This window comes from Bifidobacterium hominis, from assembly GCF_040095915.1.
GTDB classification, from domain to species: Bacteria; Actinomycetota; Actinomycetes; order Actinomycetales; family Bifidobacteriaceae; genus Bifidobacterium; species Bifidobacterium hominis.
On sequence record NZ_JBBMFR010000010.1, the window covers coordinates 1 to 57671 of the forward strand.

At 57.0% G+C, this 57671-nt stretch carries 43 protein-coding genes and 2 tRNA genes (1 of these 45 running past the window's edge); 32 read left to right on the top strand and 13 right to left on the bottom strand.

Going from position 1 to position 57671, the window contains the following annotated elements:
* Positions 1 to 121: 121 nt before the first annotated feature.
* Complete coding sequence (locus WMO36_RS07390; RefSeq protein ID WP_099570772.1) at positions 122 to 1138, bottom strand: universal stress protein; 1017 nt, start codon at positions 1136 to 1138, stop codon at positions 122 to 124.
* 140 nt (positions 1139 to 1278) lie between these two features.
* Between WMO36_RS07390 and WMO36_RS07395 the strand changes: the two genes are divergently transcribed.
* On the top strand, positions 1279 to 3840 hold the full coding sequence (locus WMO36_RS07395; RefSeq protein ID WP_144164741.1) for an ATP-dependent Clp protease ATP-binding subunit: 2562 nt from the start codon (positions 1279 to 1281) through the stop codon (positions 3838 to 3840).
* 242 nt (positions 3841 to 4082) lie between these two features.
* Here WMO36_RS07395 and WMO36_RS07400 read toward each other — a convergent pair whose 3' ends face one another.
* A complete protein-coding gene (locus tag WMO36_RS07400) occupies positions 4083 to 5519 on the bottom strand; it encodes a DUF349 domain-containing protein (RefSeq protein ID WP_291788155.1) in 1437 nt (478 codons plus the stop codon).
* Between the two features lie 116 nt (positions 5520 to 5635).
* Here WMO36_RS07400 and hisS point away from each other — a divergent pair, with 116 nt between their 5' ends.
* The 10 genes from hisS to WMO36_RS07450 all read left to right on the top strand — a co-directional run bounded on the left by hisS (position 5636) and on the right by WMO36_RS07450 (position 16461).
* Positions 5636 to 7027 (top strand): histidine--tRNA ligase, encoded by a 1392-nt coding sequence (gene hisS / locus WMO36_RS07405; RefSeq protein WP_144164737.1) that lies wholly within the window; start codon positions 5636 to 5638, stop codon positions 7025 to 7027.
* Positions 7028 to 7067: 40 nt separating this feature from the next.
* Positions 7068 to 8867 (top strand): aspartate--tRNA ligase, encoded by a 1800-nt coding sequence (gene aspS, locus WMO36_RS07410; protein WP_349077213.1) that lies wholly within the window; start codon positions 7068 to 7070, stop codon positions 8865 to 8867.
* 158 nt (positions 8868 to 9025) lie between these two features.
* A complete protein-coding gene (locus WMO36_RS07415) occupies positions 9026 to 10579 on the top strand; it encodes an ABC transporter substrate-binding protein/permease (protein WP_099570765.1) in 1554 nt (517 codons plus the stop codon).
* A complete protein-coding gene (locus WMO36_RS07420; protein WP_099570764.1) occupies positions 10576 to 11340 on the top strand; it encodes an amino acid ABC transporter ATP-binding protein in 765 nt (254 codons plus the stop codon). The genes WMO36_RS07415 and WMO36_RS07420 overlap by 4 nt, the downstream gene beginning before the upstream one ends.
* A 171-nt stretch (positions 11341 to 11511) precedes the next feature.
* Positions 11512 to 11646, top strand: coding sequence for a hypothetical protein (locus WMO36_RS07425; RefSeq protein ID WP_260805305.1), 135 nt, complete (start codon positions 11512 to 11514; stop codon positions 11644 to 11646).
* Between the two features lie 180 nt (positions 11647 to 11826).
* Positions 11827 to 12585, top strand: a complete 759-nt coding sequence (locus WMO36_RS07430) for an amino acid ABC transporter ATP-binding protein (RefSeq protein WP_180753680.1) — start codon at positions 11827 to 11829, stop codon at positions 12583 to 12585.
* A gap of 39 nt (positions 12586 to 12624) precedes the next feature.
* Complete coding sequence (locus WMO36_RS07435) at positions 12625 to 13464, top strand: glutamate ABC transporter substrate-binding protein (RefSeq protein ID WP_180753418.1); 840 nt, start codon at positions 12625 to 12627, stop codon at positions 13462 to 13464.
* Positions 13464 to 14141, top strand: coding sequence for an amino acid ABC transporter permease (locus WMO36_RS07440; RefSeq protein ID WP_099595428.1), 678 nt, complete (start codon positions 13464 to 13466; stop codon positions 14139 to 14141). The genes WMO36_RS07435 and WMO36_RS07440 overlap by 1 nt, the downstream gene beginning before the upstream one ends.
* 6 nt (positions 14142 to 14147) lie before the next feature.
* Positions 14148 to 15290 (top strand): amino acid ABC transporter permease, encoded by a 1143-nt coding sequence (locus WMO36_RS07445; protein ID WP_099570761.1) that lies wholly within the window; start codon positions 14148 to 14150, stop codon positions 15288 to 15290.
* Positions 15291 to 15510: 220 nt separating this feature from the next.
* Positions 15511 to 16461 carry a PPK2 family polyphosphate kinase gene (locus tag WMO36_RS07450; protein WP_420197449.1) on the top strand — a complete coding sequence of 317 codons (951 nt, stop codon included), beginning with the start codon at positions 15511 to 15513 and terminating at the stop codon, positions 16459 to 16461.
* On the opposite strand, the gene WMO36_RS07455 is transcribed toward WMO36_RS07450, so the two are convergent.
* On the bottom strand, positions 16443 to 19001 hold the full coding sequence (locus WMO36_RS07455) for a DEAD/DEAH box helicase (protein ID WP_099570759.1): 2559 nt from the start codon (positions 18999 to 19001) through the stop codon (positions 16443 to 16445). The genes WMO36_RS07450 and WMO36_RS07455 overlap by 19 nt on opposite strands.
* A gap of 83 nt (positions 19002 to 19084) precedes the next feature.
* On the opposite strand from WMO36_RS07455, the gene WMO36_RS07460 reads away from it, so the two are divergent.
* From WMO36_RS07460 to nhaA, 9 genes are all read left to right on the top strand, one after another.
* Positions 19085 to 20479: a replication-associated recombination protein A gene (locus WMO36_RS07460; RefSeq protein ID WP_349077214.1), complete on the top strand. Its 1395-nt coding sequence runs from the start codon at positions 19085 to 19087 to the stop codon at positions 20477 to 20479.
* A gap of 222 nt (positions 20480 to 20701) precedes the next feature.
* Complete coding sequence (locus WMO36_RS07465; RefSeq protein WP_144164549.1) at positions 20702 to 22141, top strand: MFS transporter; 1440 nt, start codon at positions 20702 to 20704, stop codon at positions 22139 to 22141.
* 99 nt (positions 22142 to 22240) lie between these two features.
* Positions 22241 to 23899 carry a peptide ABC transporter substrate-binding protein gene (locus WMO36_RS07470; RefSeq protein ID WP_349077215.1) on the top strand — a complete coding sequence of 553 codons (1659 nt, stop codon included), beginning with the start codon at positions 22241 to 22243 and terminating at the stop codon, positions 23897 to 23899.
* Positions 23900 to 24029: 130 nt separating this feature from the next.
* Positions 24030 to 24650 (top strand): ATP-dependent Clp protease proteolytic subunit, encoded by a 621-nt coding sequence (locus WMO36_RS07475; RefSeq protein ID WP_349077216.1) that lies wholly within the window; start codon positions 24030 to 24032, stop codon positions 24648 to 24650.
* A 2-nt stretch (positions 24651 to 24652) separates the two neighbouring features.
* Positions 24653 to 25354 (top strand): ATP-dependent Clp protease proteolytic subunit, encoded by a 702-nt coding sequence (locus WMO36_RS07480; protein ID WP_099570755.1) that lies wholly within the window; start codon positions 24653 to 24655, stop codon positions 25352 to 25354.
* Between the two features lie 145 nt (positions 25355 to 25499).
* The gene (gene clpX, locus WMO36_RS07485) at positions 25500 to 26813 is read left to right on the top strand and encodes an ATP-dependent Clp protease ATP-binding subunit ClpX (RefSeq protein ID WP_250778805.1); all 1314 of its coding nucleotides are present in this window, start codon (positions 25500 to 25502) and stop codon (positions 26811 to 26813) included.
* Between the two features lie 135 nt (positions 26814 to 26948).
* Positions 26949 to 27022, top strand: a tRNA-Arg gene (locus tag WMO36_RS07490).
* 44 nt (positions 27023 to 27066) lie between these two features.
* Positions 27067 to 27140 (top strand) — tRNA-Arg (locus tag WMO36_RS07495).
* 357 nt (positions 27141 to 27497) lie between these two features.
* Positions 27498 to 28868, top strand: a complete 1371-nt coding sequence (nhaA, locus tag WMO36_RS07500) for a Na+/H+ antiporter NhaA (RefSeq protein ID WP_099570753.1) — start codon at positions 27498 to 27500, stop codon at positions 28866 to 28868.
* 120 nt (positions 28869 to 28988) lie between these two features.
* Here the strand turns inward: nhaA and WMO36_RS07505 are convergent, their stop codons facing one another.
* From WMO36_RS07505 to WMO36_RS07535, 7 genes are all read right to left on the bottom strand, one after another.
* Positions 28989 to 29660, bottom strand: a complete 672-nt coding sequence (locus WMO36_RS07505) for an O-methyltransferase (protein WP_144090390.1) — start codon at positions 29658 to 29660, stop codon at positions 28989 to 28991.
* Positions 29661 to 29664: 4 nt separating this feature from the next.
* On the bottom strand, positions 29665 to 30603 hold the full coding sequence (locus WMO36_RS07510; RefSeq protein WP_099570751.1) for a succinate dehydrogenase/fumarate reductase iron-sulfur subunit: 939 nt from the start codon (positions 30601 to 30603) through the stop codon (positions 29665 to 29667).
* A gap of 59 nt (positions 30604 to 30662) precedes the next feature.
* Positions 30663 to 32525 (bottom strand): FAD-binding protein, encoded by a 1863-nt coding sequence (locus tag WMO36_RS07515; RefSeq protein WP_250778803.1) that lies wholly within the window; start codon positions 32523 to 32525, stop codon positions 30663 to 30665.
* Between the two features lie 125 nt (positions 32526 to 32650).
* Positions 32651 to 34018 (bottom strand): DNA-processing protein DprA, encoded by a 1368-nt coding sequence (locus WMO36_RS07520; protein ID WP_349077217.1) that lies wholly within the window; start codon positions 34016 to 34018, stop codon positions 32651 to 32653.
* Complete coding sequence (locus tag WMO36_RS07525) at positions 34015 to 35544, bottom strand: YifB family Mg chelatase-like AAA ATPase (protein WP_349077218.1); 1530 nt, start codon at positions 35542 to 35544, stop codon at positions 34015 to 34017. The genes WMO36_RS07520 and WMO36_RS07525 overlap by 4 nt, the downstream gene beginning before the upstream one ends.
* The gene (locus tag WMO36_RS07530) at positions 35544 to 35996 is read right to left on the bottom strand and encodes a YraN family protein (RefSeq protein ID WP_349077219.1); all 453 of its coding nucleotides are present in this window, start codon (positions 35994 to 35996) and stop codon (positions 35544 to 35546) included. Before WMO36_RS07530 ends, WMO36_RS07525 begins: the two co-directional genes overlap by 1 nt.
* A gap of 172 nt (positions 35997 to 36168) precedes the next feature.
* The gene (locus WMO36_RS07535; RefSeq protein WP_099570746.1) at positions 36169 to 37044 is read right to left on the bottom strand and encodes a pyridoxamine kinase; all 876 of its coding nucleotides are present in this window, start codon (positions 37042 to 37044) and stop codon (positions 36169 to 36171) included.
* A gap of 330 nt (positions 37045 to 37374) precedes the next feature.
* On the opposite strand from WMO36_RS07535, the gene WMO36_RS07540 reads away from it, so the two are divergent.
* From WMO36_RS07540 to WMO36_RS07570, 7 genes are all read left to right on the top strand, one after another.
* On the top strand, positions 37375 to 38688 hold the full coding sequence (locus tag WMO36_RS07540; RefSeq protein ID WP_144164565.1) for an O-acetylhomoserine aminocarboxypropyltransferase/cysteine synthase family protein: 1314 nt from the start codon (positions 37375 to 37377) through the stop codon (positions 38686 to 38688).
* 259 nt (positions 38689 to 38947) lie between these two features.
* Complete coding sequence (locus tag WMO36_RS07545) at positions 38948 to 39499, top strand: ECF transporter S component (protein WP_099570744.1); 552 nt, start codon at positions 38948 to 38950, stop codon at positions 39497 to 39499.
* A 120-nt stretch (positions 39500 to 39619) separates the two neighbouring features.
* Positions 39620 to 41227, top strand: coding sequence for an ABC transporter ATP-binding protein (locus WMO36_RS07550; RefSeq protein WP_349077220.1), 1608 nt, complete (start codon positions 39620 to 39622; stop codon positions 41225 to 41227).
* Positions 41227 to 42045, top strand: coding sequence for an energy-coupling factor transporter transmembrane component T family protein (locus WMO36_RS07555; protein ID WP_144090399.1), 819 nt, complete (start codon positions 41227 to 41229; stop codon positions 42043 to 42045). The genes WMO36_RS07550 and WMO36_RS07555 overlap by 1 nt, the downstream gene beginning before the upstream one ends.
* Positions 42033 to 43073, top strand: coding sequence for an Lrp/AsnC family transcriptional regulator (locus tag WMO36_RS07560; protein ID WP_294445308.1), 1041 nt, complete (start codon positions 42033 to 42035; stop codon positions 43071 to 43073). Before WMO36_RS07555 ends, WMO36_RS07560 begins: the two co-directional genes overlap by 13 nt.
* Positions 43074 to 43205: 132 nt before the next feature.
* On the top strand, positions 43206 to 43997 hold the full coding sequence (locus WMO36_RS07565; RefSeq protein WP_144164569.1) for an ABC transporter ATP-binding protein: 792 nt from the start codon (positions 43206 to 43208) through the stop codon (positions 43995 to 43997).
* 41 nt (positions 43998 to 44038) lie between these two features.
* Positions 44039 to 46681 carry an ABC transporter permease gene (locus WMO36_RS07570; RefSeq protein ID WP_349077221.1) on the top strand — a complete coding sequence of 881 codons (2643 nt, stop codon included), beginning with the start codon at positions 44039 to 44041 and terminating at the stop codon, positions 46679 to 46681.
* Between the two features lie 91 nt (positions 46682 to 46772).
* On the opposite strand, the gene WMO36_RS07575 is transcribed toward WMO36_RS07570, so the two are convergent.
* Positions 46773 to 47519, bottom strand: coding sequence for a response regulator (locus tag WMO36_RS07575; RefSeq protein ID WP_349077222.1), 747 nt, complete (start codon positions 47517 to 47519; stop codon positions 46773 to 46775).
* Between the two features lie 76 nt (positions 47520 to 47595).
* Positions 47596 to 50205, bottom strand: a complete 2610-nt coding sequence (locus WMO36_RS07580) for a sensor histidine kinase (protein WP_349077223.1) — start codon at positions 50203 to 50205, stop codon at positions 47596 to 47598.
* Between the two features lie 177 nt (positions 50206 to 50382).
* Between WMO36_RS07580 and WMO36_RS07585 the strand changes: the two genes are divergently transcribed.
* From WMO36_RS07585 to ychF, 3 genes are read left to right on the top strand one after another with little or no spacing between them, the layout of a single operon-like run.
* Complete coding sequence (locus tag WMO36_RS07585) at positions 50383 to 51726, top strand: alpha/beta fold hydrolase (RefSeq protein ID WP_349077224.1); 1344 nt, start codon at positions 50383 to 50385, stop codon at positions 51724 to 51726.
* A 44-nt stretch (positions 51727 to 51770) separates the two neighbouring features.
* Entirely contained in the window at positions 51771 to 52571 is an 801-nt protein-coding gene (gene proC, locus WMO36_RS07590; RefSeq protein ID WP_065440985.1) for a pyrroline-5-carboxylate reductase, read from the top strand.
* A gap of 17 nt (positions 52572 to 52588) precedes the next feature.
* The gene (gene ychF / locus WMO36_RS07595; protein ID WP_349077225.1) at positions 52589 to 53686 is read left to right on the top strand and encodes a redox-regulated ATPase YchF; all 1098 of its coding nucleotides are present in this window, start codon (positions 52589 to 52591) and stop codon (positions 53684 to 53686) included.
* 246 nt (positions 53687 to 53932) lie between these two features.
* Here ychF and WMO36_RS07600 read toward each other — a convergent pair whose 3' ends face one another.
* Positions 53933 to 54298: a YccF domain-containing protein gene (locus WMO36_RS07600; RefSeq protein ID WP_065440995.1), complete on the bottom strand. Its 366-nt coding sequence runs from the start codon at positions 54296 to 54298 to the stop codon at positions 53933 to 53935.
* A gap of 605 nt (positions 54299 to 54903) precedes the next feature.
* On the opposite strand from WMO36_RS07600, the gene WMO36_RS07605 reads away from it, so the two are divergent.
* Entirely contained in the window at positions 54904 to 56955 is a 2052-nt protein-coding gene (locus WMO36_RS07605) for an MDR family MFS transporter (RefSeq protein WP_117641428.1), read from the top strand.
* Positions 56956 to 57095: 140 nt separating this feature from the next.
* A protein-coding gene (locus tag WMO36_RS07610; RefSeq protein ID WP_236824306.1) for a hypothetical protein crosses the window boundary here: on the top strand, positions 57096 to 57671 show its 5' portion. 27 nt of this gene lie beyond the right edge of the window; only the first 576 of its 603 coding nucleotides appear in the window; it begins with the start codon at positions 57096 to 57098; its stop codon lies beyond the right edge, outside the window.

Consider the following 57671-nt stretch of genomic DNA (forward strand, 5'->3'; position numbering starts at 1 on the left):
GAGTTCCGGAGCATGTCCCTCGCGGTCTAGGGCTGTATCCTAATTAACAACGTCCAACAAACGGGGCGCAGTTCACTTGGGGGGAGCGGGCTTCTCTCATATCTGTAAACGTTGCAAATGCTTAGTGCACGACGGTGACGGTGCAATCGGCGAAATTGACGATCTGTTTGGAGACGGAACCGAGGAAATGCGCATCCAATCCAGACAGTCCGCGGGAACCGACCACCAAATGGCGTGCGTAACGGGAAGCTGCGATCAGTCCCTTCGCCGCGGAGATATGGAAGGCGTGCGATTCGATCTGGAAATCGTCGGGAATGCCGGCCGTGGGAATCTCCACCGAATCGAGCAGCTCGTCAAGAATGCGTTCCGCACGCTCCTGACCTACGGCTATTGGCGCGATGGCGTTCTCATACCCTTCGATGACACCGAGATCTTTCAGCTGCCAGCAGAACATCACCTGCAGGGGAGCGTGATGCAGTGCAGCCAGATCGATGGCGAACCGCAGGGCGTGTCGCGATGTTTCCGATCCGTCGACGCCAACCACAATCGGACGCTGGCTTCTTGGCAGCGGGGAACCCGGCAGGTCGTATGTCACGGTGTTCTCCGAGGGCGTAAGCGCATTGGCGATGGCATCCTGCACGCTGGATTCCTCGTTGTCGAGAATGCGCACCACGGTGACCGGAACCTCCGCAGCTTCGGCGAGCGAAGCTGAAAGAGATCCGAGGAACCAGCGCGCTACGCGGCCAAGGGAACGGCGTCCTACCACAATCTGCTGCGCGTCCCTGCCTATCTCCAGCAATGCGGATGTTCCTGTGGCCTTGACCGATGTGAGTTTGACATGATCCTCATTGATGGTCATGCCTTGCGAAGCCTCGGAAACCCAGTCACGAAGCTTCTGCGCGATATCATGACGGACTTCGGCCCATTGTTCTTCGTCTTCCGGCTCTGATCCCATATCCCAGGAATGGGACCAGGCGAACACTGCATTGACCTGCTGGCCGGTAAGCGATGCCTCGTTCAGCGCCCAGCGTAATGCGGCGAAGGATTCGTCGGAACCGTCAACGCCGACGACGATATCATGGAGACGAGTGTCTGCGATCGATCCGGAACCGGCCGCATTTAGGGTGGTGTCGCTCATCTTGGTGACCTCCTTGGTCGTTGCTATATGTCAAGCATATACGTTCGGTTGCGTCGAAAGCGCAATTTACGCGCGGATGAAGCAAACGTCACCGCGAATCGGTAGAGTGTTGAAGGACTAACAAGAGTGGAAGGACAAGCATGTTCGAACGGTTTACCGACCGTGCGCGGCGCGTGATCGTGCTGGCGCAGGAAGAAGCTCGTACCCTCCAGCACAACTACATCGGTACCGAGCATCTGCTGCTTGGCCTGATTCGCGAGGGTGACGGCGTCGCAGCCAAGGCGCTGGCCTCAAAGGGTGTGACCTTGGATGACACCCGCAAACAGGTCGAAGAGATGATCGGTAAGGGGAATGCCACGCCGAACGGCCACATTCCCTTCACTCCGCATGCCAGGCAGGTGTTGGAGCTGTCGCTGCGTGAGGCGTTGCAGCTGGGGCACAGCTATATCGGCACCGAGCATATCCTGCTCGGTCTGATTCATGAAGGCGAAGGCGTGGGCACTCAAGTGCTGATCAAGATGGATGTCAATCTTGGTGAACTGCGCAGCGCCACCATCGACTTGATTCGTGGCAATTCCGGTGATGGCAAGGGCGACGGCAAGGGTGATTTGGCCAACGCCGGTGGCGTACAGGATCGCCGCAACCAGACCGGTTCCGCGATTCTTGACCAGTTTGGCCGCAATCTGACCGCCGAAGCTGCCTCCGGCAAGCTTGATCCGGTGATTGGCCGCTCGAGTGAGATCGAGCGTGTGATGGTGGTACTGAGCCGCCGCACCAAGAACAATCCGGTGCTGATCGGCGAGCCGGGTGTCGGCAAAACCGCCGTGGTCGAAGGCTTGGCGCAGAAGATCAACGCCGGTGACGTTCCGGAGACGTTGAAGGGCAAACAGGTCTATTCGTTGGATCTGGGCTCCATGGTGGCTGGTTCACGCTACCGTGGCGATTTCGAGGAACGCCTGAAGAAGGTGCTCAAGGAGATCAAGACCCGCGGTGACATCGTGCTGTTCATCGATGAGATCCACACCATTGTGGGCGCTGGCTCTGCAGACGGTGCTCTTGGCGCTTCCGACATGCTGAAGCCCATGCTGGCCCGTGGCGAGCTGCAGACCATTGGCGCTACCACCACTGACGAGTATCGCAAGTACATCGAGAAGGATGCGGCTCTCGAACGTCGTTTCCAGCCGATCCAGGTGCATGAGCCGAGCATTGCCGAGACCATTGAGATCCTTAAGGGCTTGCGTTCCCGTTACGAGAACCACCACCATGTGACGATCACCGACGGCGCGTTGCAGGCCGCGGCCGAGCTGTCGAGTCGTTACATTCAGGACCGTCACCTGCCCGACAAGGCCATCGATCTGATTGATGAGGCTGGCGCGCGCCTGCGCATCCGTCGACTGACCGCTCCGCCGGAACTCAAGGAACTCGACACGAAGATCGCCAAGCTTGCCGAAGAGAAGGACCAGTCCATCAAGGATCAGGACTTCGAAAAGGCCGCTGAGCTGCGTGATAAGCAGGAGAAGCTGGAATCCGAGCGCAAGCAGAAGGAATCCTCATGGCGTGAAGGCGAATCCGACGTGAAGATGGTCGTGGATGAGGATGTCATCGCCGAAGTGATTTCCCAGACCACCGGCATTCCGGTGTTCAAGCTCACCCAGGCCGAGTCCAAGAAGCTCATGACCATGGAAAGCGAGCTGCACAAGCGCATCATCGGCCAGGATGAGGCCGTGTCCGCATTGAGCCGTTCCATCCGCCGCGCACGTGTTGGCTTGAAGGATCCGAAGCGTCCGTCCGGTTCGTTCATCTTCGCCGGCCCCACCGGTGTTGGCAAGACCGAGCTGGCCAAGACGCTCGCCGAATTCCTGTTCGACGACGAGGACGCGCTGATTCGTGTCGACATGTCCGAATTCTCCGAGAAGTATGCGGCTTCGCGCCTGTTTGGTGCTCCTCCGGGATACGTCGGCTACGAAGAGGGCGGCGAACTCACCGAGAAGGTGCGTCGCAAGCCGTTCTCCGTGGTGCTGTTCGATGAGATCGAAAAGGCCCATCCGGATATCTTCAACACGCTGCTGCAGGTGTTGGATGATGGTCACCTGACCGATGGGCAGGGCCGCAAGGTGGACTTCAAGAACACCATCATTATTCTGACCACCAATCTTGGTACTCGTGACATCGCCAAGGCCGCCAACACCGGCTTCAACTTGGGCGTCAACACTGAGTCGAGCTACCAGCGCATGAAGGATCAGGTCTCCGCGGAGCTGAAGCAGCAGTTCCGTCCGGAATTCCTGAACCGTCTGGACGACATCATCGTGTTCAAGCAGCTCACCGAGCCACAGGTGCGTCAGATCGTCGATCTTGACGTCAAGCAGCTCAATGAACGCTTGTTCGATCGCCACATGTCGCTCGAGCTTACCGACGCTGCCAAGGATTTGCTCGCGCAGAAGGGCTTCGATCCGTTGCTGGGTGCGCGTCCGCTGCGTCGCGTGATTCAACGCGACGTCGAAGACGCCATTTCGGAGAAGATCCTGATGGGCGAACTCGAAGATGGTCAGCGCGTGAAGGTCGATGCGGAAGGCGAAGGCATTCTGGGCGAGTTCACCTTTACCGGTGAGACGTTCGAAGAGCCGAATGCAGAGCCTGCTGAAGCTGAAGTTGCACCGGCTGAAGCTGAGGCACCTACCGAATCGACGGAATCCGCTGAGTAAACAGATCAAACTGGCACGTTGTAGTCGCAACAACGAAAGGTCCTGAAATCTTGGGAAAGGTTTCAGGACCTTGTTTTTATTATTGGAATCTCATATGACTGCATTCGCGGATGCAAATCGGTTCTTTCGTCATGTGAAGCCATATATGAAATCGCATAATATGAAAGATGCAAAAGGGCTGGTATGCCAACGGTTTCGTCGCATACCAGCCCTTTTTGATACAGTCGTCGGATCCAGGGAATTTACTTGATGGCGTTCAGCCACTGCTCCTTGGTGGCCTTCTCGGATTCAAGCTTGGCCTTCTTCTTCGGATCGGATTCGGCCGCGATCTTCGCGTCAAGCTCGGCGAGCTGCGCGTTGAGCTGCTCCTCGAAAGAGGACTTGCGGGCGTCGGCTTCCGGATCGGACTGCTTCCACGCGGCATCCTCGACAGCCTTGATCTGCTTGTCGACGGCGTCGAGGCGGCCCTCGATGCGGCGTACTTCGTCGCGTGGCACATAGCCGATCTGATCCCACTCCTCCTGAATGGCGGCGAGGGCCTGACGAGCCTGCTTGGCGCTTTCCTCATCCTTAACGGGAACAAGCGCCTCGGCCTTGACCAGCAGAGCTTCCTTCTTGGCGAGATTCTCCTTCTCAGAGGAGCTGATCTGATCACGATCGGCCTGGCGCGCGTTGAAGAATGCGTCTGCGGCAGCGCGGAAACGCTCCCACATGGCATCATCATCACGACGACCGGCACGACCGGCCTTCTTCCAACGATCCATCAGCTCGGTGAACTTGCGGGAAGTCTCAACCCAAGCGGTGGAATCCTGCAGCGCCTCGGCCTCCGCGATGATGGCTTCCTTAGCCGCCTTGGCGGAATTGCGTTCTTCGTCACGGCTCTGCACCCACTTGCGGCGGGCGAAATTAAACTTGGTGCGAGCCGCGGAGAAGCGGGCCCACAGGGCGTCTGCGTCTTCCTTATCGATACGGATGTTGTTGCGCTGGTGTTCCTGCCACTGCTGGAAAAGTGAACGGAACTTGTCGGCGGTGGAACGCCAGTTGGTGTTTTCGTCAAGGGAATCAGCCAATGCTTCGGCCTTCTCCACAATGACGGTGCGCTCCTCAAGAGCCTTGGCGATGGCAGCCTTGCGTGCCTCGGTCAACGCGGTTTTCTTGGCCGCGCCTTCCTCCTTCAGTGCCTCGAACTGGGCCTTGAGAGCGGCCAGATCGCCCACCACTGCCGGCTTTTCGGTTTCCGCGGACAACGTCTTGATGGTTTCGTCGATTTCGCGGGACTTCACATTATTGGCCTTGAGCTTGTTGGCGAACAGGTCCAGCTTGGCCTTCAGATCAAGGTAACGGCGGGCATACAGGGCCAGCGCCTCTTCCTTGGAGGCGTCAGGGAACTGGCCGACCTCACGTTCTTCTTCGCCGTCCTTAACGAACACGGTGCCATCATCGGCGACACGGCCGAACGCTTCGGCGGCCTTCACATCAACATCGGAGAATCCGGTGGACGCTGCAGCCGGGGCGGTGTGCTGCGGAGCCTTCTTGGCGAAGGCTGCAGGGCTCGGAGCGTGCGGCTTCATTGAAGCAGGGCTCGGAACGGCCGGTTTGCTGGCCTTGACTGCGGGCGTCGTCGCCTGCTCGGTGGTTTCATTAATGTTCTCGGACGCGGTGACATTCTCGTCGGCCATGGCCAGCTCCTTTAAGTAAGCTTCATGTAGTGCAGGGTATGCGGATCATACGAACGTGCTTCCAAAGCTTGAAAAACGCGATGCATTTTCCGCAACCTCATTTATTATAGGGAATCGTGGCAAAAGGCGCATCTATTTCAGGATTTCCAGAGTGGCTCCCCTCTGAACGTGTTGTGGAGCAGCGTGTTATCGACACGCTCCGTGAAGTTTTCGAGCTCAATGGCTTCATAGGCATTGAAACTCGTGCGGTTGAGCAGGGGTCGAGCCTGCTCAAAAAAGGCGAAACCAGCAAGGAGATTTACTTGCTGAGCCGTCTTCAGGAGGTCGGTCATGAGTCCGACACTCCGATTGAAGATCGTCTTGGTCTGCATTTTGATTTGACTGTTCCGCTGAGCCGTTATGTCGTTGAGCATTCGGGTGATTTGGCGTTCCCGTTTAAGCGTTGGCAGATTCAGAAGGTCTGGCGTGGCGAACGTCCTCAGGAAGGGCGTTTCCGCGAGTTCGTGCAGGCCGATATCGATGTGATCGGCAATGGTGATCTACCGGATCATTATGAGGTTGAGTTGCCGCTGGTCATGGTATCGGCTTTGGAACGTCTGCGCGAGTTCGGTCTGCCGAAGGCCACCGTGCATGCGAACAACCGCAAGCTCTCCGAAGGTTTCTACCGTGGTTTGGGCCTGAACGACATCGAAGGCGTGCTTCGTGAGATCGACAAGCTCGACAAAATCGGTGCCGACGAAGTGGCCAAGCTGCTGGTGGAAGGTTGCGGAGCCAACGAGAATCAGGCTCGTGCGTGCCTTGAGCTCGCGGAGCTCACCGCCGCTGATGGTGCGGAGCTGTCCAGCAAGTTCGACGCGTTGTGCGAGAAGCACGACATCGCCAATGATTCCGAGGCGTATGCGCTCGCACGTCAGGGGCTTGACACGTTGGCGATGATTGTTGACGAGGCCGCTCGTATTCGCCCGGGTTCCGTGATTGCGGATCTGAAGATCGCTCGCGGCTTGGATTACTATACCGGTTCCGTGTATGAGACGTTCCTTGACGGTGCGGCCTCGCTCGGGTCCATCTGCTCCGGAGGTCGTTACGACAACCTCGCATCGCAAGGCAGCAAGAAGTACCCGGGTGTGGGCCTGTCCATCGGCCTGTCCCGCTTGGTTTCGTACATGCTGCACACCGCCGGTGCCCACGCGAATCGTGTGTCCCCGGCTTCTGTGCTCGTGGCCGTGTGGAATGAGGAGGACCGTTCCGCGTCCAATCTGATTGCCAACCAGCTGCGTGCCCGTGGCATCGCCGCTGACGTGGCTCCGACCGCAGCCAAGCTCGGCAAGCAGATCAAGTATGCCGACAAGCTCGGCATACCATACGTGTGGTTCCCCGCAGACGAGTCCGCGCAAGACGCTTCGGATGAAGTCAAGAACATTATCACAGGTGACCAGCATCCGGCCGACGTACAGTCTTGGGAGCCGGATACTGTGTATGCCCAGCAAACCGTTACTGTAGAAGCCTGAAATCACAAGACTTCACAAGAGAATAAGGAATAGGGGAAGCATGAGCCAGACGGCTTATAGAACACATCATGCAACCGAAGTGACCGAGGAACTCGTCGGTCAGAAGGTGACGCTCTCCGGTTGGGTTGATCGTCGTCGCGACCACGGCGGCGTGGCCTTCATCGATCTTCGCGACAACACCGGTTTGGTGCAGGTTGTCATTTATGACGAGGACATGGCACGTCCGCTGCGTTCCGAGTTTGTGATTCAGGTTGTAGGCGAGGTCCGCCTGCGTCCGGACGGCAATGAGAACGATCATCTGGCCACCGGCAAGATCGAGGTCGTTGCCGAAAGCATCGAGGTGCTTGCTAAGTCCGATGCGCTGCCGTTCCAGGTGTCCACCGCTTTGGAGAACGAGTCCGAGAACAAGCTGCCGGGTGAGGAAGTTCGTCTCAAGTACCGTTATCTCGATCTGCGTCGTCCGTCCATGCAGCGCAATCTGAAGTTGCGTTCCCAGATGTCGAAGGCCGCACGCCACGCTCTGGAGGAGATGGGCTTCGAAGAGGTCGAAACTCCGACCATGATCAAGTCCACGCCGGAAGGCGCCCGCGATTTCGTGGTGCCGGCCCGTTTGGTGCCGGGTTCCTGGTACGCATTGCCGCAGTCCCCGCAGTTGCTCAAGCAGCTGCTCATGGTCTCTGGCGTGGAACGCTACTACCAGCTGGCGCGTTGCTACCGTGATGAGGATTTCCGTGCCGACCGACAGCCGGAGTTCACCCAGCTTGATATGGAAATGGCATTCGTGGATCAGGAAGATGTGATGGCCATGGCCGAAAAGGTCATCGCTGCCATTTGGCAGTCTGCAGGCTATGAGATCCAGCTGCCGATTCAGCGCATCACCTGGCAGGAAGCCATGGATAAGTACGGCTCCGACAAGCCGGATCTGCGTTTCGGCAATCCACTGATCGAGCTGACTGACTACTTCAAGAACACTCCGTTCCGCGTGTTCCAGGCTCCGTACGTCGGCGCGGTGCTCTTCAAGGGTGGTGCAGCCACGCCTCGCCGCCAGTTCGACGCTTGGCAGGATTGGGCCAAGCAGCGTGGCGCCAAGGGCCTTGCCTACGTGGTGTTCGCTGAGAACGGCGAGCTCAAGGGACCTGTTGCCAAAAACCTGTCTGAAGAGGAACGCGCTGGCCTGAAGGAAGCCGTTGGCGCGGAAGACGGCGATGCCGTGTTCTTCGCCGCAGGCCGCCGCACCTCCGCTCAGGAGCTGCTGGGTGCCGTGCGCGTGGAATTGGCTGATCGTGCCGGTCTGCTCAAGCCCGACGATTTCGCGTTCACCTGGGTTGTGGACTTCCCGCTGTTCAAGGCCGCCGACGATCCGGATGATGACGATGTGGCGGTCGGCCACTCCAAGTGGACTTCCATGCACCACCCGTTCACCATGCCGTCCAAGGATTGGATCGACACCTTCGACAAGGATCCGGAACACGCCATGTCCGATTCCTACGACATCGTGTGCAACGGTAACGAAATGGGCGGCGGTTCCGTGCGTATCCACCGTGATGACATTCAGGATCGTGTGCTCGATGTGCTGGGCATCACCCCTGAAGAGGCTGCCGACAAGTTCGGCTTCCTGCTTGAAGCCTTCAAGTACGGTGCTCCGCCGCACGCTGGCATCGCTCTCGGTTGGGATCGTACCGCCGCTATCCTGGCTGGTGCTGACTCCATCCGCGACGTCATCGCCTTCCCGAAGGCTGGCGGCGGTCGTGATCCGCTGACCGGCGCTCCGGCTCCGATTTCCGACGAACAGCGTGCGGAAACCGGCGTTGATTATGATCCGGAAGAAGACGAAGACTGATAGCGTTTTCGCTTTGAGATGACAGGCTGTCTTTGCATGAGAGACCGTGCAAGGACAGCCTGTTTTTATTGTTTGCGTTGTCTATTTTCTCTTGCTGCCGGTATGGTGGAGCAAAGATGAGTATCTGAAATATTATGAGAAAGAACTGAATCTGTAGTATGAATTTGAAGCAATCGTTGGAAAAACATGATTTTCATGGTGTCTGGATGCGACTTCTCGCGTTGGCGATGATACTGATTGTGGCAGTGAGTGCACTCGTCGCATCCCCAGCCAGTGCTAACGCCGCCGAAGTCGGAGATCCCTCCGCAGTCAAGGGCAAAACCTACGCGGTTGGTACTGATACCACGTTCGCACCGTTCGAATATCGGGAGAACGGCAAGATGACCGGTATCGATATGGAACTGATTCGTGCCATCGCCCAAGAAGAAGGATTCGAAGTCACCATCCAATCATTGGGTTTCAATGCGGCATTGCAGGCTTTGAGTTCCAATCAGGTGGATGTGGTGATCGCAGGCATGTCAATCACCGACGAACGCAAGGCGACTTACGATTTTTCCAATCCTTACTTCCAGTCCGGCATTCAAATGGCCATCGCTGAAAACAACGATAGTATTACCAGCTACAAGGATCTTGACGGTAAAACCGTTGTTGCGAAAACCGGTTCGGAAGGCGAATCCTACGCCAAGCAGCATGCGAACGAGTATGGCTACACCGTGACTTCCGTGGACCAGTCGTCAACCATGTACGAGATGGTCAAATCCGGTAATGCGGACGCGGTATTTGACGACTATCCGGTGCTTGCCTACGGTGTTTCCCAAAATAACGGTTTGAAGATCGTGACCCCGAAAGTGCCGCATGGCGAATATGGCATGGCCGTGAACAAGGGCAAGAACGCTGATCTTCTGGCCGCCATCGACGATGGTTTGAACAAGCTCATCGCTTCAGGCAAATACGAGACGATCGTCGCGCAATATCTGGGCGAAGCCGGCGCGAAGGAACAAGTCGAGGCGATTTCCGGCAAGGTCACCGATAATGGTGCCGATGGCACGGCTCAGAAGAAGGTCGGTTTCTTTGGTCTTGTCAAACAGTCGATGCCGGCTTTGCTGACCGGTCTGAAGAACACGTTGCTGATCACCTTGCTGTCGTTTGTGATCGCGCTGGTACTGGGTGTCGCTTTTGGCTTGATGAAGGTGTCCGAAAACAAAATTCTGGAAGGCATAGCTAAGGTTTACATTGCAGTGTTTCGCGGTACGCCGATTCTGGTATGGGCGTTCTTCTTCTATTTTGGTGTGCCGCAGCTGATCGGACACAGTGTGAACATTTGGGTTGCGGGCGCGTTGACGCTGTCGCTCAATTCCGGCGCATATCTGGCGGAAATCGTGCGTGGCGCCGTGCAGTCCGTTGACTCTGGTCAGATGGAGGGCGCACGTTCTCTTGGCCTCAACCATCATCAGGCCATGGCGCGCGTGATCATGCCTCAGGCCACTGCGATCGCCATGCCGTCGATCATCAACCAGCTGGTCATTATGATCAAGGATTCCTCGCTGCTGCTGGCCATCGGCTTCGGTGAATTGCTGTACCAGGCGCAGCAATTGTATGCGGCGAACTTCCGCGTCACCGAAACGTTGCTGATCGTCGGTGTGATGTACTTCGTGGCCATCACCATCCTCACATGGCTGGCCAATATCGTTGACAGGAAGGTGAATCGATGAGCGAGAACGGCAATCACGGCAACAATGATGGCGAAGTGATCATCGACGTCAAGAATCTGCATAAAAAATATGGTCATACAGAAGTCATCAAAGGCGTCGATCTTACGGTACGCAAGGGCGAGGTAATTTGCATCATCGGACCGTCCGGTGCCGGTAAATCCACCATATTGCGTTGCCTGAATGGACTCGAACAGGCTTCCAGCGGCCAGATTGTGGTCAACGGCCATGATTTGGGCGATCCGCACGTGAACATCGACCAGGTGCGTGAGCAGGTTGGCATGGTGTTCCAGCATTTCAACCTGTTCAACAACATGAGCGTGATCGACAACATCACTCTCGCGCCGAAACTGGTGCACAAGAAAACCGACGAGCAGGCACGAGAACATGCGATGGCATTGCTGAAAACCGTGGGATTGGCCGAAAAGGCCGATGCTATGCCGAAATCGTTGTCAGGCGGTCAAAAGCAGCGTGTGGCCATCGCTCGCTCCTTGGCCATGCGTCCGAAAGTCATGCTGTTCGACGAGGCCACATCGGCGCTCGACCCGGAAATGGTCGGAGATGTGCTCGAAGTCATTCGTGAACTAGCCGAAGAGGGAATGACCATGGTGCTGGTGACCCATGAGATGGGTTTCGCCCGCGAAGTGGCCACCCGTGTGATCTTTACGGATGCGGGCGTGATCGAAGAGGAAGGCACTCCGGATGAGATCTTCAACCATCCGAAGAGCGAGCGTTTGAAGGCATTCCTTTCCAAAGTGCTCTGACGGTTTTGACAGGGTGGCATGCGGATTACGGTGGTAACGTGATGGACGTGCCATCGTAAAAGGTTCGCATACGAATCTGCATGTAAAAGACAGGCGAATGTAGGATGAAATTCATCTTGCGTTCGCCTGTTTTGCTCTTTCTCGTTGCCTGGCGTTCCTACGTTGGAATACATGAGTATTGGTGATATGTGGCGCCGCGTTGCGGACGGTTTCAAATCCAAGGTTTCCGAACGAGTGGTGTTCGGTGCGGTGGCCGTATTGTTCGTAATAGCCGTGCTGGCTATCGAATTGCCGCGATTGTGGTAGCTGCCATCATGGTGCGTGAGATATCAGCATTGCGTCCGATAACGCGCTATGATGCATTTTTTTGAGATAACGCTGTCTCATATTCTGAGCATGTCAGGGGTGGTAACAGCCGCGGAAACATGTCTTCCATATACTGCCCATATGACAGATATCAAAGAAACACAAGAGACGCGCCCAATCATGCCGGGTGCGGAAGACAGCGGCCGACCGCTGGTCGAATTGACCCACGTTGAAAAGCACTACGGTGACTTGCATGTGCTCAAGGACATCAACCTCACCGTCAAGAAGGGCGAGGTGCTGGTCATCGTCGGCCCATCCGGTTCCGGCAAGTCCACGATGTGCCGCACCATCAACCGTTTGGAAACCATTGATTCCGGCGATATTCGCATTGATGGAAAGCCGTTGCCTCAGGAAGGCAAGGAGCTCGCCAGCCTGCGTGCCGAGGTCGGTATGGTGTTCCAGTCGTTCAACCTGTTCGCCAACAAGACAATTCTTGAGAATGTGACGCTTGCGCCGATCAAGGTGCGCCACATGGATAAGAAGGCGGCCGAGGGTCTCGCCATGGACCTGCTCTCCCGAGTGGGAGTGGCTTCGCAGGCTTCCAAGATGCCATCGCAGCTTTCCGGCGGTCAGCAGCAGCGTGTCGCTATCGCCCGAGCGCTTGCCATGCAGCCGAAGGTCATGTTGTTCGATGAGCCGACGTCCGCGCTTGATCCGGAAATGGTCAATGAAGTGCTTGACGTCATGGTGGAGCTGGCTCATGAAGGTATGACCATGCTGTGCGTGACCCACGAGATGGGCTTCGCGCGCAAGGTGGCCGACAAGGTTGTGTTCATGGCCGACGGCCAGATTCTTGAGCAGAGCACGCCGGAGGACTTCTTTGAAAATCCGAAGACCGATCGTGCCAAGGACTTCCTGTCGAAGATTCTCACCCACTGAAATGACTGACGGGAATAAGACAGAAGAAGGATTTTCGATATGAAACTTTCTATGAGGGCGAAGCGTATGCTGCGCAGGGCTATGGCGGCCTTCTGCGCGTTTGCGTGCGTGTTCGCAGTGTCCGCATGTGGTGCGGACGATGCCGATGGCAAGATTCGCGTCGGCATCAAATTCGACCAGCCTGGTCTGGGCTTCAAGAAGTCCGGCACCTATGTTGGCTTCGATGTGGATGTGGCCAAGTACATCGCCAAGAAGCTTGGCTATTCCGAAGACCAGATCGTGTGGAAGGAGGCGCCGTCGAAGCAGCGTGAGGCCATGCTGCAGAATGGCGATGTCGATTTCATCGTTGCAACGTATTCCATCACTGACGAGCGTAAGAAGGTTGTTTCCTTCGCGGGACCGTACTTCGTTGCGGGTCAGGATCTGCTGGTTCGCAAGGATGAAACCTCCATCAAGGGTCCGGAGGATCTTAACGGCAAGCGTCTGTGCTCCGTGACCGGTTCAACTTCCGCGGTTACCGTCAAGGAGAAGTTCGCCAACGAAGTGCAGCTCATGGAGCAGCCGGGTTACGCGGAATGCGCTACTGCACTGTTCTCGGGCATCGTTGATGCGGTGACCACCGACGATATTATTCTGGCAGGTCTTGCCTCCGCTTCGCGTGGCCGTCTGCGTGTGGTCGGCAAGCCGTTCACCCAGGAGTATTACGGCGTCGGCATCAAGAAGGGCGATACGAAGCTGGCCACCCGGATCGACAACGCCATCGCCGATATGATTCAGGATGGTTCTTGGAAGCGTGCCATCTCCGACAACACGAAGGGCACCGCATACACGCCGAACGCGAAGTACAATCCGCCGGAGCCGACTGAGGGGGAGAAGTAATGGAAGCGTTCATCTCATTGTTCAGCCAGTACAATGTGCCGGCTGCGTTCTTGGTGAACATCGAACTGACCTTGTGGTCGGCGTTGTTCTCCACGATTCTTGGCGTCATCCTCGTGATGATGCGCATTTCTCCGGTCGCATCGTTGCGTGTGGTATCGGGCGCTTATGTCGAGTTGTTCAAGAACCTGCCGTTGACCATCATCATGGTGTTCATGGTGCTGGGCGCCTATGCGCAGTTGAAGCTCAGCTTCTCCGACACATTCGCCACGAACTTCTTCTGGCTGGCCGTCACCGGCTTGAGCCTGTATACGGCGGCTTTCGTGTGCGAATCGCTCCGATCCGGCATCAACACGGTGCCTCTCGGTCAGGCTGAAGCCTGTCGCGCATTGGGATTGAACTTCATGCAGTCCGCCACCCAGATCATTCTGCCGCAGGCATTCCGCGGCTCTGTGGCGCCGTTGGGTAATACGCTCATCGCATTGCTGAAGAACTCCACGGTTGCGGCCGCGGCATCCGTCGCCACCGAAACTTCGTCGTTGATGAGCGAAATGATCGAATACCGTTCTGACGTGATTATTCCGATCTTCCTTATCTTCGCGTTCGGTTATGTGATTCTGATCATTCCGATCGGCATGCTGACCACGTATCTGTCCAACAAGCTCGCGGTGAGGAGGTGACGCACCATGGCAAGCAATGAAAGCGCGGTGCTGTTCGACCAGCCCGGTCCTAAGAGCCGTAAAACCATTCGTATCGTCAATTGGATCGCAGGCATCGCCTTCGCGATCGTAGTTGTGTTGATTCTCATGAGGCTTCACAATCCGCCGGATGGCGAGAACCAGCTGAGCTGGGAACTGTGGAAGCCGGCTCTTGATGCCGAAGCGTGGACCGACTTCTACCTTCCGGGATTGTGGGCCACGATTCGCGCCTCCGTTTTGGCCGTGATTGGCGCGGTGCTGTTCGGTTTGCTGTTCGGCATCGGCCGTCTGCTTCCGAACATCGTGATTCGTGCGATTTCCGGTGCCGTCGTTGAGTTTGCGCGCGCAGTCCCTGTGCTGTTGCTCATGATCTTCTTCTGGCGTTGGTTCGCTTTTGCCGGCATGGCAAGCCCGGCATATTGGGCTGTGGTGCTCGCGCTGGTGATCTACAACGGTTCCGTGGTGGCTGAGCTCGTTCGTTCCGGCGTCGGCAACCTGCCGAACGGTCAGCGTGAGGCGTCGCTCGCCTTGGGTCTGACTCGCACGCAGTCGCTGATGGAAGTCGAAGTGCCGCAGGCCATCTACGCCATGCTTCCTGCCGCTGTGACGCAGTTGGTGGTGGTGCTGAAGGATACCGCCCTTGGCTCGATCATCATGTATACCGATCTGTTGCAGGAATCACGCCGACTTGGTTCGATGTACTTCAATATTCTGCAGACGCTGGTTGTTGCCGCCGTCATCTACTTCATCGCATGTTGGCTGCTGAGCCGACTTGCGGAATGGCTGCCGGAACGTATGCAGAAGCACACCGCGGCACCTGCCGAACCGGAACCGGTCGCGCCGATTGCCATTATGGATCCGTCGAATGTGAATCAGATTGCCGTGGCCAAGGAAGGTGTGCCGCTTGGCGGCGCCCAGCGCCTGTATCATGTGCATCATCGTGGTTCCAACGCGTCGATTCGCCATTGGCGTCAGACCCGCTACGTTCAGGGATTCGACGAGACGCATCCGGAAAGCCAGGTCGAGTTCGACAAGAACGGCAGACCGATCAAAGAGACGTCCAAGCAGGACAAGCTAAGATTCGACAAGCCGAAGTCCGACAAGTCAAAGGGCGATAAGCCCAAGCAGTGACGTCATCTGATCTGCGAAGACCGATAGGGCGCTGATTTTTTGCAGAGAGCGAGGAATCAGCGCCCTATTGTGTGAAAGAAGTCAGGCAAAACGTAAGAAAAGCAGGATGCGGCGATTGGGCGTGGCGATGCCATGATCCAATCGCCGCATCGCTTATTATAGGGGGTAAGCAAGGAGGCTTGACGTGTCAGACAAAGACAAGGATGTGAAGATATCGTCCATTGCGAAGACGTTGAACAAGGTTGAGGACAGGCTTGAGAAGGGGGAGAACTGCAGTTCCGTCGCCGAGGGGCTCGCGAACGTCGCCAAGGCGAGCGAATTGCTCAGCTCCGTATGGACGTTGCCTCCCGGTCAGCTGCTACGATTCCACCACGATACGAGGGTCGCTGGAATCGACGGCGATTCCACGCCGGGCTTTGACGGCAACAAAGACGATGCGGAACGGTTCATTACGATCAGTTCTTCCGAAATCGCACGATATCAGCGGCTGATGTACGCCAATGGCGTGAAGGGATCCCGCCGTCGTCTGCTGATTATTCTGCAAGGCATGGATGCATCCGGCAAGGGCGGCATCGTACGTCACGTGTTCAGCCAAGGTGATCCGATGGGAATGCATTATCACGGTTTCGGTGCTCCCACAGGCGAGGAAAAAGACCATGATTATTTGTGGCGCATCAAACGGGAACTGCCGCAGAATGGTTGGATCTCCATTTTCGATAGATCGCAATATGAAGATATCGTCATGCCACGCATTTACAAAACATATCCGGAGGAGGTATGGCAGGCACGATATGACGAAATCAACCGATTTGAATCGCAATTGGTTGCGGACGGATGCTCCATCATCAAAATATTCCTTGTGGTGAGCAAAGAAGAGCAGAAGGAGCATTTCCTCGGCAGGCTGGAAGATCCGACCAAATATTGGAAGTTCGACCCCAGCGACCTTGAAGCGCGTGCCCGTTGGGACGACTACATGGCAGCATGGCAGGACGTGTTCTCACGTACGAGCACCGAGCAGGCGCCCTGGTACTTGGTGCCTGCCGACAATCGTTGGTATTCAAGGGCGGTCGTGTCCGAACTGCTCCGCAACGTATTGAAGAACATGAACATGATCTGGCCGCCCTTGGAAGTCGATGCCGACGAAATGCGACGTCAGTTGGAAACGCTGTAGTCGAAGAACACGACTTCGCCGCTCGACTGTGTGGTATCCAGATCGACGGTTCCGGTGATGGCCCAATCATGGTCGCCATCGGAATCGTCGATGATCTGACGCACTTTCCAGCTGTGTTCGCTGTTCTCCTTGGAATCGTCGAGGATGAACAGCTCGCCGCTACGGGCTTTCGCATCCGTGTTGACGTATTCGTGTTCATCGTAGAAGTCGTCGAGCGCATCCTCCCATTCGTGCACGCCATAACCCCAGTCTTTGTCAAGCGCGCCAAGTTCATCGGGCTTGTCGAGATCCATAAGCTGTACGCGGCGGAACATGGCATTGCGTACGAGCACGGTGAGGCCTCGACGATCTTCCACCACGGCCTGCTTCGCACCGGGCGCGGCCAGGTTCGCGGCGGCTTCGGAAGCGTCGGTGCCGGCTCCTGCGTTCTCCCACTCGTCGACCAGCGAGGAGTCGATGGAACGAACCACAACGCGCAGCCAGGAGATGATGTCCCGTAACTGTTCGTTACGCTTCTCCAAAGGAACGGTACGTGCCAGCGTGCGATATGCGTCAGATAGATAGCGCAGCAGCGTGCCTTCGGAGCGGGCGATGTTGTAGCGCGAGATGTAACCAGTGAAATCGGAGGCCGTTTCGACCATGTCCCGGATCACCGATTTCGGGCTCAACCAGTAATCGTTGGCCCAAGGCACATCATGGCGGTACTCGTCGAACGCCGCTTGAAGCATGTCTTCCAGTGGTTTCGGATAGGTGATTTCCTGCAAGCGGTCCATGCGCTCGTCATAGTCGAGGCCATCTTCCTTCATGCGAATCATCGCCGCATCGCGAGCTTGACGTTCCTGCGCGCGCAACACCTGCTTCGGGTCCTCCAACGTGGCTTCCACCATGGAAATCACGTCAAGCGCGTAACTTTCCGATTCCGGATCAAGCAGTTCCAACGCGGCCAGCAGGAACGGGCTCAACGGTTGGTCAAGTGCGAAATCATCCGGCATATCGACGGTCATGAAATAGTCCTTGCCGCCATCGTCGCGGTCTTCTGTTTCGATCACATTCGTGTCGAACAGCGTTTGGAAGATCTCGTCGGCACGATCATGAAGACGCTCCTTCTGTTCCGGAGTCTGCGCCGAATCGTCGATCAGGCGGTCGATGCGGTAGCGTGCGTCGCCGCCCTGCGCCACTTCGTTCAACACCATGGAATGCGTGACCTTCATATGTGGCACCAAAGTTTCAGGGGCCGCGTCGATCAGCTTGTCGAACGTGTTCTCATTCCATGTGACAAAACCTTCTGGCGCCTTCTTGCGCTTGACTTTCTTGAGCTTCTTAGGATCATTGCCTGCCTTGGCGAGAGCCTTGGCGTTCTCGATTTCGAATTCCGGTCCTTCGGCGATGACCAACCCTTCCGTGTCGAAGCCCATACGGCCCGCACGCCCTGCGATCTGATGGAATTCTCGGGCCCGCAGTTTGCGCATTTTCGTGCCGTCGAACTTGGTCAATGCGGTCAGCACCACGGAATGGATGGGCACGTTGATGCCGACGCCCAACGTATCTGTGCCGCAGATCACCGGCAACAGACCCTGCTGGGCGAGCTGCTCGACCAGACGACGATAGCGGGGGAGCATACCCGCATGGTGAATGCCGACTCCGGTGCGCAACAGACGTTGCAAAATCTTGCCGAATGCGGTGGTGAACTTCGTGCCCTTGATCGCCTCCGCAATGGCGGCACGTTGTTCCTTGCTGGACACGCCCGTGCTTGCCAGGGCGTTCGCCGTCTCCAATGCGGCGTCTTGGGAGAAATGCACCACATAAATCGGTGTTTCGCCTCTGCCGAACGCCAGTTCGACGGTCTTCTCCAACGGGTCGAGCGTGTACTCGTACGTCAACGGCACCGGGCGCGGCGCATTGGCGATGATGTCGACGTCCGTATCCGTCATATCCTCCAGTTTGTCGGCGATCGCATCGACGTTGCCCAATGTGGCGCTCATCAGCAAAAACTGCGTGTTCGGCAACGTCAGCAGCGGAACCTGCCAAGCCCAACCGCGCTCCGCATCGCCATAGTAATGGAATTCGTCCATCGCCACACAGCCGACATCGGCATGACGGCCCTCACGCAATGCCTGGTTCGCGAGAATCTCCGCAGTGCAGCAGATGATCGGAGCATCGGCGTTGATGTGCGTGTCTCCGGTGATCATGCCGACGTTCTCACGGCCGAACACCTCCACCAGATCAAAGAACTTCTCAGACACTAACGCCTTGATCGGAGCCGTGTAATACGAGCGACGGCCCGTGCACAGCGCCGCGAAATGCATGCCCAACGCCACCAGTGATTTGCCGGAGCCGGTGGGTGTGTTCAAAATGACATGGTCGCCCGCGAGCAGGTCCATGATGGCCTCTTCCTGATGGGGCCACGGCTCAACGCCTTTGATGTCCGCCACCCACTCGAAAAAGCGCTCGTAGATCTCGTCCGTGTCGATGTTGCGCTCGCCATCGCTCCAACTCGGCGCCAACGCGCCCAAAGAACCGTAATTCATATCGTCAGCCATGATTGCCAGTCTACCGTCTGGCATGAACTCGAACGTCGAACGTGTGTTCGAATTATTGCGTATGTTGCGGTACAGTAGAAGTTATGACTGAGGATTTGTTTGGCGCGATGGACGCTCCCGAAGACATGACGCGTCCGCTGGCCGTGCGTATGCGTCCGTCGAGCGTGGACGAAGTGGTGGGTCAGTCGCGGGTGTTAGGGCAGGGCTCTCCTCTGCGCAGGCTCGCCAATCCGGCGTCCAAAGGCTCGCTGACGGCACCGAGCTCCATTATTCTGTTCGGACCTCCAGGGGTCGGCAAAACCACGCTCGCCTATATTGTGGCCAAACAATCCGGTCGAGTCTTCGAAGAGCTTTCCGCAGTCACCTCCGGCGTCAAGGACGTGCGGGACGTGCTCAGACGCGCCCATGACCGTCTTGTCTCGGAAGGCAAGGAAACGGTACTGTTCATCGACGAGGTGCACCGGTTCTCCAAATCGCAGCAGGACGCATTGCTGCCAAGCGTGGAAAACCGTGACGTCACCTTCATTGCGGCCACCACGGAAAATCCAAGCTTTTCCGTCATCAAACCGTTGTTGAGCCGATCCGTGGTTGTCAAACTCGAATCGCTGGAACCCGACGATTTGAAAACGCTCATCAATCGGGCTGTGGAAAGTGAGCACGGGCTTAATAATGAAATCAAAATCAACGATGAGGCCATCGACGAAATCGTGCGCATGGCCGGAGGTGACGCACGAAAAACATTGACGATCCTCGAAGCGGCCGCAGGGGCGCTCACCGGAGACCAAGCGCGCAAAAAAGGCGCGAAACGGCCTGTCATCACGTCTGACGTGGTGTCGCAGGTCATGGATGTGGCCACCGTGCGCTATGACAAAGACGGCGACGACCATTACGACGTCATCTCCGCATTCATCAAATCCATGCGTGGATCCGATCCCGACGCCACCATGCACTACCTGGCACGAATGTTGCGCGCGGGCGAGGATCCGCGATTCATCGCACGGCGCATTATGATCGCAGCTTCCGAGGAAGTCGGTATGGCGGCTCCGCAGATACTGCAGGTCACCGTCGCGGCGGCACAAGCCGTGGCCATGATCGGCATGCCCGAGGCGCGCATCATTCTCGCGGAAGCCGCGCTCGCCGTTGCCACCGCTCCGAAGTCGAACGCCAGCTACAACGCCATCAACAGCGCGCTCGCCGATGTGGACGCGGGACTGATCGGCCAAGCGCCATTGCATTTGAGGAACGCGCCGACCGCCTTGATGAAAAGTTGGGGAAATCATGAGGGGTATCGCTATGCCCATGATTGGCCAGGTGCCGTAGCTCCGCAGCAATACATGCCGGACGAGCTGGTAGGGCGGGAATATTACCATCCGAACGATCGCGGTTACGAGCATGAGATCAAACCGAGATTGGAGAAAATTCGCAAAATCCTGCATGAGAAGGATGGTGGTCAAACCGGTGACTCTGATCGAGCCTAGTGTGGTGTCAGTTCTCATTCTTCGTTGCCGTTGGACTAGGGGTCCGCTAAAATTCTTCGTTGGGGTTGATGCCTGCTTGCTATGAGCAAGGCCCATGCGTCAATCGCGGCGTCGCACATGGCCGCAGGAAAAAGTGCGCGGAAAGTGATTATGCAAGAACGGAATACAACGCTCGAAACCACCAGCCATATCAGTCGAAACAGTAGCGAAAACGTCAGAAAAATGCCAGACGAACGCATCCCCGGCAAACTCATCGGAGCGATTGTGGCGGTCGGCTCCCTCGCCTTCATTGGCATTCTCACCGAAACCGTCATGACGGTACTGTTCCCGCAACTTATGCGGGAATTCAACGTCGATACCGCAACTGTGCAATGGATCACCACCATCTATCTGCTGGTGGTGGCCGCAACCATGCCGTTGTCGTCGTACCTCAACCGTCGGTTCAAGCATCGCACGCTGTTCCTTGCCGCGGTGTCGCTTGCGGTGCTCGGTTCGTTGATCATGATCGTCGGCCATGCGTTCCCGGTCATCCTCACTGCCCGCGTGATTCAAGGCATGGGTTCCGGTGTGGCCACGCCGCTGATGATCAACATCATTCTTGAGCAGTCGCCAAAGAGCAAGGTCGGACGATTGATGGGCGTTGGCTCGCTGGTCATTACTGTGGCTCCGGCAATTGGACCGACCGTGGGCGGCGCGGTGTCGAGTATTCTGCCATGGCGTGCGATTTTCGTAATCGTCATTCCGGTTATTCTGCTGATTTCGCTGCCTGTCGGTTTGAAATGCATCGAACAGCATCGTCCGACGGAAGAAGCGCGTCTCAATCCGTTGCAGTTTGTTTCGATTGTGCTTGCGCTGTGCGGATTGGTGATGTTCCTGAATCAGGCTGGTGTTGCGGTCAGCGCTGCGGTTGCCGGCAGTAGCGCCACGGTGTCGGCGGTGTTCGCCGTGGTGAGTCTGATAGTTGGGTTGGGTTCGCTGTTGTTCTTCGGCTGGTCGTCGAAGCGTTCGTTCTCGCCGCTGATTCGTTTGGGATGGCTACGTGATCCGATGGTGTTGTTGCATTTGGTCGCCTATATGCTGCTGCCGATCGTCGGCATTGGTTTTGGCTATGTGATCACCAATGTGGCGCAGCTTTCGTTGGGCACCAGCGCGTTCCTCGCCGGTGCTTTGGTGTTGCCCGGCGCTTTGATCGGTGCGTTCTTCGCACCGGTTGGCGGTATGCTGTATGACCGTTTCGGACCGGTGCGTCCGATTCTCGTCGCGTTTTTCGCCGCGATTTGCGGGCCGATTCTGTTGCTGGTATTTTCCATGCGACTGACATCCGTCATGCTTGCCGGTTTCTATTTCATTTTCGGACTTGGCTATTCGCTTGGTTTTTCCAATATCATGACCAATGCGTTACGCAATATCGCGCCTCAGTTCATGCCGGACGGCAATGCGGTGTTCAACACCTGCCTGCAGTTTGGTGGTGCCGCTGGCACGGCGCTCTTCTCCACGATTCTGTCGGTGGCCCAGGCCGGTTCAGGCGAAGAGGGCAGTGATGCGTTCCGTCATGCCACAGCTGTCGGCGGAAGTTGGACGTTCGCCACGATGATTGTCATCGTCTCCATAGCCATCTGCTGCCTGATTGCGGCGTTCCGAATCGGCGCAAAACGGAAATAACCGGCTATAGAAAAAGCCTGTAGCGTAATGTGAGGAAAGCGCTTCGTCAGGAAATGCCGGCTTGCTATGCTGTCTCTACCATTTATCGAGAGGACAGCAATGAACAACCAACGTCCGCATGGCAGCATTACCACCGGCCTGCTCAAGCCAATCACGGCAGCGCTTTCCATCGTCGCGCTGCTTGCGGGCTGCGGATCCGTGGAAACGAAAGATACCGTAACCAAAGTCGCCAGTGCCGATAAGGTGGTCAGCGTCAACGTTACGGAACCGTCGAACGGTCTGCTGCCAAGCGATACCAGTGATATGTCCGGATGGAAGGTCGTCAGCCAACTGTACGACGGTCTGGTCACATTCGACACGGAAGGCAATGAAACACTGGTCGAAGCCGAATCGATCACGCCGAATGATGACGCTTCCGAATACACCATCGTGCTCAAGCCGAATTTGACCTTCTCTAATGGTGAGAAGATCACTGCCGACACGTATGCGAAAAGCTGGTCGTTCGCGGCCAACGCGGCCAACGGGCAGGTGGGAGCTTCCATTTTCGAAGACATTCAGGGCTACGATGATTTGCAGGATGCTGAAGGCCTCAAAACCGCGCAGCTATCCGGCCTTACCGTGGTCGACGACACCACGCTGAAGGTCAGGCTCAAAGCGTCGAATTCGGCGTTCCTGTACAAAATCGGAGACATCGCCTTCTTGCCAATGCCGTCCGAAGTCATCAAAAACCCCAAGGAATACGGGCAAAAACCGATCGGCAACGGCCCGTACGAGCTGAAGGCGTACAAGAGCGGCGAAGAAATCATTCTTGAAAAAGACGACTCGTACAAGGGACCGCGCAAAGTCAAGAACGCAGGCATCGATTTCAAGGTGTATCAAAGCCTTGACGCGGCCTATTCAGATCTGCTGGCAGGCAATCTTGACGTGCTTGATTCCATTCCTACCTCCGCGCTGAAAACCTATCAGAACGAAAAGAACATCACAGCCGTCAGCAAGCCCGGTCCGTCTTTTTCGGCATTTACGATTTCGCAGAATCTCAAGCATTTCCAAGGTGAGGAAGGTAGGTATCGCCGTCAGGCCATCGCGCATGCCATCGATCGTGAGAACATCGCCGACGCGATTTTCAGCGGTACCGTGACGCCCGCCACCGATTTCCTCGCTCCCGTGATCAAGGGATACGATACCGATCTCGACGCTGATGACGTGCTTACGTACGATGAGGCGAAAGCCAAGGAATTGTGGGCGAAGGCGGATGCGATTTCGCCATGGAGCGGAACGTTCCGCATCGCATACAGCGCCGATGGCACCGACAAGGAATGGGTGGAGGCTGCGGCCAATTCCATTCGCAACGCTCTTGGTATCGATGCTGAGAGTTACCCATTCGCCACGTCCAAAGAGCTGAGGAGCGCCATTCAGGAGCGTACCATCGATTCGGCGTTCAAGTCGGGCATGCAATCCGATTACCCGCATCCGGAAGGCTATCTGGTGCAGGCATACGATTCCTCTGCGGCGGACGGCAAGGGCTTGAACAACGGTGATTACAAGAGCGATGAATTCGATGCGCTGATTGATCAGGCTGCGGCCGAAACCGATCTGGACAAGGCCGTGAGCCTGTATCAGCAGAGCGAACGTGTGTTGCTGAAGGATATGCCGGTGATTCCTTTGTGGTATACCAACGTGACCGCGGCATCGGCCAAAGGCGTGGAAGTGAACTACAACTATATGGGCGTTCCCGAATACAACACCATCGCCAAATAGGTTCGTTAAGCAGTCCCTCAAAGACGCATATCGAGGTGCACGAAGACTCCACTGTGAGCGCAATTTCATCACCCGTCGCTTCGAAGCGGTAGGCTGTGAAACTATAGAGAACATAGGAAAAGGAGACAAGGTGAGCAACCTCAGTGCACCCCTGCCCGTCATGGCCGGCGAAGATATGCCGGCCGGGCCCGCCGATCCGATTTTCAACCGTCTGCTGCAGGACCGCATCATCTGGATGGGTGAGGAAGTCAAAGATGAGATGGCCAACCGCATTTGCGCGCAGATGCTGATGCTGGCCGCCGAAGATCCTAAGAAGGATATTTGGCTGTACATCAATTCCCCGGGTGGTTCCATCACCGCAGGCATGGCCATTTACGACACCATGCAGCTCATCGAGCCTGACGTGGCGACCGTTGGTCTGGGTATGTGCGCATCCATGGGCCAGTTCCTGCTGAGCTCCGGCACCAAGGGCAAGAGGTTCCTGACCTCTCACGCCCGCGTGCTCATGCACCAGCCTTCTGGCGGCATCGGCGGTACTGCAACCGACGTGCGTATCAACGCCGAGCTGATCATGGATATGAAGAAGACCATGAGCGAGCTGACGGCTGAGCAGACCGGCCACACGGTTGAGGAAATCTACCGCGACAACGAGTACGACCACTGGTTCACCGCGCAGGAAGCGTTGGAATACGGCTTTGTGGACAAGCTCGTTTCCACGCATGACACGATGAACGCCACCAAGGGAGAGTGAACATGGCAAGCGAAGAATCCCAGTTCGTAGCCCGCGCGGAACGACTTGCAGGTCCGGCCGGAGTGGTCGGATTCCAAGCCGCCGCCGCCCGTGAGGCTGCTTTCGCTCCGCAGAATCGTTATGTTCTGCCGCAGTTCGAAGAGAAGACCCCATACGGTTTCAAGAGGCAGGATCCGTACACCCGCCTGTTCGAGGATCGCATCATCTTCATGGGCGTGCAGGTCGACGACACGTCCGCCGACGATATCATGGCCCAGCTGCTGGTGCTCGAAAGCCAGGATCCGAACCGTGACGTGATGATGTACATCAATTCCCCGGGTGGTTCCATGACGGCCATGACCGCCATCTACGACACCATGCAGTACATCAAGCCGGACGTGCAGACCGTGTGCCTCGGCCAAGCCGCTTCCGCGGCCGCCATCCTGCTGGCCGCCGGTGCCAAGGGCAAGCGTCTGATGCTGCCGAACGCCCGCGTGCTCATTCACCAGCCGGCCATCGATCAGGGCTTCGGCAAGGCCACGGAAATCGAAATTCAGGCCAAGGAAATGCTTCGTATGCGCGAATGGCTGGAAAACACGCTGGCCAAGCATACCGGTCGTGATGTGGAGAAGATCCGCAAGGACATCGAAGTCGACACCTTCCTGACCGCACCTGAGGCCAAGGAATACGGCATCGTCGACGAAGTGCTGGAACACCGTAACTGAACGACGCATATGAGAGGTTCCATCTGAAGTCGCATCTTCACAAATCAATACCCCTGCCGGGCGTCGGCAGGGGTATTGTGTTTTTCAATGACGATTGCATGGCATCGGTTGCTCAATGGCAGGTACGCAAAACAAAGGGGTGCGAATGGGACGAGTGGTCAGCTACAACGACGAAGTGTCACGGTGCACGTTCTGCGGTAAAACGGAAAATCAGGTACGCAAGCTCGTTACCGGATCGGGTGCGGCCATTTGCGACGAATGCATCGAGCTATGCGTCGACATCATTTCCGAGGAGCGTGTCAAGGACGCCCAGCTGAACACGTTGCAGTTGCCGAAACCGGCCCAGATCAGCGCCTATCTCGACAACTACGTGGTTGGGCAGGATTCAGCCAAACGCACGCTTTCCGTGGCCGTATACAACCATTACAAGCGCGTCAACATGGAAATGCGCGAATCCGCGGAATTAAGAGATCGGGCAACCCGCAAAAACGACGATCCGTTGGCCGGCGTGCAGGTGGCCAAATCGAATATTCTGCTGCTGGGGCCTACCGGCGTAGGCAAGACGTATCTTGCGCAGACGCTGGCGAAAGTCATGAACGTGCCGTTCGTGATCGCCGACGCCACTACGCTCACCGAAGCCGGTTATGTGGGCGACGACGTGGAAACTGTGCTGCAGCGCCTTATCCAGGCCGCTGACGGCGATGTGGCGCGAGCGCAGCAGGGCATCATCTATATTGACGAAATCGACAAGATAGCGCGCAAAAGCGGCGAAAACACGTCTATTACACGCGATGTGTCAGGTGAAGGCGTGCAGCAGGCCCTGCTGAAGATTTTGGAAGGCACTGTAGCTTCCGTGCCTGTGGAAGGTTCACGCAAACATCGAGAAATGGAAACGGTGCAGATCGATACCCGCGACATTCTGTTCATTTGCGGTGGTGCTTTCGTTGGACTTGCCGATATTGTGGCACAGCGCCTGGGTGCTCGCGAAAGCGGATTTGGTGCGGCCTGGCATGATCACGAGGTGCCGAAGCGTGAGTTGCTTGCCCAGGCATCGGCCGACGATCTTGCCGATTTCGGCTTATTGCCTGAATTCATCGGCAGATTGCCGGTGGTGAGCGTGCTGGAGGAGTTGACGGAAAACAATTTGGCGCGCATTCTGGTCGAACCGGAAAACGCTTTGGTCAAGCAGTATCAGAAGCTGTTTGCGATTGATGGGGTGACGTTGACGTTTACCGAAGGCGCAGTGAGGCAGATTGCGGCCACGTCGATTCGCAGGGGCACGGGTGCCCGAGGCCTTCGATCGATTATTGAGAAGACCTTGGAAGATACGATGTTCCAGTTGCCAAGTATGACCGGCGTGTCGGAAGTGGTGGTGGATGAGGCTTCCGTCAATGGCTCCGGCACTCCGAAACTGCTGAAGGTTTCGACGGAGGAGATTCCCCGCAGACGCGCCGCGTGAGAATTCGGATTTTGTGGGGCTGAAGCAAACGTGAATCTCTCTATGAAATCCATGAAAATAAGCGCGACACGCCGAGATTTTGTTTCGTGGTCATTTGGGTGTATCTTATTCGAGTTGCCGAAAACAAGCAACGTTGCGCGAGTAGCCCAGCGGATTAGAGCAGCTGACTACGGATCAGCAGGTCGCAGGTTCGAATCCTGTCTCGCGCACTGGCCACCGGTCATCAGGTGGCATAAAGAAATGAGATGACGTTGCGCGAGTAGCCCAGCGGATTAGAGCAGCTGACTACGGATCAGCAGGTCGCAGGTTCGAATCCTGTCTCGCGCACATGAACCTCCCTCGCGAAATGCGGGGGAGGCTTTCTTTTTTGAGAGTAACGGCGGCACTGCTGTGAATAGTGTTCGAATCCATGCGATTGACGCAAACCCGCCGGTACGTCTATGCAAAGCGGCTGTTGCAGAGATACGTTCGGTTTCTCTCCGGGCGAACGGCGCGGTACAAGAAAAGCCGCCATGCCGAATAAAACCGTGAATCCCAGTAAAAAAGACGGTTTGGAAACATAAACGCCGACACCTCTCGGTACACTGGAACCGCTATTGAAACGTCTGCGCATGCCAATACCGCAGACGCTTTTCTTAAGTGAATGGCGGTCCGCGGATACTCGCGGCAACAGACGGGAGAGCAATGACCGAACGTAAGCAGGGACTCTGGGCGAAAATACGATATATCGCCGCTTCCGATCGCATATCGGGTTTGATCATGCTCGGTTTCGCACTCGCCGGTCTGCTGCTTGCGAACCTGCCGTTCACGTCACATGCGTTCGAAGAACTGGAGAACTTCCACGTCGCCATTCCTTACACCAATATCGACATGGGATTGGGCCACTGGGTGCAAGACGGCCTTCTGACGGTGTTCTTCCTGACCGTTGGACTGGAATTGAAGCAGGAACTTACTACCGGCTCGCTGTCGAATCCCAAGGCGGCTGCGGTGCCGATGCTGTGCGCGGTCGGTGGCATGATGGCTCCGCCGGTGCTATTCCTGTTGACGCTGTTCCTGTTCTCCGGTTTCGGTTCCGATCCGCTGGTCATCGCTTCCGGAACGAATTTCACATTTGGTGAGATGTCCCACGGTTGGGCGGTTCCTACAGCCACGGATATCGCGTTCTCGCTGGCCGTGCTTGCCTTGTTCGCCAAGGCGTTGCCAGGCTCCATTCGTGCGTTCCTGATGACATTGGCCACGGTGGACGATCTGCTTGCCATCATTCTGATTGCGGTGTTCTTCTCCTCGGTGAACGCATGGTACTGGTTCGTCGGCATCGCCGTATGCGCGGTCGTATGGTATTTCCTCGTGCGCATGCGCAAAGTGCCGTGGTTCGCCGTGGCCATCGTCGGTATTCTGGCTTGGGTGATGATGTTTGAAGCTGGTGTGCATCCCACCTTGGCTGGTGTGCTGGTAGGTCTGCTTACTCCCGCGCATGAACGCTACGGCGAAAAGACTCCACGCGCCGAACGTTATGCGGACAAGCTGCAACCGTTTTCCGCATTGCTGGCCTTGCCGATTTTCGCATTGTTCGCCACTGGTGTGCATTTTGAATCGTTGACTTTGGCGCTGTTCGTTTCGCCGGTCGTTGTTGCCGTCATGGTGGCGTTGGTGGTCGGCAAGCCTTTGGGCATCATGATCACGGCCTGGCTTTCCACGCATGTGGCTGGATTGAAGATGGCCAAGGGGCTGCGTGTGCGCGACATGTTCCCCGCAGCCTGCGCTTGCGGCATTGGCTTCACCGTGTCGTTCCTGATCTCCTCGCTCGCATATAAGGATGCCGAATTGTCTGCGGAGGCACGCTTCGGCGTGCTTGTCGGCTCCATGGTCGCGGCGGTGATCTCCGGCATTCTGCTGAGCCGTCAATCCAAGAAGTTCGAACTGGCCGCTGCCGCATCGTTGAAACATAAGCATCACACTGCCGACGAGGACGCTGCCGGGGAAGTGGAATCCGTGCTTGAAGACGGCACCGTTGTGATCAGCCAGATGATCAGCGCACATCCAAAGACCAAATAACGACGTTCCGGCGTATGGCATTCCGCGCCATATGTCAGACACAACAAAAAGCCGACGCTCATCACATATCGTGAGCGTCGGCTTTATGTATCAAACGGTAGTCCGCTGGGAACGGCCGTACTAGCGCTTGACCGCTACGAGCAGACCCGTACCGGTCGGAGTGAGCGCGGTGATGAAACGTTCATCGGACTCCACGGTTTCCAACAGGGTACGCATGGCAATGGATTTGGTGTCACGATTGGCGGGATTCAATACGCCGCCTGCGGAAGTTGCCGCATCGAAAGCGAGCACATCCGTGAATACGATCACACCATGCTTCTTCAGCAGGCGGGGAGCCTGTTCAAAAGAGGCAGCATAATTTTCGGCATCGCCGGCAACAACGATCAAATCGTATGTTTCGGCGTTCAAACGCGGCAGAAACACGTTGACAGGAGCATTTACCGCACGAAGCGTGGTCTGCGTCTCGTCGGAAAGACGATTGAACAGCGTACGAATCAGCGCAATGCCTTGTGAAGAGGAGTCAACCGCGGTAAGCTGTCCCCTGTTATCCAAACCATTGACGAGCTGCAACGTTTCCACTACGGAACCGGTGCCGACGGCAATCACCGACGACGCATTCACCATATGCACCAGCATGCGCAACAACTCCGCCTGTGCTGCGGAACCTTGCGGAATGCCCGCTTCTTCGGCGTGGGTACGAATGGCGTTCAGGCTGGTCGACTGGCGTGAGAACGCATGATCCTCAACGTATTCCCAAGATTTGGCGAGATTGGTATACGACGTTCTATCCATGGGTTCAGCGTTCCTTGACTTGGGCGATCAGTTGCCAGATTTCCTCGCCGACATCGATGCCGCGCGGGCATTCGCGGGTGCAGGCGCGAACCGACTGACATGCTGCGATACCGTCCGCGGAATCAATGGCATCCATACGAGCATTCGCCTGTCCGTCTCGCGAATCGTTGATGAAGCGAGACGCGGCAATCAACGCCGCTGGACCGATGAACGCCTCGCCTCCGGCGTACACTGGGCAGCTTCCTTCGCAAGTGCCGCAGGCGATGCAATTGGTGAGCAGCTCATATTTGGCGAGCTGCTGAGGATTCTGCAGATATTCGAAAGCATTGATCTTGCCGTCTTTGGTGGTGGCTAATTCGTTATTGGCCTGCAAATACGGCTTAAGCTTCCTGATCTGATCGAGCATCTGATCGATATCGGCAACCAGATCACGCTGTACGGGGAAACCCGGCAGGGGCGCGAGCTCGATCACGCCAAGATCGCCTGAAGAAACGGAAGCGGCGTCATCTGCAAGCGACGCATCTGCATCTCCGGTATGGCGGAATCCTTCATCGTCCACTAATACGGCATTCGGCTGCTTGGCCCAATCCCTGACGGAAGCGGTGCACAGCAACGTCGGTGTGCCATTGATGGACACCGCGTCGGAACCGCACATGCCATGGCCGCAGGAATAGCGGAACGCCAAAGTCGGATCGACGGTTCGCTTGATCTTCAACAGGCAATCAAGCACCGTGTCTTCCGGACGCACGTTCAACGTGTAATCCTGCACCCACTGCTTGCCGCGGGGACGGCGACGCGTCGACGCGCCGGAATCTCCGAACGGAGAGCTTTTCCTGGCGAACGGGGAGCCCCCGCGTTCGCGGTCGCGGGCACGTTCGGGGCGCGGGGTGAACCTATTGACCCGCAACGTCACCGTGTTCATGCCGTTTTCCATACCGCTCATCTACTCGCCTTTCCAATAAAAACCGACAACAAGTTTGCCATACACCGTGCCCAGAGGGCTTAGTACTCACGGGCCTTTGGCGGCATGTTCACAATATGCACCGGCTGCCAGGAGATCTGACCGGAATCATCCACCATGGAATGGGCGAGGAAGTGTTCGTCATCGCGTTCGGGGAAGTCAAGCCGCTTCAGCGAGCCACGGGATTCATGACGTGCGTCGGAAGCCGCAAGCACGGCCGAACCAAGCTCAAGCAGATGACGCACCTCCCAAATGGCGGTGATCTCCTGATTGAACGTGGAGGAATCGGAATGCGCATGCAAGGCCTGAGCGCGTACCTCCAGCTCGTCGTGCAATACGGTCTGCGCCTGCTTGATGCTGTTCGCATCGCAACGCACGGCGACAGCCCGCTCCATGACGGATCCCAAATCGGCCATAAGCTGGTATGGATTATCAGAAGCGTGCTCGTTGTCTTCAGGAAGCTGCGTCAGAAGTTCCTTCAATTCAGAGGAACGCGCATCGGCGGCCTGCTGTACATCGTCTGTTCCATCTTCGGCATCTTCGACGGTTTCGGCCATCGGATCATTCACCGGAGTGGCGGCGATACGTTCCGCAAGAGCCTTGCCGGAACGAGTACCGAACAGGCAGGCGTCCAGCAGGGAGTTGCCGCCAAGACGGTTCGCGCCGTGCACGGATACACACGAGCATTCGCCGGCCGCGAACAGGCCGTCAACAATGGAGCGTTCGCCGTCAACCCAACGATATACTTCACCGTTGGTGGTGATTGGAATGCCGCCCATGGTGTAGTGTGCGGTCGGTTTGACTGGCACATAATCCTTGGTCGGGTCAAGGTCGGCGTACTTTTCGATGGTTTCCACCACCTGAGGCAGCACTTCATGCATATGGTCGGCATCAATGCCGGTCATATCGAGCCACACGCAATCCTTTGGGCCATCTGGATCCTTCGGATCCGCCACGCCACGTCCGGCGTCGATTTCAGCGGTGATGGAACGGCTGACTACGTCTCGCGCGGCCAGATCGGCATGGCCCGGAGCATACTTTTCCATGAAGGCCTCGCCATCGGCATTACGGAGCACGCCTCCCTCCGCGCGGGCCGCTTCCGACAGCAGAATGCCGGTATGTGCCAAACCGGTCGGGTGGAATTGCACGAATTCGCTGTCTTCCAGCTGCAATCCAGAGTGCAGGGCAAGCGCCATGCCGTCGCCGGTCAGATCCCACGAATTGGATGTGGTGTGGAACAGACGTCCTGCGCCTCCGGTGGCCAGAAGCACGTTGCGCGCATGAATGGCGTGCACTTGCCCCTTATGCGTGTCGAACGCCACCACGCCCTCGGCCTTGGCGCCATCCTCGGAGACCACCAGATCGGTCACATACCATTCCTCTGCGAATTCGACGCCTTCCGCCACGCACTGCTGCCACAGCGAGAAGAGGATCTGATGGCCGATGCGGTCTGCGGCGTATGCGGCTCGTCGAACTGGTTCCTTGCCGAAATCCTTGGTGTGCCCGCCGAAACGACGCTGGGCGATGTGCCCGTCTTCGGTGCGGGAGAACGCCACGCCGGCATGTTCCAGTTCGATGACCGTTGCCGGAGCCTCTTGCGCGAACAGTTCGGCCGCATCCTGATCGACCAGCCAATCGCCGCCTTTGACGGTGTCGTAGTAATGCCAATGCCAATCGTCGTGTTCGACATTGCCGAGGCTGGCCGCGATGCCGCCCTCTGCGGAACCGGTGTGCGAGCGCAACGGCTGGAGCTTGGAAATCACCAGAATATTCGGTTCGATGCCGGCTTCCCTCAGCTCCTGCATCTTTTCGCTTCGTAACATTCCTAACGCTGCGGAAAGACCTGCCGCTCCTGCGCCGACGATTACTGCATCATACATATCTTCAACATGCTTCGGACTCATACCAACGATTTTCGCACAGGGTGTGACCTCGCTGTGGTTCGTTGGATGGCGGGCATGTTGTCGTATGCGTGTTTCGCATGCTCCTGTGTGTGTTTGTTTGTCGATGGCTGTGACGATTGGTGGTGTCAGTTGCGCTGTTGCGTGGTGTTTGCGTTGACGATGGTGATGTTGCCGTGTTGCGTGCTGATGAGCCCGTTGAGTTCCAGTACGCCGAGTTCCAGGACGATTCGTGGGATCGGATATTCTCCGGGATTGGTCTCTGCCAGCATGGCGAGCAGTCCGTCAGTGGAGACATGGCCATATTTCGCGTCGCATTTTCGTATGGCTTTCAGTATGGTTCTGGTGGTGTCGTCTGATTCCGGCAGGACGTCGTCGGTTGGCTGTTCCGTCTGTTCGTCGTCTATGGCGACTGGTTGAGGGCGGTGCGAGGCATGGCAGAATTCATCGATGTCGGTCAGCGAGCAGATGATGGTTGCTCGTCCTTCTTGAATGAGCCGGTTGCATCCCGTGTTGTGTGGCATGGTCACGTCTCCTGGCACCGCGAATATGCGGCGGTTGAGTTCGTCGGCCCATCCCGCGGTGTTGAGCGCGCCTGAACGTGCGCGCGCCTGGGCGACGATGAGGCTGGACGACAAGGCCGCTATCAGACGGTTTCTAATGAGGAACCGTCTGGCTTCCGGAGCGGTTCCTGGGCACAGTTCCGAGATCAGTGCGCCGGAGTGGTTGATGATGGTTTCAAAAAGGCGTTCGTTGCTTTTCGGCCCGATATGGTTGAGGCCTCCGGCGAATACCGCGACGGTGCGGCCGGCGAGGGGCGCCCCGATTTCGTCCATGGCTTGGATGGCACCCCAGTGGGCTGCCGCATCGGTGCCTAAGGCGCCCCCGGATACTATGAGGTGCCCTGCACGGGCTGCCTGTTTGGCGAGCTCGTGTGCACTTTGCCTTCCGTATTCGCTCACTCCGCGTGATCCGACGACGCCGATCGGTTCCGGACATGACACCAATGCTTGCGGGCTGCCTTGCCCCCAAAGGCATAATGGGGCGGCCCAATCCGTATGCATGGTGAGGTCGGCGAGCTGCGAAGGCCAGCAGGGATGGTGTGGTGCGACGATCCACTGTGTACCCCCTGCTGTGAACCAATCCTTGAGCTCGTCGAAATCGGTGCTGGGCAGTGTGGTCAAACGATGCTGCCAGGAAACCATCGCGCCATGGAATGAGGCCATGCCGCGGGAGTTGATGCTGCGCCCCCAACGCGTGATGCCGTTGATGAACGCCGCATCCAGGGTTTTGCAAGCGGCCGTGGCCACGTTTTCATGATTGCCTGGACCGCTGTCGGCGAGTAGTTGCAAGGTGTGCGTGGCTGATCCGATGCCTTTGATCAGCGCGTACATCATCGCGTCGGCGCTGTCCAGACAGTAGGTGAGCACCGCACGTGCCAGGGTCTCGTCGTCGATAGCGGTTGCGTTGCCGTTCGCATTCGTATTTTCGTTCATGTCAGCTTCGTCCTCATGGAGATTCCCTGCATCATCTCTTCCGGTCCCGGAGAGGTTTTGCCTGATAGGTCGGCCAGAGTCCATGCGAGCCGCATGGCACGGTCTGCACCTCTGAGACTGAGCCGTTCACTGGCCAACGCATGGTTCACCAGTTCGATGGCTTTCGTGGACGTGTTGGCGCGAAGCCATGTTCCGGTGGCCTGCGCATTGCAGACCCACCCGAATTCATGAAAACGCTCCTGCGCGGTTTGCCTTGCCACGATGACCCGCAGGCGAATGGCGTGGCTGGATTCGCCGGAAGGAGCCATCCCTGGATTGATTCGTTCCACGGGAGGCACTTCGATTTGAATGTCGATGCGGTCGAGGATCGGCCCGGACAGTCGGCTGAAGTATTTGATACGGTCTTTTTCCTTGCATGTGCAGCGTTCGCCGTTGCCGTAGGCGTAACCGCAGGGGCAGGGATTGGCCGCCATGATCAGTTGGAATCTCGCTGGATAGTAGGTGGTGCCTTTTGCACGCGATATTGCCACGTACCCGGATTCCAAGGGTTCGCGCAATGTTTGCAGGGTGCGTGCCGAGAATTCGGGTGCCTCGTCCATGAACAGAATGCCCCGGTGCGCCCGTGTGATCGCGCCTGGCTGCGCCAACCCTGCGCCACCGCCGACCAGGGACGCGGTGGATGCGGTATGGTGCGGCGCTTCGAATGGTGGAATGTCGCTGATGCCATAGCTGGGCAATGTGCCGCATAGGGAGCGGATTGATGCGACTTCCAGCTGTTCCGATTCGCTTAACGGGCTCATAATGCCGGGAATGCGCGAAGCAAGCATGGTTTTTCCGGTACCGGGAGGGCCGGTCATCATCAGATGGTGTCCACCTGCGGCCGCCACCTCCAACGCCCATTTGGCCGTTTCCTGCCCCATGACCTCATTCATGTCTCCTGGGGAAGGGTATATCGACATGGCGGCGTCGTTGGGGGTCACGTCCCTGATCAGGTCGGGAATCTCGTACTTCGCGGTGCCTCCCATCAGTTCGATCAATTCGCCCACGTGGCGTACGCCGATGGCGTTGACGTCGGGCACGAGGGCGGCTTCGTCCAGATTGGCATGCGGCACGATCACCTTGCAGACGCCTTGATCGCGTGCGTGCAGCAGAATCGGCAGTAGGCCGTTGATGGGAAGCACCGTGCCGTCGAGATTCACTTCCCCGAGCACGACGGTGTCGTTCAGGCAATCGTGGGGTATCGTTCCGGATGCGCTGAGCACGCTCGCTGCGATCGCCAGATCATGAGAGGAGCCGCGTTTGGGCATGGATGCCGGCGAAAGATTGACCGTGACCCGTGTTTCCGGCCATTTTGCGCCGCTGGCCTGGCATGCGGATTTGACACGTTCCCTCGCTTCGGAAAGCGAGGTGTCGGGAAGTCCAATGATGGAGAAGTAAGGAAGTCCGGGGGAGACGAACGCCTGGATTTGGATGATGAAGGCTTTCAGTCCGATCAGCCCTACGGAAAGTGCGCTGCCGATGGCCATCAGAACGCTCCTTCGATATGGTGCATAAGCGGCTTGCCGTCACGTACGATGACGGTGATGACGTCGAATCGTACGCCGTTGTGTGGTGTGCGATGGTCGCTGTCTGACAGCCATTGCACGGCCGCGTGGCGCAGGTTGATCTGCTTAGATGGCGTCACGGCTTCCTGCGGAGTGCCGTAGCGGAGCGTCCGCCTGGTTTTGACTTCGACGAAGACGATGATTCCCGCTTCGTCGCGTGAGACGATGTCGAGTTCGCCATACCGGCAGTGCCAATTGCGATCGAGCGTCTGCCAGCCTTGGCTTTCCAGCCATGCGGCCGCATACTGTTCGCCAAGTTCGCCGAGCTGCCGTGCGCACAGCGTACCGTCATGCAATCGCTGCGTGATGAAATCAAGAAGCTGTTCCGAACGCCGCGTTGCGATCGGAACGTCATATGTTGTGTTGCCGTTCATGGTTCAAGTCCAGCAGAAAGAACCGGTGTGAAGCAAGCGTGAACGGCAAATGTGGATAAAGGATACGGTTTCGGGCGTGTTTGGGATAGTCGGTGGATAACTTGCCGTTATCCACATTGCTCCACGGGACCAATGGCTATGGAACGCCCGAAACCGTATACGATCGGAATGCTCAGCGATGGACCAGCTGCGTCAGCTCGTCAAGATTCAGTTCGAAGCTCACGCCACGTTCATCATGATGCGGCTGATACTGCGTGTTTTCCATGGCATGACGCACGAACTCGCCTGCGATATGCGCCGATTCGGCTAACGGCCTGCCCGCCATCAGCGCACCGCAGAGTGCGGAAGCGAACGCGTCGCCGGTACCATGCGTCATGAACGGCAGCTTGCTGTGAGCAAGCTCCTGCTTGCCGGAAGCCCCCGAAGCAGCTGAGGCAACATAATTGCGAATCATGCCATCGTTATGGTCGATGCCTTTCAAAACCACGTTTTTCGCACCCAAATCAAGCAATGCGTCAATCATGTCATTTACTTCGGCATCGCTCAGATCACGCCCCGGATATGCGCGCTTCGTCAGTATGGACGCTTCCGTCAAATTCGGCATCAGCACGTCGGCGCCATCCACCAGCGTGCCCATAGCTTCGCAGAGTTCCGGCGTGTATGTGGCGTAGATTTCGCCGCCGTCTCCCATTACCGGATCCACCAAACGTAGGGCATGCGGATATTGCGAATACAGTCGTTTGATGATCTCAACCTGTTCGGCGGAGCCAAGAAAACCGGAATACACGCCGTCCAAATCGACGTTTTCCTTACGCCATGCGTCCAGATAGCCGTCCAAAATCTCAGTCGTATCGTGGAACGTGAATACGCTGTAGCGCGTGTGTGCCGAAAATAGCGCGGTCGGCACCGGGCATACGTCGCATCCGGCCGCCGACAGGATCGGAATGGCCGCCGTCAGCGAGCAATTGCCGTAGCCGCACATGTCATGCACCGCTGCAACGCGCGGAACATAATGCGGGTCGCGATCATACAGAATCACGTCATCCATGTTGAAACCCTCTCTTGCGATTGTCTGACCACGACTTTAGCCGCCCGTCTGACTTCGGAGTCCTGACGCTTCGCACGGTGTATCACCGCAGCACCGTTTGCCGGCGTGTCGCAGATTTTCAAACGGTTGTCAGAACGGTTTTGCAGGGCTCGAATGGCAATGATTGCAACGGTTTATAAAGGGGTATAGGCAAGTGCGATAACGTTCGGCTTGCATTGCAGAGAGCGGCCGGATTATTGTCACTACCAACACCTGACCAACCGCCACACACGGCAAGGCGGGTGGTCAGCAAGACAAGCAACGAACCATTCCACACAAGGAGCAGAAACCATGGCAGATTCCAAAAACTACCGCTTCGAAACCCTGCAGCTTCACGTCGGCCAGGAGCAGGCCGACCCGGCAACCGATTCCCGTGCGGTGCCGATCTACCAGACCACCAGCTACGTGTTCCATAATTTCGACCACGCCGAGGCCCGTTTCGGACTGGCTGATCCAGGTAACATCTACGGCCGCCTGACCAACTCCACCCAAGGTGTGTTCGAAGACCGCATCGCAGCCCTCGAAGGCGGCACCGCAGGCCTGGCCGTCGCATCCGGCGCAGCCGCGGTCGAATACGCGGTGCGCAACATCACCCAGTCCGGCGATCACATCGTCGCCGCCAAGAACATCTACGGTGGCACCTTCAACCTGCTGCGTCACACCCTGCCGCGTGACGGCATCACCACCACCTTCGTCTCCGCCGAGAATCCGCAGGAGTTCGAGGACGCCATCCAGGAGAACACCAAGCTCGTCTACTTCGAGACCTTCGGCAATCCGAACGCCGACCTGCCGGACTTCGAAGCCATCACCGCCATCGCCCACAAGCATCATCTGCCGGTGATCGTCGACAACACCTTCGCCACCCCGTACCTGTTCCGCCCGCTGGAGCACGGCGCTGACGTCGTAGTCGAATCCGCAACCAAGTTCATCGGCGGCCACGGCACCACCCTCGGCGGTGTGATCGTGGAAGGCGGCAACTTCAACTGGGCCGAAGTGCCGGGCAAGTTCCCGACCCTGACCGAGCCGGATCCGTCCTATCACGGATTGAACTTCTACGAGGCCCTGGGCGGTTCCGCGTTCGTGACCCGCATCCGCGCCATCCTGCTGCGCGACACCGGCGCCACCCTGTCTCCGTTCGCGGCCTTCCTGCTGCTGCAGGGAACCGAAACCCTGTCGCTGCGTGTCGAACGCCACGTTGAGAACGCGCTGAAGGTCATCGACTACCTGAAGACCGTTCCGGAAGTCGAATCCATCTCCCACCCGTCCATCGAAGGCCGCAAGGACAATGGGCTGTACAAGAAGTACTTCCCGAATGGCGGCGGCTCCATCTTCACCTTCGACATCAAGGGCGGCAAGGACGCGGCACGTGTGTTCATCGACAACCTGCACCTGTTCAGCCTGTTGGCCAACGTGGCCGACGCCAAGAGCCTCGTGATCCACCCGGCCTCCACCACGCACTCTCAGGAGACAGTGGAGGAGCTCGAGGACCAGGGCATCCACCAGGGCACCATCCGCCTGTCCATCGGCACCGAGAACATCGAAGACATCCTCGACGATCTCAAGGGTGGTTTCGCGGCTCTGCGTGAATCTGGTCTTGCCAAGTGAAATGCATCGGATCGGCGGAATAGCGCCATCCTAAACAAATGAAACGGTCTGCGACACCGAAAAGAAGGGGCGGTGTCGCAGACCGTTTTGTCGTATCTGCAAACGATGTCATCTCAATGTATTACAGCTGGTATAGAATCTGCGATTGTTACGAAAAGCAATATCTCAATTCTTTTCTTTGAAAGAAAAAACATTAGATTCTTTCAAAAATACAAGCATTACCGATGATATTGAGAATAACGTAAAGAGAGAAGAGATCATGGCCCAAGAAGTCAAGAACGATATCAAAAAGGCGTTGCAGGTCAACACCATTCCGCTGATCGCCATTATGACCGCGGTCACCACGGTGCTGACCATGCTTGTGAAGATCCCGACCCCGATTCGTGGCTACCTCAACCTGTCTGACACCATGATCTATTTCAGCGCGTATGCGTTCGGACCATGGGTGGGCGGCATTATCGGCGGTCTCGGCCCGGCGTTGAGTGATCTGATCTCCGGTTATCCGCAGTGGGCCATCTTCACGTTCGTCATCGATGGCCTGCAGGCCGTGCTCGTGGGCCTGCTCGTCAAGAAGTTCAATCCGGCGAACATCATCATCGGCTCGGTGGTCGCAGGCGTGTGGAAGGTGTTCGGCTATTTCATCGCAGGCGGAATCCTTTCCGGATTCGGCCCGGCTCTGGGCGAGATCGCGGGCAACTCCTTCCAGATGGCGGTGGGCCTGATTGTGGGCTTCGCGCTGTTCACCGCCGTTCGCCAGGCTTATCCGCCGCTGGTGCGTTTGGGCAATCTCGGTATCAAGGCGGGGGAGTGATACATTAATATCATGTGAAGGCAGGCCCGTGGATTTGCCGATGAATGGCGATTCCACGGGTTTTATTGTGAAACGCGGCTGCCGGCTGCGAAAAAAATGTGGAAGCACGGGGTGGACGTCATGATTACGGTTCGCGACTTAGGGTGGAAGTACGCGCCACTGGCCGACGGGGGTAAGCCGGTGGAAAGCCTCAAGCATGTCAGCTTCGACATCCGGTCCGGATCCTTCGTCGGCATCATCGGACCGACCGGAGCCGGCAAATCCACGCTATGCATGGCATTGGCCGGCATCATTCCGAACCTGGCCGACGGCACCATGAGTGGCGTTGTGGAAATCAACGGCATGAATACGAGCAGGCACTCCGTCTCGGCGCTGTCGGAGCGCGTCGGCTACGTGCAACAGGATCCTGAGGCGCAACTGTTTTGTTCGAGTGTCGAGGATGAGATTGCTTTCCCTTTGGAAAACCGTGGAGTCGCACCGAGCCTCATCGATAAGCAGATCGACATCATGCTTGACTTGGTCGGCATGACCGGATACCGCAAACGCATGCCGACCAGCCTGTCGGGAGGTCAGATGCAGCGTGTGGCCATCGCGGCCGCGCTCGCGGCGGAACCCGATGTGCTCATTCTTGACGAACCGACTGCGGCACTCGACCCCGAAGGCAAGCAGGAAGTGTTCGATGTGCTCGAACGCATTCGCCAGACCCGTTCCATGACGGTGATCATAGCCGAACAAGATACCGAACACATCGCCTATTGGGCCGATCAGGTGCTGTTCATGGTCAACGGCGAAGTGATACGCAATGGAGACACAAGCCTATTCACCCGGGAACGCGGACTGTTGGAGTCCTCCGGAGTGCAGGTGAGCGACGGACCGTCCCCCATCATCAAGGCGCTGCCGGTAAGGAACGACGGCAAGCCGAAGCATGCGGTCATCAGTCTGGACCATGTGACGCACCGTTATGGACAGGGTGGCAATGCGTCTCCCGCACTGGATGATATCAGTCTGGATATTGAACAGGGCGCCTTCGTGGGGCTTATCGGGCGCAACGGGTCAGGCAAGACTACGCTCGCCAAGCATTTGAACGGGCTGATCCAACCCACACAGGGAATCGTGAAGGTGGATGGGCTCGACGTATCGAAGCATAGCGTGGGCGAAATGGCCGCGCACGTCGGATTCGTATTCCAAAATCCCGACCATCAGATCTTCTGCTCCAGCACCAAAGAGGAGATCGCGTTCGGTCCGACCGCGCTCGGACTTGACGCGGCCACCGTGTTCAAATGTGTCGACGAAATGATGACATTATTCGACCTGCACCGGTATGAGGACGTTTCGCCGGCCACGCTCGGTTACGGCGAACGACGTGCGGTGGCATTGTCTTCGGTGATCGCCATGCGCACGCCAATACTCGTGCTCGACGAACCTACGGCGGGTCTTGACCATCGTCTTGCATCACGATTCCTTGGAACCGTGGAAAAACTCAACCGGCATGGCGTCACCGTCATCATGATCAGCCATGACATGCGTGCCGTATATCGGTATTGCACGCACGTGCTCGAATTGGAAGACGGTCATGTCGTGCAATATGGGCCGATCGACAAATCGCAGGAAGCACAACAATCGTCCGTGCGACAGGCGCGGCAGCCACACAAGGCGCGCGGTCCGATATCAGCGACCCACGTATTGTTGAAAATCGCCAAGGATGAACGTGACAAGGAGGAACGCTGATGGATGCCGACCTGTATGTACCAGTCGACGGATGGTTGCATCGCACCGATCCGCGCGTCAAATTCCTCATCTCCATCGTCATGCTGGTCCTTTGCCTCGTATGGCGTAACTGGGCGTTCATCCTCGGCATCCTCATTCTCGAACATGTGATGCTCGCCACCGACCATGTGCCCGCCGAGCGCATTGGATGGGTGTGGAAGATCCTCGCCGTGCTTATCGTGTTTATCGTGGTGCTTTGGCCGGTCTTCGACCAGAGTGGAACGCACGTGCTCTGGCAGTGGGGATGGCTGCGTCTCACGCAGGAGAATCTGCTCATGGCGGCGGTGATGGGTCTGCGCATTCCAGCGCTCGGCTTTGCATGCTTCATCACGCTGTTCACCACCAGCCAGACCAAACTGGTTCGTGGCTTTACCTCGCTCGGCATGCCCTACAAGGCCGGGCTCACCTTGGCAACCGCATTACGGTATATTCCCGTGTTCTTCTCCATCTTCCAATCCGTGTCCGACGCGCAGCGTGCGCGAGGGCTTGATCTGAGCGGCAAAGTCAATGCGGCAGGTAAAAAACGCAACGTATTCGTACGTCTCGTCGACCGGTTCAAATCGTATTTGCCGATCATCATCGCCGTATTGATCCGCGCCTACAAAATGAGCCAAAGCGTGGGATGGGCCATGGAATCACGCGGACTCAACCTGAATCGGAACGGCGCAAAACGCACATATCGGGTCAACCTTACGATGAGGATTGCCGATTGGATTATTCTTGCGATTACCGTCGCCGCCACCGCAGTCAGCGTATGGTTGATGACATGGCTGTCATAGGGGGTATGATGACGCAGGATGAGGGGCGTACCACGATCACCGCACGCGATTTGAAGGTGGTATCGGCGCTGCAATGCAACGGACGCATGACTATGCAGGCGCTTGCCGATAAAATCGGCATTTCCGTATATGCGGCGACGGAAAGCTACAAACGGCTCACCGATGCGGGCATCATGACCATTGTGCCCGTATGCAATCCGTTGAGTCTCGGAAATTACAGTCAGGTGCTCGTGGGACTGCGCATCAACGGCAATCGCAACGAGGCGCTCGCCATGCTCAAAGCCATGCCTCAGGTCACCTATGTGGTCTGCACGCTGGGCGATGCCGACATCATCGCCGAAGCCGTGGTGTATTCAGCCGACGGCATGGACCATTTCCTCAAACATGATCTGCGCGCGCTACCGGGACTGACCCGCCTGCAAGTGTTCTCCTGCGGTCGATTGGTGCTTGACGACCATAATGTCAGCGTGGTCAACCGTCTGCTGGCCGAACGCGGCGAAACTGGATTCATGACCAAACGTGAGGCCAGCGTCGGCACCGATATTCCCGTGCATCGGTTGGACGCGCGATTCGTGCACACGTTCAACGAATTGCAGAAAGACGGCAGAGCGAGCTACGCCATGCTGGGGGAGCATCTTGGCGTGACACACACCGCGATTCGCGGGCGCGTCAAAAAACTGGAGGATTCCGGTGTGATGCGCATTATGGCCACGGTCAGCCCCATGCGTTTGGGTGGATTCCGTCAAGCGTTTCTCGGCATCGGCGTCAAGCCGCCATATCGGCTCGACGCCGAACAGTTGTTGGCGATCGACGAAGTGACGTACGCGATGAGCGGCGTCGGATTGAACGGCGCCGACTACCTCATCGAAATCATCGCCGGAGATGACGAGGACTTATGGCGTGTGGTGGATGAGTCCATCCGTTCGCTGCCAGGCGTGGACCAGACATGGTGGGCTTCCACCGTCAGCGTGGAAAAAGAGTCGTACTGGCTCGAACCTCCGCAGGATGGTGTACTCCTCGACGATTGATAAATCAATGGTATGAGGAGTTTCATTTTTGCTCATTCTCAAGGATGAGCAAAGAATTCAGACCAGCGCATGATATCCGAATCAGCTGTTTTTCCGTAATTTTGGAGGTAATCCAAAGAAAGGAATGACAGCATGGATATCAGGGACGCTATCAAAGCTACTAATACGGCCATTGCAACCGTGGATCTTGTGAAGGACTACGGTTCCGGAAATAACACGGTGCATGCGTTGCGTGGCGTCAACGTCGCTTTTGAAAAAGGAAAATTCACGGCGATTATGGGGCCTTCCGGTTCCGGCAAATCTACGTTGATGCACACATTGGCAGGACTGGATTCCGCGACCGACGGGCACGTCATATTCAACGGCGACGATCTGACGCGCATGAACGACAACCAGCTCACGTTGCTGCGCCGCCGTGACATCGGATTCATCTTCCAAAGCTTCAATCTGTTGCCGATGTTCACCGCCGAACAGAACATTCTCATGCCATTGACCTTGGCTGGAGCGAAACCCGACCGGCAGTGGCTGCGTCTGCTGGTGGAAACGCTTGGCCTTAAGGAACGTCTCAACCATCGTCCGAACGAACTATCGGGAGGCCAGCAGCAGCGTGTGGCCATCGCACGAGCATTGATCACCAAACCGAAACTGGTGTTCGCAGACGAGCCCACCGGCAATCTTGATTCCGTATCAAGCGCCGAAGTGCTGAGCTTCCTGAAACGTTCCGTCAACGAACTTGGCCAAACCATCATCATGGTCACGCATGATGCGGTCGCCGCGTCTTACGCCGACCGTGCGCTCGTGTTCGCCGACGGCCAGATCGTGGCGGACGTAAACAAGCCGACAGCAGACCAGATGAGTGAACTGCTGATGAGGGAACGTGAGGCCGCCACAATGAATGTGGCTTCCGCGAGACATTCCCGCTAAACGCACTGTAGAAGCATTCGAAGAAGGGAACAGAATCCACCATGTGGTCCATCACTTTGAAACTCATGCGAAAAACCAAGCGCATGCTCATACCCGCAGGCATCGCCATCATGATCGGCACGGCGTTCATCGCCAGCACCTTCCTGTTCGGCAATGCCATGAACGACTCCCTGACACGGCAGCTGACCGCCATGTTCGGAAACGCCAACTATGCGGTGAGCATCAACAGCTCCGACCTGAGCGATAAGGAACTCAACGAGGCGTATTCCAGCACTGTCGGCGACTTTCATCTCGACCAGATCGCCGGCATCGAAGGGGTTGGCGGCGTCCGTGCCTCGGTGGAAACCGGCGTCAGCGTTTCCAAGGGAGACAGCAACGTCAGCGGCGAGATCATTTCCACCGCGGCACAGAAGAACATGCTCCCCGTGAATATCACGGAAGGGGACCAGCCGAAGGATTCCAACGAAGTCGCGCTGCCGGAAGACATGGCGAAACAGTTGAACGTCGGCGTTGGAGACACTGTAAGCCTGACCTCCCGATATGCGGTAGGCGACGATGGCAAAGCCAAGGCGGACAACGTGCGCGTGGTAGGACTCACATCCGATCCGAACGGCGCCTACTCATACTATGGTGGTGCGATCGTAGGATCCAACAATCTGCTTGCCGCAATGCAGGGAGTGGACGATTTCAACGCCACCGGAACAACAATGGTGTATCTCGACCTTGCCTTGGATGGAAACAGCGTATCCGCAAAAACCATCAACGGTGTGAAAGCGTTGCTGCCAAAGCATTTCGATCTGATGTCACGACAGCAAATCAGTGACGAAAGCATCAAATCCTTAAGCGGCAACCAAACCAACATCGTCACCACATTCCTTATGTGCTTCGGCGTGCTTGCCATGTTCGTGGCGGCTCTGGTGATCGCCAACACGTTCCAAGTGCTCGTGGCGCAACGCCGCCGCACACTCGCCTTGCTACGCACCATCGGCGCAAAGAAAGGCCAACTGTATGGTTCCGTGCTGTTCGAAGCGGTGGTGCTCGGCTTCGTCGCATCCGTGCTTGGCGTGGTGCTTGGAAGCCTGCTCATGTGGGGCATGTGCGTCAGCGACATCATGCAGGCGGGTATGCGGTTCAACTTCTCCTGGCAAGCCGCCGTCGTACCGATTCTCTTCGGCATTGTGGTGACGGTGCTTGCATCCATGGGATCCGCACGTTCCGCCACCGCGGTAACGCCATTGGAGGCATTGCGTCCGATTGAACTGACCGACAACCGTCGTTCCGGCCTTACGCGAGCTATAATCGGTATTCTGATGGTGGTGGTCGGTATCGCCATGGCCATATTCTCCATCTGGCAGGTGCAGGCCACCAACGGCGGCGAGGATGCGAGCGGCGATCAATTCACGATGATTCTGCTCATAGCCATCGCCGGTGCCGCACTGGTGTTCCTCGGCATGGTGGTCACCGCGGTATTCTGGATGCCGACCCTCATGAAGGGCGTTGGAGCGTTGGCCTCGCTGACAGGTCCTTCCGCAACAGTTGCACACGCCAACATTCAGAAGAATCCGCGACGCATCGCAGCAACCGGTGCCGCTCTGCTCATCGGTGTCACCTTGGTCTCCACCATCGCAACCGGTGCCGCTAGCGCCAAAGAGACTATGAATGGTGCGCTCGCCACCCGTTATAGCGTCGACATCGTGGCCACGGGCGATGACATCAGCCAGCAAATGGTCAAGGATGTATCTGACATCAACGGCGTGTCCGACACGTTGTATGCACCGGCGGTTTCCGTGACCTTGGAGAAAGCGGATGGAACCCAGCCTACGTCCGCATTGCTGGTCGGCGTGAAAAACATCGATCAGGTCAAGCAGGTCATGCGTGCCAACTTGGGTAACGCCTCCATCGACAGTGATAGCGTGCTCATGCCAACATACAATGCGCAAACCGGCAAGGAGCTGCAGTTCGCCAATGGCACGGCTGATTTCTCCACTGAATGGAACCAGAACGGCGACGCTACGCGTTCGCTGACATTGCAAGCCAACCAAGCCGACTACCGTCGTGTATCCGCGCAATATGGAGCTGTCGGATTCGTGGATGAAAGCCATTTCACCAATGGTGACCTTGATGCCGCCACCCATGTGTTGCTGGTCAAGGCAGACACTGACAAGTCGGGAGTTTCCGTTGACGACATCTACAACGACATGCAGGCCGCATTGGAGAAGAGCACTGATGCGACAGTGACCGGACCGATCGCCGAACGCATCGTATGGGCGAACATGATTGACTCCATGATGATGCTTCTGGTGGGGTTGATCGCCGTGGCCGTGCTCATCGCACTTGTCGGCGTAGCCAACACGCTGTCGCTGTCAGTGATTGAACGCACCCGAGAATCCGCCACACTGCGTGCCATCGGCATGACTCGAGGCCAGTTGCGACGCTCCCTCGCGGTGGAAGCCCTGCTCATCTCGCTGGTATCCGGCATCTCGGGCGTACTACTTGGCACACTGTTCGGCTGGCTGGGCGCATACGTGGTGTTCAGCATGTACGGCAAAGTGGTGTTCCCGTTCGAATGGGGCATTAATGGCATCGTACTCGCCGTGGCAGCCATGGCAGCACTGCTCGCCAGCGTATTCCCCGCACGCAGGGCAGTGAGCACGCCTCCTGTTGAGGCGCTCGCCGAAGCCTAAGCTTCATAGCAAACACAACGAAAAGGACTCCTGCCACAAACATGGTAGGAGTCCTTTTTGCGTATCATGCATACGCAAAACAACAAATCAATCAGACCAAATGGTTTTCATAGGCGAACACCACCGCCTGCACACGGTCACGCGCATTAATCTTCGCCAGAATATGCGCCACATGCGTTTTCACCGTAGGCAGCCTGATGAAAAGCTTGTCGGCAATCTCCTGGTTTGACAATCCATGCGCGATCTCAATAAGCACTTCGCGCTCGCGATCGGTCAGTTCATCTAATTCCGGATCGGTGTACGTCGAATCAAAAGTGGAAGCAGCAGCGGAATTTCCATGTGCGCCAACATTCGCAGCCATGAAGTCGCCTTCCATCATTTTCTCGATAAGACGTTTCGTGGCGGACGGTGCGATAATCGCATTACCTTGAAAAACCGTGCGAATCGAATTCAGCAACGTTTCCGGTTCCGTATCTTTCAGCAGAAAACCGGAAGCTCCGGCAGTGATCGCAGCCATAACATATTCATCCAAATCGAATGTCGTCAGAATGATCACTTTGGTATGAGTGACTTCTGATTTCGTTCCATCGGCAGCAAAGCGATGCTGCAACGCACTGATCTGCCGAGTCGCCTCGATACCATCCATGCCGGGCATACGCACATCCATCAACACCACGTCAGGACGCAGCGTTTCCGCCAACGCCACAGCCTCTGCACCATCGCGAGCCTGCGCCGCAACCGCCATATCAGGTTGGGAGCCGATCACCATGGCAAAACCGGCGCGTACCAATTCCTGATCATCGGCTATGACCACACGAATCTTCTGTTCTTCACTCATACTCTCCACCTTATCGGCATTGTTCCGCTCACAGCGCGAAACAAACCCTTAAATCTCCCTGAAAAACTTGAATCGGCTATCGAGACACGCGCTGCAGCTGCTCCTCCAATGGTGCTGCGGGCCTCAACTGCGGTTCGCTCGCACTACCGGCATGAGCGTCATCGCTGAAACCAGTCTCACGAAGCACGCCAAGCAATTCGCGCATACGCTTAAGCGCGGCGCGCCCCTGCTCGCCAATGGCTTTGAATGCTGTGGAAATCTCGTCGGCGGTAGTCTCTTTGCCTTGTGCTTCGGCGCTATCCAGCATGCGGATACCATCGACGGCTTGACTAATCACGCTGTTCAACGTGGCGGTGACTTCAGCCTGAATGCTGGCACTGATACGGTCACGTTCCATATTCGCCGCGAGAATACGCTGCTTCTCCTGCTCGGCCACCAGTGCCTCTTCGCGAGCCTGCAATACCAGTGCGTTTGAATCGCTGGAACGCGCCCAACGTGCCCACGCCATGATGCCGGCGCACAGCATCAGCACTGCAACCGTATACATGACGCCGGTAAAGAATGCTGCACTGCTACTTGACGTGGCTGAAACCGGTTTTGTTAAGCCCACGGAAGCGGCGATGGCGCCGAACAAGGTAGTGTATCCGTGTTGATCAGCTGCGATTTTCAAGCCCATCAGAGCTGAACAGGTGACAGCGGCAAGACCGGTCCAACGCCATGCGTGTTCACGCCCATACAATACGGCTGAATACAGCGCACACAGTGACGCTACGATATGTCCAACCTCAATCAATCCCAAAAATACCAATTGCACAACCGACAATACGAACACAATAAGCGCGCAAGTCTCGGGGAACCTGCGTCGAAGAGCCAGTGCCAGCAAGCAGCATGCGGCGATCGCATGAGAGAGCTGCGCATCGCGTGAACTATCAAAAAAGAATGTAATCGACATGCGATTCAGCAGCATGACCAATACCACGGCACCAACGGAATCCATGAGCACATAATGGTGCTGCGTCCACACGGAAACACGTTCCACCCAATTCAGCCCTCGCGAATTGGATGTATTTGCAAGTTCTACGGATTTCAGTTTCAACGATGTGAGCAAATCATGCAGATTGGGTGCGGTGATGCGCAAGTGTTGCAGGGCGTTCGAACGATGGTCGCGACCGGTTGGTTGGTTGGTTTCCTGCGTCTGTTCCGATGGTTGATCTGGGATTCGCGCCGATATGTTGACGGCTGTGTGAGATGCGATTGCTTCGTCGGATAATTTCGCTTTGCTGGATATGGCAGTTGTGTTGCAAGATTCGGACTGTTCCGAGGCATACTGTTCGCCGGTTTCGTCTGTCGCTGGCTCTTTACCGCCGTAAGGCAGGGTGGCCATAACTTCGAAGCCTCCGCCGAGTTGAGGGCCAGCCTGCAATGAGCCTCCGGCCGATTCGATGCGTTCCTTCATGCCCAACAGGCCGTAACCTGGCGTATGCCCGTCGATATTGGCCGCCGCACCACGACCATTGTCGGTGACGGTCAAAGTGAGTAAACCGTTGTTCCATGACTCTTTAATATGCACATCGACGTGCGGCCCCGCATACTTGCGGATATTCGTCAGCGCCTCCTGCACTACATGGTAGGAAGCTATCGAGGCTTGTTCACCGAGTTGTTCTGGGCTGGCGGTGCCGGTGATATTCCATCGGATTCGAATGTCGGGGGAGACGTTTCGCGCTTGTTCCACAAGATTGCCTATATCGTTATAATCGGCGTGCGGTGAACCCCCGAATACTCCCAGAAGACGTTGCATGTCATGCAGTGCGCGTTCCGATTCGTGTCGAATCGTCTCCATGGTGTTTCTAGCCACCGCGGGATCATGCGTGCCTGCATAGCGGCCGCCATCAGACTGCACGATGATGATTGATAGGATGTGCGCCACCACATCATGCATGTCGCGTGCGATGCGTGCTCGTTCCGCCAACGCGGCGATATCGCGTTCGTCCTGGTCTCGTGCGGCGATCGCCTCATTGCGTTCCCGCATCATACGAACGGTTGCCAGACGGGCACGCTGCCAGAACGCTACAATGACGGTGGAAATAATGCATACTTCGAAAATCGGCGTCAGCACCAACATGTATTGCGCCACCATGTCGGCGACTTCCGACATGGATGTTCCTGTGTAGATGGAGCCGAGAGTGTCTTCCGTGACCATTGCGCCATTTGGATTTGAGCCATTCCAACTGCTCCATGTATGCACTTTGCCTCCGGTGAGCAGCGGCCCATTGGTCATGGTCCATGCCATCAACGCCGAAGCCAGAAGACCGATGGCCAACGCCAAAATAATGAAGGCTTTCGTGTTTTTGGGATTGCCGTAGACGATCACCGAATACAGCATGAACAATGCCAGAATATCGGCGCCCAATATGCAAGGGCCGAATATGAGATGCGTCAAGGCCAATGCCACACAGAGCAACGCTCCGGTCTGTGGCCGCCATCGACGGATCAGCAGCGGGATCAGCATTGCCGCTTCCCACGCCATCTGTATGGAAGGATTAAGGTCAAACAGCAATCCCGGATTATAGGTGATGCTGCCGGTCACGCCGAACAGCAGAACACCTATAACAAGCGTGAGGATGAGATCGCCTGCGAAGACATGACCATGCATCCACGACAGGAAACGCTGCTTGAAATTCGACATACGCTCCACCCTAGCGCCAGATATGCTGTGACGCCATCGTGCGCAGGAATGAAATAACGGTAAGATAAAGCCGCTTTTGTGAGGTAAGGTTGTCTCCGCGTGTGGGTGGGATGGAATCCATCAAGAAGTCACTACCCGCATTGAATATGCCGATGACGCCAAAGGAAAGGTGAATGCATGACGTTGCTGAGCGAATACTACGTGCCCGGATTGCATATTGAGGATCGTTCCATCAAGGTGCCGTTGGATTGGGCGGGTCACGAGCCCGGTCATGGGTTCGATGGCGAATCGATCAGCCTGTTCTACCGTGTGGTCACCGCTCCCGAACATGTGCATGACGACCTGCCGTTGCTCGTGTTCCTGCAGGGTGGTCCCGGTGGTTCCGGTCCGCGTCCGCTCGGCCCAAGTTCCGATGGTTGGATCGAGGAAGCGATCAAGCATTTCCGCGTGGTGTTGCCGGATCAACGTGGTACGGGGCGTTCGTCTCGTGTCGACACGCATGTGATTGAGGGCATGGACGGCGACGGCAAGGCCGGTGCCGCGTTTTTGAAGCGTTTCCTCGCCGATTCGATCGTTCGTGACTTCGAGCATCTGCGTCGCACCGAATTCGGGGGCGCACGTTGGGCCACGCTTGGCCAAAGCTATGGCGGATTCCTGACGTTGACGTATCTTTCGCTGTTCCCGCAAGGAGTTATCGCCAGTTTCACCACGGGCGGCATTCCTCATGTTCCCGCCGATGCGACCGACGTGTACCGTCATACGTTCCCGCGCATGGCGGCAAAGACGAAGCAGTTCTACGAGCGTTACCCGATCGATATCGAACGTGCCGCGGCCGTCTCCGACATTCTGCAATCGCGCAAGGTCACATTGCCGAACGGCGATCCGCTCACGGTGGAACGCTTCCAATGCTTGGGATCCGATTTCGGTATGAAGCCAAGTTTCGAACGCGTGCATTGGATTCTTGACCAGGCATTCCTTGACGGCGACGGTTCGGCCTCGACCTCGGCGGAACTGTCTGACGAATTCCTGTCTTCCGTGATGAATGCGACTTCGTCTCGCCCGCTGTATTGGCCGTTGCAGGAGTTCATCTACGCCAACGGCGAGCTGGAAACGCCGATTTGCTGGGCCGCACAGCGCGTGCGCGGCGAGCATCCGGAATTCGCGGGCGGCATTCGTCCGCTTAATTTCACCGGCGAGGCCATGTTCCCGTGGATGTTCGAGCAGGAACGTGCGTTGCGTCCGTTCAAACCAGCCATGGACGTGCTTATGGAAGACACGCATTTCGGCACGATCTACGATGCCGACCAGTTGGCACGCAATGAGGTTCCGCTGCAGGCTGCCGTCTATTTTGACGACATGTACGTCGATTCTGGATTGCAGCTCGACACGCTGTCTCGCGTCGGTCGTTCACATTATTGGACTACCAACGAGTTTGAACATGACGGCGTGCATGGTTCAACAGTGTTCAAGCACCTGTTCAATGAAGCATTGAACCGCGGAGATTTGGCGGAGTTGTTCTGACGATCGTTCAGCAACGACGAGTATCGATAGCAAAGGAAAGAAACATGGCCAATCCAACCATCGGATTCATCGGATACGGCAATATGGCACAGGCGATCGCCGAAGGCCTGGTCAATGCCGGCACGATCAACGGCAGCGACATTGTGGCTTGCGCGGCACACTATGACAAGCTGGAACGCAATGCTGCCAAACTTGGTGCGAAAGCAGTGCATACCGCTGCACAAGTGGCCGAAGTCGCCGACGTGGTCGTTATCGCCATCAAACCGTATCAGATTGAAGCGGTGATTTCACCGATCGTTGACAAGCTGGCGCAGCCAAACACCATCGTCGTGTCCATTGCGGCAGGCTGGGATCTGAACAAATTCCGTGACCTGTTCGGAACGTCTTTCGAACAGGCACACATTCAATGCACCATTCCGAACACGCCGATGGCTGTCGGCAAAGGCGTGCTGGTCACGGAAATCGACAACACGCTCACGCAGGAACAGGCGGAAACCTTCGAAAGCCTATTTTCGTCAATCAGCCTGATTGAACGCGTGGACACCGCGCATATGGGCATCGGCATGTGCATCGCCGGCTGCGCGCCGGCCTTCACCGACATGTACATCGAAGCATTGGGCGATGCCGGTGTGAAATATGGATTGCAGCGTGCTACCGCGTATCGTCTGGCTGCCAAAATGGTGGAAGGCGTGGGCGCGCTCTATTTGGCCAACGAAACGCATCCGGGTGCCATGAAAGACGCTGTCTGCTCTCCGGGAGGCACCACCATCAGGGGTGTCGCATCGTTGGAGGAAAGCGCGTTCCGTGGTGCCGTTATCAAAGCAGTCGACGCCATCGAAGCCTAATACTAAGCTAGGGAACCATGTCTCTTACTATCGGAATCGTCGGACTGCCGAACGTCGGCAAGTCCACCATGTTCAACGCATTGACCCGCAACAACGTGCTGGCGGAAAACTATCCGTTCGCCACCATCGAACCGAACACCGGCATTGTGCCGTTGCCGGATGACCGCCTGCCGGTGCTCGCCAAGCTCGTGCACACGGAGAAGATCGTGCCGGCCACCGTCACGTTCGTCGACATCGCAGGCATCGTCAAAGGCGCTTCGGAAGGCGAAGGCCTGGGCAACAAGTTCCTTGCCAACATTCGCGAAGCCGACGCGATCTGCGAGGTCGTGCGTGCCTTCGAAGACGATGATATCGTGCACGTCAACGGCAAGGTCGATCCGTCCGACGACATTGAAACCATCAACACCGAGCTGATCCTCGCCGATCTGCAGACCATCGAGAACGCGCTGCCGAAGCTGGAGAAGGATCTGCGCGGCAAGAAGATCGAACCGGCCTACATGGAGGCCGTCAAGCAGGCGAAGACCATTCTCGAAGCCGGTGAAACCATTGATAAGGCGGCTCGCGAAGGTCGTTTCGACAAGGATTCCGTCTACGATCTGCACTTGATGAGCGCCAAGCCGTTCATCTACGTGTTCAACGTGGACGATGCCGAACTGCAGAACAAAGACATGCAGACCAAGCTCGCCGCATCCGTGGCTCCGGCTCCGGCCATCTTCCTCAATGCGCAGTTCGAAGCCGATCTGACCGAACTTGATGAGGCCGACGCGCGCGAAATGCTCGCCGACGCCGGTCTTGAGGAGTCCGGCCTGGATCAGTTGGCGCGAGTCGGCTATGATACGCTTGGCCTTTCCACCTTCCTCACCGCAGGCGAGAAGGAAGTGCGCGCATGGCAGATTCACAAGGGCTATACCGCTCCGCAGGCTGCCGGCGTGATTCACACGGACTTCGAAAAAGGCTTCATCAAGGCCGATATCGTCTCCTACGACGATTTCGTGGCTGCCGAAGGTTCCATGGTCAAGATCAAGGAGGAAGGCAAGCTACGTCAGGAAGGCCGCGACTACGTGATGCAGGACGGCGATATCGTCGAATTCAAATTCAACGTCTCCAAAAAGTAAGTGTTTCTCTGGCTCCCCTCTTTGAGGGGAGCTGTCGCTACAAGCGACTGAGGAGCGGTACGGATAAGGCCTGAGAAGTCGTCTTCTCAGGCCTTTGTCATGACATTGTTCTGCAAGGACTGGCTGCTGCAGCAGCATAATGTGTGTTTTATTATTCGGCCTTGGCGGCTTGCTGGTCAATCCAATTGTTGACGTCGGTGACCGCCTCGTCAAGGGTTGCTTTGGCGGCTTTGTAGTATTTGGAATCTACAGGTTGACGATTTCCGCGCCGAACGGCCAGAGCGCAAGCTTGGCCATCTTGAATGATTGCAATCCGAACGGAATACCGATAATGGTGATGCAGTTGAGCACTCCGGCTCCCAGATAGCCGAGCGCCATCCACCAGCCGACCAGCACCACCCACAGGATGTTGGCCAAGGTAGAGTCGACTCCGCCGCCGTATTGCACGGTTTTGCCAAACGGCGTCAGGGTGAGTCCCGCCATCTTGAACGCTTGAATGCCGAGCGGGACGCCGATGATGGAGATGCACAGAATCAGTCCCACCAATGCCCATCCGATTGCGATGGCCAACCCACCAAGAATGATCCACAGGATATTGCCGAGAACTCGCATGATTTGCCCCTTTCCGATTCCGGTCGATGCCTCGCATGTTCAGCTTCACTATTTTGCCAGACATCATGACGGAAACACGAGACGCAACCCTTAGCTCGCCCCTGATTCATCCCCGGACCGTTATTCAGGCGGAGCGTATGCGGTAAGCCCAATCCTTTTGTGAAGATTTTGTGTATTGTCAGGCATGCGTGGGTTTCACCGTCGATTTGAATGATGATAGGCTTCTCGATGTCTGCCGTACGAAGACCCCATCAAGGAGATGCCATGAACCTGTATCGCTACGCGATGTTCATCGCACGCGCCTGCCGTGGGTCGTTCGTCGGCAATGTTCTGTTTGCCAATCCACGAATGGCCCTATTCTCGATGCTGGTGTAGCGGGGACACGCCTTATGCCGGGATGTACCGATGGCCCATCCGCAGTCGACGTCGCATGAATCGCTCACCATAGCCATCAACTTACGCAAAGCCGCGAATCGTTTGCCGTATATGAATGCGGAACGGATGGCGGCTTTTCCTTTACGTCCGGACTCATCGGTGTCCTCGCGTCTTGACACAAGCATGGGGCCGGATCGCCACACATGACGTTACCAACAGAAGGAAATGCTGTGACCTCACAGAAAAACGCGGAACTCGGGTCCGCCACCAGTTCCGTAAAGCCTATTGATCCGCACACCCGATTCATCGTTGTGGGTGTGATCGTCGTCGGCTCGTTCATCGCGCTGCTCAACCAGACCGTCATGTCACCGGCCTTGCCGGCACTGATGCGTGATTTCAATATCACCACCGGCACCGTGCAGTGGGTGACCAGCGTCTACATGCTGGTCTCGGGCATCATGGTGCCGATTTCAGGCTATCTGATTGATAAATTCTCCACCCGAAAGCTCTTCGCCGGAGCTCTTGCCACTTTCATGGTCGGCACACTGCTGTGTGCCGTCGCGCCGAATTTCATGCTGTTGCTCGTCGGGCGCATACTGCAATCCGCCGGCTCCGGCGTGCTGTTGCCATTGGTCGCCGTAGTGCCGATGCTCGTCTATCCGCCGGATAAGCGCGGCACCGCCATGGGCATGGCCGGTATCGTCATGGCCGCCGGCCCGGCTATCGGCCCGGTTGTCGGTGGTCTGGTGATTGACAGTTTCGGATGGCGCCCGATGTTCATTGGCATCGCAGTCGTGGCACTGGTCATCCTTGTCGGAGGCACGATGATGCTCAAGAACGTCAGCGAGTTGAAGAACCCAAAGCTCAACATCCTGTCCGTGATCCTTTCGACCATCGCGTTCGGTGGCCTGCTCTATGGCTTCTCGTCCGCTTCCACGATGGGATGGACCAGTCCGGTCGTCATTACCTCAATCGTCGTTGGTCTTGTGGCCTTCGTCGCATTCGTATACAAGCAAGTCAAGCTCGATGAGCCATTGTTGCGCGTTGACACCCTTGCCACCCGCAACTTCCGCAACTCCGCGATTCTGGTCACTCTGATCAACGCCGCAGTCGCCGCAACCAACGTGACGTTGCCTATCTTCATCCAGAATGTGCTCGGCCAATCCGCCACCGTCACCGGCATGGTCATGCTGCCCGCCGCGGCGATCGGCATCATCCTGAGTCCGGTCGCCGGTGCCGCATTCGACAAATTCGGCCCGCGAGGCGTGGGTATCGGCGGCCTTGCGCTCATGACCATCTCTCTTGGTCTTCTCGGCACCATCAACACCAGGACATCAGTGCTGTTTGTCGCCGTGTTCTGCGCATTGCAGGCATCCGGTCAGGCTATCGCCAACATGCCGATAAACACTTGGGGCGTCAACGCTTTGCCGAACGACATGATCGCCCATGGCAACGCCATCGCCAACACCGGCCGCCAGATCGCGGCAGCCATTGCGACCTCGCTTCTGGTCACCGCAGAAACATCCGTGACCGCCTCGCGCATGTCCCAAGGTGTGAAGTCCGCCACGGCCAGCGGCATCGCGTTCTCCTACCTGCTGTGCGCCGCCATCTCGCTGATCGCCCTGATCATCTGCATCTTCACCGTCACCAGCCGTGCCAAGGAGGAGGCCGCACGCAACGCCAAGGCCTCCGAGGCGCAAGCCTCCGCCGAAGTCGCGGCCGAAACCACTGAAGGCCAGCCCGCCGAGCATCACTACGCCGGCGCATACGTGGCCCCCGCCGCCTCCCTGTTCAAGCAGGCCCAGGAACAGTCCATCGGCGAGATCATGGACGATCAGCCCTACAGCTGCCTGGACAGCGATGACATCACGCATGTGGTGCGCGAGTTCATCCGCCTCAACGTCTCCAGCCTTCCCGTGGTGAACGGCGATGGCAGGCTCGTCGGCTTCGTCAGCGACGGCGATGTCCTGAAATCGATTGCCACCTATGAATCCCGTACGGTTTCCACCGGCACCGGTTCGACGATGGTGGTGTTCGACGACGAAACCGTGGCCTCCAAGGTGCAGGCACTCTCCGGCAAGAAGGTGATGGACATCGCCACGCGTAAGGTCGTTGCCGCCACGCCCGACCAGCATGTTGGAGAGGTGGCCCGAATCCTCGCCAAGAAGCAGTTCAAGAAACTGCCGGTGGTGGATGGTGATGGCAGACTCGTCGGTGTGATCCGCCGTAAGTCCGTGATGGAACATGCCTTCGACGCGCTGTTCCCAAAGGATGATCGGTGATTAGGCGCCATCATCGCTGAATAGAATGAATGGAACATGAGGCTTCCTTCTCGCAGGGAAGCCTCATTGCTTTGTCCGCGGAGTCTTACGGCACCTGCGCAAGGGCAACGTCACGCCTTCGTGATGCACTATTGAATAGTGTGTTCCTATCGTTGCATGGTGACGCTAACGCATGGCGTCACGATACTGAAGCCTGCCATCTAACGGCGGGTACGGCTCGTTGCTGGAGTCGTGCACGCATACGCGCGTCGGCGTGCGTATGCCGTCTGACCACCGCCGCCGATAAGCTCGCCGCCAACGAGTTGGGGTGGAGTGTCGGTATGCTGCTCAGCGGCGCGTTCCGTTCTGCTGAGTCTGGCCGTGGCCTACGTCATCGCCGTAATCGCCTTCCAATCATTGCGATTGATATGGTGAACGGTAGAGGACGGTTCGGCATTCCTGCACGTGGTTGGCGACGCACGTCACGTACGGCCGACCCGCAGGACAATGGTCAGGGCGATATCGTCACACGTATCGTCGGCGATGTTGCGGCAGGATTGACGGTGCGACAGATCGCCGCTGAACGACATCTGCCGGTCGATTTCGTCGACATGGCCAGCGAACGCGCGCGAGAACAAGGATCGCTTGACGTGGTGGATATGCGGTCGCGGCACGCCTGCGGAGAGACGGTATGCCGACCCGACCCCGCTTCGTTGGTGTGCGTGGGATGTCCATTC

Bases quoted from the DNA above. Each gene is read 5' to 3' on its own strand.
- WMO36_RS07390 (WP_099570772.1), bottom strand. From the start codon at position 1,138: ATGAGCGACACCACCCTAAATGCGGCCGGTTCCGGATCGATCGCAGAC.
- WMO36_RS07395 (WP_144164741.1), top strand. From the start codon at position 1,279: ATGTTCGAACGGTTTACCGACCGTGCGCGGCGCGTGATCGTGCTGGCG.
- WMO36_RS07400 (WP_291788155.1), bottom strand. From the start codon at position 5,519: ATGGCCGACGAGAATGTCACCGCGTCCGAGAACATTAATGAAACCACC.
- aspS (WP_349077213.1), top strand. From the start codon at position 7,068: ATGAGCCAGACGGCTTATAGAACACATCATGCAACCGAAGTGACCGAG.
- WMO36_RS07415 (WP_099570765.1), top strand. From the start codon at position 9,026: ATGAATTTGAAGCAATCGTTGGAAAAACATGATTTTCATGGTGTCTGG.
- WMO36_RS07420 (WP_099570764.1), top strand. From the start codon at position 10,576: ATGAGCGAGAACGGCAATCACGGCAACAATGATGGCGAAGTGATCATC.
- WMO36_RS07425 (WP_260805305.1), top strand. From the start codon at position 11,512: ATGAGTATTGGTGATATGTGGCGCCGCGTTGCGGACGGTTTCAAATCC.
- WMO36_RS07430 (WP_180753680.1), top strand. From the start codon at position 11,827: ATGCCGGGTGCGGAAGACAGCGGCCGACCGCTGGTCGAATTGACCCAC.
- WMO36_RS07435 (WP_180753418.1), top strand. From the start codon at position 12,625: ATGAAACTTTCTATGAGGGCGAAGCGTATGCTGCGCAGGGCTATGGCG.
- WMO36_RS07440 (WP_099595428.1), top strand. From the start codon at position 13,464: ATGGAAGCGTTCATCTCATTGTTCAGCCAGTACAATGTGCCGGCTGCG.
- WMO36_RS07445 (WP_099570761.1), top strand. From the start codon at position 14,148: ATGGCAAGCAATGAAAGCGCGGTGCTGTTCGACCAGCCCGGTCCTAAG.
- WMO36_RS07455 (WP_099570759.1), bottom strand. From the start codon at position 19,001: ATGGCTGACGATATGAATTACGGTTCTTTGGGCGCGTTGGCGCCGAGT.
- WMO36_RS07460 (WP_349077214.1), top strand. From the start codon at position 19,085: ATGACTGAGGATTTGTTTGGCGCGATGGACGCTCCCGAAGACATGACG.
- WMO36_RS07465 (WP_144164549.1), top strand. From the start codon at position 20,702: ATGCCAGACGAACGCATCCCCGGCAAACTCATCGGAGCGATTGTGGCG.
- WMO36_RS07470 (WP_349077215.1), top strand. From the start codon at position 22,241: ATGAACAACCAACGTCCGCATGGCAGCATTACCACCGGCCTGCTCAAG.
- WMO36_RS07480 (WP_099570755.1), top strand. From the start codon at position 24,653: ATGGCAAGCGAAGAATCCCAGTTCGTAGCCCGCGCGGAACGACTTGCA.
- clpX (WP_250778805.1), top strand. From the start codon at position 25,500: ATGGGACGAGTGGTCAGCTACAACGACGAAGTGTCACGGTGCACGTTC.
- nhaA (WP_099570753.1), top strand. From the start codon at position 27,498: ATGACCGAACGTAAGCAGGGACTCTGGGCGAAAATACGATATATCGCC.
- WMO36_RS07505 (WP_144090390.1), bottom strand. From the start codon at position 29,660: ATGGATAGAACGTCGTATACCAATCTCGCCAAATCTTGGGAATACGTT.
- WMO36_RS07510 (WP_099570751.1), bottom strand. From the start codon at position 30,603: ATGAGCGGTATGGAAAACGGCATGAACACGGTGACGTTGCGGGTCAAT.
- WMO36_RS07515 (WP_250778803.1), bottom strand. From the start codon at position 32,525: ATGAGTCCGAAGCATGTTGAAGATATGTATGATGCAGTAATCGTCGGC.
- WMO36_RS07520 (WP_349077217.1), bottom strand. From the start codon at position 34,018: ATGAACGAAAATACGAATGCGAACGGCAACGCAACCGCTATCGACGAC.
- WMO36_RS07525 (WP_349077218.1), bottom strand. From the start codon at position 35,544: ATGGCCATCGGCAGCGCACTTTCCGTAGGGCTGATCGGACTGAAAGCC.
- WMO36_RS07530 (WP_349077219.1), bottom strand. From the start codon at position 35,996: ATGAACGGCAACACAACATATGACGTTCCGATCGCAACGCGGCGTTCG.
- WMO36_RS07535 (WP_099570746.1), bottom strand. From the start codon at position 37,044: ATGGATGACGTGATTCTGTATGATCGCGACCCGCATTATGTTCCGCGC.
- WMO36_RS07540 (WP_144164565.1), top strand. From the start codon at position 37,375: ATGGCAGATTCCAAAAACTACCGCTTCGAAACCCTGCAGCTTCACGTC.
- WMO36_RS07545 (WP_099570744.1), top strand. From the start codon at position 38,948: ATGGCCCAAGAAGTCAAGAACGATATCAAAAAGGCGTTGCAGGTCAAC.
- WMO36_RS07550 (WP_349077220.1), top strand. From the start codon at position 39,620: ATGATTACGGTTCGCGACTTAGGGTGGAAGTACGCGCCACTGGCCGAC.
- WMO36_RS07555 (WP_144090399.1), top strand. From the start codon at position 41,227: ATGGATGCCGACCTGTATGTACCAGTCGACGGATGGTTGCATCGCACC.
- WMO36_RS07560 (WP_294445308.1), top strand. From the start codon at position 42,033: ATGGCTGTCATAGGGGGTATGATGACGCAGGATGAGGGGCGTACCACG.
- WMO36_RS07565 (WP_144164569.1), top strand. From the start codon at position 43,206: ATGGATATCAGGGACGCTATCAAAGCTACTAATACGGCCATTGCAACC.
- WMO36_RS07570 (WP_349077221.1), top strand. From the start codon at position 44,039: ATGTGGTCCATCACTTTGAAACTCATGCGAAAAACCAAGCGCATGCTC.
- WMO36_RS07575 (WP_349077222.1), bottom strand. From the start codon at position 47,519: ATGAGTGAAGAACAGAAGATTCGTGTGGTCATAGCCGATGATCAGGAA.
- WMO36_RS07580 (WP_349077223.1), bottom strand. From the start codon at position 50,205: ATGTCGAATTTCAAGCAGCGTTTCCTGTCGTGGATGCATGGTCATGTC.
- WMO36_RS07585 (WP_349077224.1), top strand. From the start codon at position 50,383: ATGACGTTGCTGAGCGAATACTACGTGCCCGGATTGCATATTGAGGAT.
- proC (WP_065440985.1), top strand. From the start codon at position 51,771: ATGGCCAATCCAACCATCGGATTCATCGGATACGGCAATATGGCACAG.
- ychF (WP_349077225.1), top strand. From the start codon at position 52,589: ATGTCTCTTACTATCGGAATCGTCGGACTGCCGAACGTCGGCAAGTCC.
- WMO36_RS07600 (WP_065440995.1), bottom strand. From the start codon at position 54,298: ATGCGAGTTCTCGGCAATATCCTGTGGATCATTCTTGGTGGGTTGGCC.